The following is a 57671-nucleotide window of genomic DNA, read 5'->3' as shown; positions in this document are numbered from 1 at the left end:
GATGAAATAAAACCAACGCTAACGCGATTAGGTAGACAATGGGATACTGCAAAAAAAATAATGAGAAAGCTAACCCTATAGCAAATGCCTTTAAGGTACTCATCATATTATTAATGCTGGCTTTGACGGATGGTTTCGGTAATGGCATTGCCAAAATCATCGCGGTGAACACAGGCATTAAAAAAGCTAAAGGCCAATTGATGCCATACGCTAGCCCGCAGGAAAGTGTGACTCCAAAGGCAAAACGTAATACACGCATAACTCTAACAGCAGTAAAGATACTCTTACTGATATAAGTACCGATGTTAACTGAATTATTTTTCACATTAATAGACATAAGAAAGTATGCTTAATACTCTGATCCAAAGCCAACCAAGGCTGTTAACGAACCAATTGTCACCAGTATAAATTTGTACATCTGCTTGGCCGCCTAATCGGCGTTTACCTTTAGTACTATCATCATCAAAGGTAATCATGACTGGGAAGCGTTGCGCATCTCTAAGCCAACCAGTTTTTGATTCAACCGTAGCTAAACCACCGACAGCACTGGTCGAAGAAGTATCAACGGCAAATCCTATACTACTTATTTTCCCTTGATATATAGTACCAGGGTTAACATCTAAAGCTATTTCAACCGAGTTTCCTATGGCTAAATTTGCTAAGTTGTTCTCACGTAAATTAACTTGAACCCAGGCATTATTACCTTCAATAAAGGTCATTGACGCAGCGCCAGCTTTTGCATAAAAACCAGTATCGATTTGCAAGTTAGTGATGCCACCGTAAGAAGGGGCTAGCACAACAGTTCGGCTGAGGTCCAACTGTGTTTTTTTAAGTTGCGCCATCGCGGAACGAATTCTAGGGTTAGCATTACCTTCTTTACCTAAAGACTGCTTAGCTTTATCTAAGTTAGCTTCTGCACTGACTACTTGAGCTTTACTCGCCTTGATTGCGGCACGAGCTTTATCGCCTTCAGAATGAGAAAGCACATTTTTGTCTTCCATTTCAAAAACACGCGAACTTTGTGCATTAACATGTTCAACGTTGGTTTCTGCAACAACAAGTTGTGCCTGCGCAGTAACAACTGATGCCATACCCGCACCAATTTCTTGACCAGCCATTTCTAAAGAAGCTTCTGCATTTTCTACGGCCAATTCATAATCACTTGGATCAATTTTAAATAATATATCGCCAGGAGCGACTATCTGATCTTGTTTCACCAATACTTCTATTACCCGACCAGAAACTTGCGGCACAATTGGAATAACATAAGTTTGCACTCTTGCTTGGTCTGACCAAGGAGCATGCCTGTCAGCAATGATATACCAAACAAAAATCAAGGCTGTTATGATTAACACGTATTTAGTGATCTTGCGCACAGGATCTTGTGTTTCAATTACTGCTGTCGCTTCTTGAACTGAGGTATCTTTTTGTTGTTCTTGCTCTGACATGTTGTTTTATTCTTCCGTTATAATCTGTTGCTTTAAAATAACATCACGCTTAGCTTGCTATAAATATCTAGCTACACTTTTAAGTCATTTTAGGGTTAGATAATTTTCAATATTATCATCGTTGATCAATGTGTTACAGATGCTTTTTATAAATAATCACTCATCAAATACATCCATATATTTATCTTTTATTTCGAGTACTTTCGGTAAACACTTTATAAATTCTGGCACTAATACTGGATCAAAATGTTTTCCAGTTTCCTCTTCTAATAGTGCGATCGCTTTTTCTACTGGCCATGCACTTTTGTAGGGACGTACTGACGTTAACGCATCGAATACATCAGCAATAGCAACAATACGAGCGCTTAAAGGAATATCTTCACCTGATATGCCATTAGGGTAACCACTGCCATCATATTTTTCATGATGACAAAGGGCTATTTCGCGTGCCATTTTCATCAAATCTGACTCATGTTCTCCAAGGATTTCTACACCACATTCAACATGTGTTTGCATGATAGTCCACTCTTCTTTATCGAGTTTCCCTGGCTTGAGTAACACTCTGTCTGGTATCGCTATTTTACCAATATCATGCATTGGAGCAGCGTTATAAAGTAGCTCGACCCACTCATCGTTCGCCTGAATTTGCTCAGCTAAAAACTTAGAGTACCAACTCATTCTAATAACATGCAAACCCGTTTCATTGTCTTTATACTCAGCTGCACAACCTAATCGCTGAATGATTTCTAATCGCGTATCATCGAGCTCTTTTGTACGTTGCTTCACTAATACTTCAAGTTCACGCTGTTGATTATATAGTGCTAATTGTGCACGTACTCGCGCCAGTACAATAGGCACACTTATTGGCTTAGTAATGTAATCAACGGCGCCTAATTCAAATCCCGCTTCTTCATCTTTTGTTTCTGTTTTAGCGGTAACAAAAATCACTGGAATATTGGCTGTACTCGGATTCAACTTTAATTGCCGACAAACTTCATAGCCATCCATTCCTGGCATCATAATATCAAGCAGGATAATGTCTGGCTTGTTTTTTGCTGATGCGACTTTAAGCGCTAATTCACCATTAATCGCTGCTTTTACTTTGTAAAAAGGACGTAATACACCACTTAATACGTCTAGATTATCTGAGTTATCATCAACAATAAGTACTGTCGCTTTATCTCCGTCTACTACTTCATGCTTTGATAATGTCATATTCACCTCTACTATTATTGTATCGATAGTACATCGAAGAGAGTACACGCACTATTGATTACTTTATTATTATTTTCTTGTAAGTAACGACTTAGTTGCTAGCTACTTACTTAGTATATCGATAAATTCATTCAAAGCGGTTTCCGCTTCAGTAAATTCATAACCTTCTATTTGCTGATAAATCTTGGTAAATACGGCTTCTTGCTTAGTGCCCTTTAATTGATTCAAAATATCTTCAGCTAGTTCAATCGATTCTGTTTCAAAATTTTCAACTAGCTCAAGTAACTGAGCTAGTTGTACCTTAAACTCTTCAGTAAAGGTGAAATTATTAATCGGGGCAGTGCTTTCAACGCTATTTTCTTTAGCTAAATACCCCGTTAATTCATTTAATACGATCGTTAACTCTTCAGTGACTTGATCAAGTAAGTTCACTAACTCATCTGTATTAGCATCATTTGCACAAACCAGCTCCAACTGATCGGCATATCCCTGTAAAGCGGTAGCACCGATATTACCGGCACTTCCTTTTAAGGTATGAGCAAAACGGGTAACTTCCTCTTTATCCTGTTTTAACATAGAGGTTTTAAAGCGCTCTACAAAGTCCTCTTGCCCACTGACAAACCTACCTAATAATTTAACATATAATGATTTATTACCATTGGCCACCGCTAAACCTGCACTGGTATTAATGGCATTAAAGTCAGGTAGTTCTATAACCTTTTCAGGTAAGGAAGAAACACTTAATGCCGATTTATCAATGTCGTGGCTTACCTTGACCGAAGGTGAAATCCACTTTGCAATGGTGGCAAACATGGTATTGACATTAATAGGCTTAGTAATGTGATCATTCATTCCTGAAGCTAATACTTTTTCTTTATCACTCACCATAGCATTAGCTGTCATGGCAATAATAGGAATTGAAGGATCACTTTCTCTAATAATTTTCGTTGCACTAAACCCGTCCATCACCGGCATTTGTAAATCCATTAAAATGCCGTCAAAGTGCTTGCTAGAGAATTTTTCTACCGCGATAGCACCATTTTCAGCTAACTCAACATCAATGTTAGATTGTTTTAATAGTTCAAGAGCTAGCTCTTGATTCAACTCATTATCTTCAACCAATAATATTTTCGCGCCGCTTAGACGTTGCTGATTTTGAATAAGTTCATCATCTCGTTTCATTTCTCTAGTATTGCTGTACGCCTCATCACCATTAAGGCGCATCATTTCATCAAAAATACTCGAAGAAGTGACAGGCTTAACTAAAACACTACTGATACTCTTTTTAAGCTGATCCACCGCATCATTATCATTGGCATTAGACGTTACTAAAATAAATTGGTTATCTTGATAATTATTTTGTGACTTTATGATGTGATAGGTTTCAATGCCATCCAAATCAGGCATATTCCAATCAAGCATAATGAAATCAAACGCCAGCGTTGCTTGCTTAGCGAGTTCAATTGCTTCTTCCCCACTATTTGCCGCAACAACATGACAATGAAAAGATTTTAAAATAGAGCTGAGTACATCCAATGCCAGCAAATTGTCATCAACAATAAGAATACGCTTATCTGCTAGAAAAGACTTTTGCTGCTCAACAAGCTTATTATCAATAACATCGGACACTTGTAATGTGGTGGTAAAAGAAAAACAACTACCCTCACCTGCTTTACTTTCTAGCCATATCTGGCCATTCATTAACTCTACTAATTTTTTAGAAATAGTTAAGCCTAAACCAGTACCGCCGTATTTTCGAGTGGTTGAGCTATCAGCCTGACTAAAGGATTGAAACAGCTTTTTCTGTTGCTCGTCATCCATTCCAATCCCAGAGTCTTTTACTGAAAACTCTAAGTTAATTTCATCACAACGACTTGTGCTAACGTTAGTAACTACGTTAACTGAAATAACCACCTGTCCCTGTTCGGTAAACTTAACCGCATTTCCGGCTAAATTTATCAGGATTTGATTCAACCTTAAGGGATCACCCTTCAGCATAACAGGGACATCTGGAGAGATATCAAACAACAGCTCTAAGTTTTTTTCTCCAGCTTTTAAGCCAATAATATTAGCTAGGTCTGCAAACGTGTCATGTAAACTAAACTCAATAACTTCAATATCTAACTTACCTGCCTCAATTTTCGAGAAATCGAGAATGTCATTAATAATCCCTAATAAGGATTCTGCCGCTTTATAAACTTTGGTCACGTAGTTCTTTGGTTTTCTGTCTAATTCACACCCCAATGCTAAATGAGACATGCCCATAATGGCATTCATAGGTGTACGAATTTCATGACTCATGTTCGCTAAAAAGTCGGACTTTGCTTTTGAGGCATCATCAGAGATGCGCTTTGCTTCTAACAGTGCAAATTCAGCTTGTCTATCTAAGGTGATATCACGCACCATTACCGCCGCATATAAGCCATTATGAAAATGAACAGGCGTATATACCGCCTGAATTTCAATAAGCTTGCCTGATTTATGCTTAACCCTAAAATCTCGTTCTAAACTTCTAGTATCGATGACAGCTTCTTCTTGAAAGAACTTTTTAAGTAAAGCTTTATGACTCTCAACTTGTTCTTTAGGAATAAACAAATCTACCGGATTACCTACAATTTCATCTCTTTCAAAACCAAGTAATTCAATGCCAGTTTGGTTAATCTGTTCTACTTCATCATTTTGATTCATGATGACCATACAAACGGGTAAATGTTCTAGCATTTTTTCGAGGCGTTCTGTCTCTTGTATCCGAAGAGTAATATCTTGTAATGCAATAACACACGCTAAGTCAGACTGGTCATCTTCAACCGGCGAAATACTATATTCAAGGGGGAGTTCTCTTGCTCCGCTCATTAATACATATTCATTGGCAATACGAATAACTTTCTTGGTTTGAATCGCTTTATAAACTTCTGTTTCTTCAAAAGTGAGGTTTGCTTCATTATCTCCTGCAAAAAGTGAGATGAGATCACTTGATAGAATTTCCTCTTCACTATATCCCGTTATTTTTGTTGCAGATTCATTAGCAAAAATAAAGTTACCTTTTTTATCAACGCCCAAAATACCATCAGCAACGGAGCTATTAATGAGTTTGCTTTTTTGTTCAGATAAGGCTAATTCTTTCGTTCTCAAGTTAACCTGCTCTGCCAATCCATTTTGAGAACGCCGACTAATTTCATTCGCTCTATTAGAGATAGTAATCATAAAAATAGAAATGGAGAGAATAAAGGCACTTGATATGATTAACCCGATAAGCAATAAACTTCTTACATCATAATATTCAGCTAACATTTCGCTTAGTTGAATTTCACTAACAACGGTAAAGTTAGAGCCTTTTAACGTGATCCACTGCCCGACAACGGTTTTTCCTCTGTAGTTTTGATAGCCATCTAAGTCTTGTCCGCTGAGTTTAAATTGTGCGGCTTGCACTATCGGATTATTTTCAGGGTCTTGCAAACGGACATTAAGCACACTACTTTCGCCAGCAGGTACAATACCTTGTTGTTGTAATTCTTGCGTAAAACGGCTACTTGAAATGATGTAACCCTTGGGGTCTACTGCGTAACTTTCAAAACTATGTCCTAATCGACCGTCAATAAACAATTGTGAAAATTCTCTATCCGGATCGAATCTAAAACCTAATACAGCAATAATTTTCTGCTGTTCATTACGCACTGGCGTGGCAATAAATATTTCAGCGTCTTTGTCCTTTATATTTTTATTATCATCAATGTCAACATTTGACCAAACGGGTGGAATAAACTCGGTACTGCCCATAACTACTTTATTAAATAATTCAGGCCGTTGGTTCATTATGGGAGAGTCTTTCCCCTCAACGCTCTGTACAAGGTTTAATAAATAACGTCCATGCACATCACTGATGGTATAAGCTCTGCCTCCTTGTGTAGTGTAGGGGCGTTTGGCAAAGTATTCTCTCAGCGCTGTTTGAGCCTGAATAAACTTAACGTTATCGCCAGCCTCCTGAGCTAGAACAAGGGTATTAACTAAGGGCTCAAAACCTTTAGATTTTGCAATATTATGAGCCAATAACTCACGTTCTCGATACCAACCTTTAAGTGTTTTTTCAGTGACATCTCGAGTGACATTAAACGTTTCTTTTTGATCAATAAGCACCTGCTCCTTATAATCATTTAAGAAAAAATAAATCCCCGCTGCGGATAAAGATAGAATTAAGATAAGTACGGTAAAGTAGGTCGTTCTAAAGGCTAACGTATCAAGCTTTATCGCGATAGTACTGGCAAATTTACGAGCTAAAAATAGCGCAAGTAAGACAAAAACAATGGCATAAATAAAGACACTGATTAAGCTAATACCTTCATCTAATTGAGCTCTAGTATCGTAACCTTTATCAACGGTAGGCTCTGCCCACTTACTTTGCATCGCCAAAATAAAATCATCGCCAAGCTGATCAATTCCCCAGTTTAATAGCTCAACAAGTTCCGGTTTATCTTTATTCACACAAAAACCGATAGGTAAACTGTCAAATTGACTGATAGCTATAGGAGTAATATTTTTAAAGTTATGTTTTTTCATCATATATTTATAAAGATATAAATAAGTAATAAACCCATCGTACTGACCACTCTCAATACTTTGATAACCTTCGAAGTTACTGCTAAGTCCTATAGGATTTATTGATATTTGTTTGGCAAATTCAGCGTCTGCATAACCCGCAATAGAGGCTATCTTTTGTGCTGACGTTATATCCATCTCATTTTTAATTTTACTATTTTTATTAATCACCACAATCGGGGTCATTTGTAAAAATGGCTTAGTAAATAAGACTTCTCCTTGTCGTTGTTCAATATTCCCACACACTGAAATAGCATCAATATTGCCACGCAACATAGAATCGTACTCAGCCCGGAAATCTGATACGGAGGTTTCTTGTAAATCTACCGGTAGTATTGATGATAATTGTTGGCGTATTAGTTTACCGGCACCATGGGTGATGCCTTGCTCGTCTATATAGTCAAAGGGAGGGAAAGTGCCATCAACACCAATGTGAACAACTGGATTAGTATGAGCCCAATCGACTAAATGGGTAGGCAAGCTTTCTGCAATTGCGTTTTGATGAAAAAACGATTGTAGAAATAAAAATGCGATGAATGAACACTTGTTTAGTTTTATCATAGGAAATAAACACTTAAATTATAAATAACATTTTTTATTTTTATACAGTCTAGTCTATTATGGATTAAAGATTAAGCGATTAGAACATATAGTTATGCCAAGTAATTTTAGTGATATTAATGCCTTAGTTATCGATAACAACAGCAGTATGAGGCAAATCATGGTCTCAATGCTGCGCGTTATGGGTATGAAGACGGTGATTGTTGCCAATAGTGAAAGTCAATGTATGCAGCTAATTGCTGCAGATAAAATAAATTTAGTGGTATGTGGCTGGAACTTACCCAAATTGAACGCTTTATCGGTATTAAAAAAGTTACGTGATAATGAAAACACCATGAAAACTCCCTTTGTGATTGTCTCTACCATGATAGAACAAGACTTAATTAAACAAGCAATTGCACATGGTGTGTCAGAGTATTTAGTTCCTCCATTTAATAAAAAAATATTTGAAAATCGTATAAATAAAGCGCTCAAAATGCCAATACAGGCAAGTGCAACAAGCTTATCACGTACGATTAATAGCAAGCGATTTAGCCAAAAAGTCCATTGTGGTGAATTAGATGTATTAGTTGTTGATGATATTGCCGATAACATTGCAATCATTAAAGAGCTCATCAAAGACAAATATAGAGTCAAAGCTGCGTTAAATGCTAAAACAGCAATGAAAATTTGCTTGTCTGATTCACCCCCTGATTTAATACTACTCGACATTATGATGCCAGAAGTTGACGGGTTAACTTTGTGTAAGCAACTTAAAGAGAACCCATTAACACAAAACATTGTCGTTATCTTTTTAACCGCGCTTTCTGAAACAGAAGATGTTGTTAAGGGGCTTTCACTTGGCGCAGTCGATTATATTACTAAACCTATCGTTCCTGCGATATTGTTAGCTCGCATTGAAGTGCACAGTAAAATCATTTTGAATCAACGCACCATACAAGGTCAAATAGACAATTTATTGCAGCAAAATGAAATGTTCACTCAGTCTAATGACAACATATACAATAAGTTAAATAAGCTATTGCGTGATAGTACTGAAACATTAATTGAACTATCTACCACCGTTAATACAAAATCTTCCAAACGTTCTTTATCACAATTAGAATACAACATTGGTATGAGTACATTGTTACTTGATAGCGGCCATGTTTTAGCAAAATTACAACAGAGTAATTACACACTAACTATTACTAAAGAAAAGCTAAGAAAGCTCTTATTCCCTATATTGAGTATTTTTGATTTCGCTATTGCCAACAAAAATATAGAGGCCTTTGACAACATTGATGAGAATATCAATGTTAATTGCGATAAAAAACTCCTGATTATTATCTTTGCTTGTCTTTATCTCAATGCCTTAGATGCTGCACCTAGGGGATCTAAAGTGTCAATTACTTCAGAAGTCTATCAAGACTTCATACTCATTAAAATTCACAATATTACAGAAATCTCCGAAGAAGGCTTGGATAATATTGCACACTTATCGCTTTCAAATAAAACAAATAAGATTAATGATATGAGTATCAATCTAGCTTTCTTAGCAATGAATAAACTTCAAGGTGAACTTTATTTTCATAGTCATAAGGAGTTTGGTACCACTTTCTACCTAAAGTTACCTTGCTAAAGTTACTCATTAATAAAAAATTAACGTAATCGTTACTTGAATAACCTTTTAGAAAGGCGATAATAACGTCAAGTTATAAGCACATACACAAAGTATCATAGTAAATAGGTTATTCCTCAGGAGAGAAAATGCCATTAGTAAACCTATATAAAAAATTGAGCCCCTTTCAGCGGGTAATTATTGCTTTAATACTCGGTATATCTACAGGTATTTTTGTTGGGGAGCCTGCGGGAGATATTAAAGTCATTGGCGATGTTTATATTCGCTTGCTTCAAATGACCGTATTACCTTATGTACTCGTCTCTATTATTGGTGGCCTAGGTCGATTAGATAGTACTATGGCTAGTCGTATAGGCTACCGAGCAGTAAAAGTAATCGTTATCATGTGGCTGTCTGTAATGGCGACTTTATTATTACTTCCCTTAGCTTACCCTAACTGGGAAACAGCCGGTTTCTTCAGTACCAGTATGCTTGCTGAACCCGCCGCCTTTAACTTTGTAAAACTATATATCCCTAGTAACATTTTTGCCTCACTATCAGAAACTATTGTTCCTGCAGTCGTGCTGTTTTCATTACTGATGGGGATTGCCTTAATACAAGTAAAAAATAAAGAAACACTATTAACCTTAACCACCAATATTGGTGATAGCTTAATGAAAGTTGCCTCTTATGTAGCTAAATTAGCGCCATTAGGTATTTTTGCTATTTCAGCTTCAGCCGCAGGCACACTAGAAGTCGAAGAACTTGGTCGTTTACAAGTATTCTTATGGGTTTACATCACTGCCGCAGCCCTACTCGCTTTTGTATTTTTACCGTTACTGATTCATTGGGCGACGCCTTTTTCCTATCGTGAAATTTTGTCAACCGCTGGTGAAGCTGTGATAACGGCGTTAGCTACTGGTACTGTGTTAGTGGTGCTTCCGATGATCATTGAGCGAAGTAAAGCATTATTAGCCAAACATGGTATGGAGTGCGAAGAAACAGACTCTACCGTTGATGTGCTTGTACCTACTGCGTACAGTTTTCCCAGCACAGGTACATTACTTGGCTTAGGATTTATTCTATTCTCTGCTTGGTATGTCGGCTCGCCACTTGGTTTTGATGACTATATTTCTTTTGTCATTATGGGTGCCTTAACCGCTTTTGGTAGCATGGCTGTTGCCATTCCATTTTTGCTCGACTTTTTTGACTTACCTGCTGATCAATTCCAGTTATATTTATTAGGTAGTGTCGTTACTGCACGATTTGCTACAGGTTTAGCTGCACTACACGGTTTTGTCGTTACTTTACTGGTCGCTTCTGCGGTATTGAAAAAACTTAGATGGCATCGAATGATGCAAGCCATTGGTGTACATTTAGCCGTTACTTTGGGTGTTATGATTGCAGCTGGTTTTACTTTAAAGTCACTGATCCCTTACAAGTATGAAGGTGTGCAAACGTTTGAATCAATGAAGTCGATGAATGCAAGCGCGAATCTCGATCAATATAAAGAGCTTACGCCATTAGGCTACTCTGAGCAGCAACAACCTCGCCTTGAGGTAATTCTTGCCCGTAAAGGTATTCGTGTTGGTTATAACGATGCCAGCTTGCCTTATGCCTTTAGAAATAAAGATAATAAAATGGTTGGCTTTGATGTTGAATTAATGAATCAATTTGCTAAAGACCTTGATATCAATTTATCCATGATTCGCATTGAAGATGGAGCTGATGAAGCCGAATTATTAGCAGATGGAAGTATTGATGTCATTATTGGTGGCCATATAATTACACCAAAACGCGCGTTAGAAATGGCATTTTCAGATGCTTACACTTTCCATACTGCAGGTTTGTTAGTGAATGATGCTAAGCGTGATCAGTTTTCTGACCTTTACAACATTCAAGCAATGAAAACGTTAAAATTAGGGGTAGGAAATAGTAAGTATTACCAAGATATGGTGAAAGAATACCTACCTAATGCACAATTGACAGAAGTGACTAATGTTAGACAATTTCTTAAAGGCAAATATGAAGACGTAGATGCGTTAATTTACTCAACTGAATCAGGCTCTGCTTGGGCTATGTTATACCCAAATTATTCGGCTATTATCCCTAAAGGCTTAAAATTAAGAGCGCCGGTAGCCTTTGTCCTACCTAAAGGCCAGTTAGATTATGTACAGTATATGAATACTTGGCTCAAACTGAAAAAAGAAAATGGCTTACAAGAGAAAGTATATGACTATTGGATTTTAGGTAAGAACCCTGAAGCGAAAAAACCACGCTGGTCGGTTATGAAAGACGTATTAGGTTGGCTTTAGCTGAAAAGCTTTAGATAGGTTATAACAAACTAAAAAGCACCTTAAATTTACTTAAGGTGCTTTTTTATTGGGCGTAATAAAAAGGTAGAAACTAGTTTTTGTGGTAGTTATTGATATACCACTGAGTATGCTCTGCAACAGTATTATTATAAACGTGCTGTAATGAAGGTAAAACAACGGTATCAGCGTGTCCCGTTAGTTCATCCATAAACACTTTTTTAGCTTCAGTCGCCAGCACTAAAACATGATCGTATCGACTATGACAAAAGCCTGCTAAGCGTCCCTTACCATAGAAAATATCATTCTCTGCTGCGGTCACTACAATACCTTCAACCTTCATGTTTTGTAATGCACTAAGCCAACTATCAATAATCGGTCGCCATTGCTCGCCTTTTACAGAGGTTGTGCCCACGTTGAGTACGGGTAAGTCTTTTCGCTCATGACGCTTAAAATTATACGAATGGTTATCGTAAACAACACATTGGCCAAAATCTTCAACTAATGCTTCAACCACAGCCGCAACAATGCGATAAAATTGCGCATGCTTGGCCTTACTTTTGGCAATCATCTCTTCACTTAGCGGGGTTTTCCATATTTCTTTACCCCAAGCTGTTTCATAAACACACTCATCAGTATCACGATTTAAATCATATTCATAACGTGAGTCATGGGCAATTAACGTAATAGCTTGCTTGGCAATGAAACTGCCAGTGTAGGGATCTTCTTCATAATAACGATCGTTTTTTTCTAGTAAACAATTATCTTCAAGCTCTGCTCTAAAGTTACTACCGTCATGAATGGCCGCCGACATAGTAGGCAAATATTTATCAATTTTGAGGGTAAAAGCACCTCCAGCTACTGTAGCGATAAAACACTGACGTTGATTAATTTTCTTAATAATCTGTTGTTCTGTTAATTGCTCGGTTATCTGTTCGGTAATTTGCTCAGTCACAACCCTACTCCTTAGCTAAATAGTAAAGACAATTTATATCATAGGCTAATAGTATATTAAAGATAGGTAATATTAAGCTATTAACTGTTATTTCAAGTAGTTAAATTGAATCATTTTGTTTGCACTGTTTATCATAAAGATATTAACAGCCAACTCACTAGTGCGTTGGCTGTTAAAAAAAGCGGTGCTAATTAAATAATAAAGACGAGTAATATCAAACCAGCACCTAATAAAGGCAGTAGATAGTTAGAATATAATAATAAGCTACCCCAGCCAAACGGTAACATAAAGGACTTTGCACTCATCAGAACCATTGAGAGTAATACCTTAAAATCACCTTTAAAAACACCTTTAAAAACAACAGCAAATATATAAATGAACAGTACAAAATCAAGTGATCATTTGTCCTAGTAACGTGAACTGAGATTTCACATTATTTTGAACAGTTACTGCAAGTTTATTGATAATTTATAAGCAAGAACACTAGTCAAGCGCCTATTGAGGCTGGTAGAATCTAGCGCATTATATTTTTGAACATAAAAGAAGACATTGAGATGGGCAGAGCATACCAAAACCGCAAATTATCTATGGCCAAAACCGCAGGGGCCAAAACTAAAGTTTACTCTAAGTACGGTAAAGCAATTTACGTTTGTGCTAAAACTGGTGGTGTTGATCCCGATGGTAACCTTTCTTTACGTGGCTTAATTGATCGTGCAAAGAAAGATCAAGTACCTACTCACGTTATAGACAACGCCATTAAAAAAGCTTCTGGCGCTGGCGGCGAAGACTTTGTTGAAGCCCGATATGAAGGTTACGGCCCTGGTAACTGTATGGTTATTATTGATTGCTTAACAGATAACGGTAACCGTACCATTAAAGATGTTCGTCAATGTTTCAGTAAAAATCATGCAAAAATAGGTACTTCAGGCTCTGTATCTCATATGTTTGACCATCAAGCTGTATTTGCCTTTAAAGGTGAAGATGACGAGGCCGTTTTAGAAACACTGATGATGGCTGATATTGATGTGACTGATGTGGAATTAGAAGACGGTATTATTACTGTTTACGCTCCTCACACTGAGTTTTTCAAAATTAAAACTGAGTTTACTAATTCAATGCCTGAATATGAATTAGAAATTGAAGAGCTTTCTTGGGTACCACAAAATTACATTGATGTTGAAGGCGAAGAAAACTTAGAGAATTTTGAAAAATTCATCGCTATGTTAGACGACTGTGATGATGTTCAGCATGTTTACCATAATGCTGAGATTAAAGACTAACGTTAATCGTTTTAGCTTTAATAAAAAAACCAGTACTTAGTACTGGTTTTTTTGTGCTCTAAATTGTAAAAAAGTACTGTTATTGATGGTATAGCGGCAACACTTTACCACTTAAGCTACCGCGCCATTTCTTACCCTGTTCAATAAACAATACCTCACCGTAATTACCTTCTTTAATACTTGAATCAATGGCAATGACTCTTCCTTGATAACGGCTTTCAATTTGTTTTTGTGAGGTATGACCAACGATTAAATTTTCAACATCAAAATGTTTGAGCAATAAATCAATTTCTGCGGAAGTTGCACCATTGTCTTTTGAACGAGAGCCTTTTGCGTGAGAAGCCTTACCACGATCTGCTGTAAAATAACCGCGATACCAAATAGGACCATTGGTGGTATGAAGAAATTTAGCCCACCCTGCTCGTGGCTGCTTCAGCTCAGACTTTACTAAGCTATCTTTAAAGACCGTATTGATTTCAACCAAGCTACGCTGTTCAGTGGCTAAGCTAGGATGAAAACCACCATGAGCAAACAGCATATTATTAACTTTGACCAATACCGCCTTACTGCGTAACCAATTACCGATAATGCTATTTTGGCTAAATAGTTGTTCAAAAGGCTTATTTAATTGCTTCGCCGTTTCAACATACTTAGGGTGTAAATAACGTAAATCACCATTGAGTATCATCACTTCATGGTTACCTAACGTTAAGTGAATATCACCACCTGCCTTTTGGGCTTGTTGCTCTAAATCGTATAAAAACCATAATATTTCAGTGACTTTGTCACCCCGATCAAAAATATCGCCAGTGATAACAAAATGTCCTTTACCAAAAGCCCAATTTTTGTTTTTATCAATTATCTTGTTATTGGTTAATAACTCAATCATCAAGTCATATTTACCATGAAAATCACTTAGTGCAGCAACAGGATAATCACCAGAAAATTCCAGTACTTTATTTTCAATACTACGTAAGGCATGTATATCCGCAGGCATCTTACAAGCCGAAATAGACAATGGAAAACTAATCGCCTCAGTGGTACGTGTTACCACATCACCTTGACACAACCAATAAGATTCAAGCTGTTGCTGTTCATTAACAAAAATATAGGGGCCATCATTAACCGGTGGTAATGTTTCAACTTTTGATTTTTCATCTACATTGGAATAAGCAAAGGTTGAAATACTACTGGCCAATAGTAACGTTGATGTGAGAATAATTGAACGTAGATTAATATAAAAAGAGGGAAACATTACAACTCCAAAAAGTAGGGCAAAATATAGAAAATAAAAGCACAGATTAAAAGAAAAAAAGACCACATTCGTGTGAAAACTTAAAATGGAGATAAGCTTAACTTATCCCCATCATAACTAGTTAAAAAATTTAGTTTAGAAGCTAACTTGAGCGCCTAAGTAAACAAAGCGACCAGTACCTGCATCATATTCACTGCCATAATTACCACGACCACCATAATAAAACTCCCCCTTATCATCAAAGATATTGTTAATACCACCAAAGACACGAATTGAAGAATCATCATTCATATCAATGTTGTAAGACACTGATAAGTTATGTTTGAAATAAGAACTCAATTCTTGGAAAGCTAATGATTCAGGATTGGTAATACACTCAGCTTCGCCAGCAGTACAACGCTCTGCATTGTCCGCCATATCTCCTTCCCAGTCTTTTTGCTCAGCAAAATCACGCAGCGCTGCGCTTTTATAAGTTGTACTCCAACGGATACGTAAGTCATCTAAGTACCAAGCAACAGATGCTGACGCCTTATCTTCAAATATTCCTTCATCTGCATAACCGACATAATCTTCCACAACAATACCGTCAATACCGGTAACTGTTTTAGAGTGTTCTAGTAAATGAGTCCAATCCATTTTGAACTTAAGACTACCAAAAGAATTCATGTCATAAGCATACGCCACAGCGATATCTACACCACGAGTACCTAATTCATCAATGTTATAACTACGTTGCAAGACTTCTTCTAACTGACCTTCACTATCACGCTTAATTGAATCACAGAATTCATTCTCTTGGCCTAAAGCGATACTTGAATCGTAACATTGCGATAAAATTTGATCATTGCCAAATTCATCAATTGCATCCTCAATTGAAATATCGTAATAATCAAGGGCAATGCTAAATCCCTCTAAGAAGGTTGGCTCATAAGTAGCACCTAAGGTAAGCGTCGTTCCTGTTTCTTCATATAACTCAGGATTACCAGCATTTGGCGAGTAACCATTGCTATCATCTTCAAATTCACCATCCGCAGCGATTGCTGCGGCAATGCCAGGTTCTAAACGACAGTTATCATGCCCAGCATCACTAGAGGTTGCTGTAACACCATGACAGATATCATCAAAACTATCAAAATCACCGGCAGCTGGTTCATATAACTCATTCACACTAGGTGCACGTTGAGCAATGGCGTAGTTACCGCGTAAATTAACACCTGCACCCACGGTCCACAAAAATCCTAGCTTATAACTAGACACTAAGCCCACATTCTTCACATTATAATCAGATAGACGTAGTGATGTTTCTAATGATAAAAACTCTACTCCAGGTAAGTCACGTAATAAAGGAATAGATGCTTCACCAAAAACTTCAGCGACCGTGATATTTCCTTTAAATGCAGGAATTAGGTTCCAGGTAATGCCACCGTAAGTTAGTGCGTCATCGGTAACCGCTTCTTGGGTGTCTTTTCGGTATTCAAAACCAAATACCGTAGCAACAGGACCCGCTGGCAATTCAAACAGATCACCGGTGATATAGCCCATAATATTAGCTTGCTCGTTATACGTATTCAGCGTTGGGTTTACACGAATATAGTTAGCCATTTCAGGCGTAATAGAGCCTTCGCCAAAAACATTTAAAGCGACACAACCATCAGCACGTGCATCAGCATCATTACATTGAATACTACCATCGGCTGCGTAACCCGCATCTAAAGCATTTTTTGCTTTAAAGACATCAATTTCATTATTTCTAAATTGGCGTTGATGAAATTTTCCGTAACCCACAGAGATATCCCAATCCCACTCACCACCAAACATAACACCTTGAAGACCTGCCCAAGCACGTACTGTTTCACGTTCATTATCAGTTGATACTGGCCCTACTTCACCAAAGCGGCGATCCCAATAAATTCGGTCTTTGTATTGACCCGCTGTCTCACGGATTGCAGCAGGTACATAGGGATTATCAATTGGGATTCTACCAAGGTTTACTGTTCCTGGTTCACCCGTTTCTCTATCTGTGTAGGTAGCCGTTTCGCTATCACCAGAATCTTCAGGTGATTTATCATTAACGGTATAGTTTCCACTCCATTGTATTTGCGAGTAAAAAGTGATGTCATCTGTAATATCAAAATCTAGTTTTAATGCTGCTGAAACGCGTTCACTTGGTACTTTTAATTGCACAAATTGACGTGAGTTAATACCGACTTTTTCTTCGAGGTACTTATCATAGGCTGCAGATTTTAACTCTTGTCCTTCGTACCAATAAATTTCATCAAACTTGCTTGATTCTTGAAAAATCCCTCCTAGAGTACCATCGCTTTGACTACGCCATTCACTCATGGGTGTTTCGTTATATGGCTTATAACCATCAGCAGTTAATATTTCATTGCGCATGGTATCGGCATCATAACTAAATGATGCTTCTTGAGCAGCGCGGTCGCGATCCTCATATTTAAGACCATAATCTTTATCATAGTTACTACTGAAATATAAATAACCACGGTCGTCTGCAAATGAAGTACCGTAACTTGCATCAAGGGTAAATTCTTTAGCACCGCCGTCGGTGCTTTCACCACCACGCACTTTAAAGTCAAAACCTTCTTTACCCGATTGAGTAATAATATTTACAACACCAGATACCGCATCAGCGCCATAAGTAGCAGAAGCACCACCGGTAATAACTTCAACACGTTGTACCATGCCTGATGGAATAGTACTCATGCTGACATAATTACCGCTTTTTGAGTTTGATACTACCCGACGACCATCAATCAAAGTTAAGGTACGGTTAGCACCTAAATTACGTAGTTCAACCGTGGTAATACCGGTACTAGCTACACTTGATTGGCTGGTTGCATTACTAGTTCCAAATGATAGGGCTGGCATGTTATCTACCAAGATTTGTCCCATCTCGCCAAGACCTGTATCACCAATGGCTTCTTTATCCATTGTTACCAATGGTGTTGCAACCGTGAAGCTGTCACGACGCAGGCGAGACCCTGTCACAGTGATTTTTTCATCAGCATTAACTTTTTTTGCTTCGTCTGACTGCTCAGTTTGTACGACAGGTTTAGCTATTTCATTCTCTGCATCCGCAGCCAAAGTAGCAGGGGAAAGCGCAATAGCACTACCAGCGAGGGCAGTATATATAGCCGTTTGAATTGCGATGGTGATTGGACTCTTATTCATCATTCATCTCTCTTAGTGTTTTTGTTTAGTTATATTTTTATGTTTTTTATTTTATTTTATTTTTATATTTTGGGTTATTCCTAAAAGAAGCTAATTAGCGACTAATAGAAATCAATGAGCTACTTATAAAACAAGGCATGACAGATCAGGTAATAAGCAAAACTCACAAAAGCAAACAGTCCAACTTCTAGTAACTTAATGTTAATAAAACGTAGATTAAATTTAACTCCCTTTTGTTTTAAAAAACTCAGCCCACTTATGCAATCTATAGAAGGTCATTTGTACATCTATTTAATATCTATTATTAAAAAAAGAACAAATAACACATTTAAAACATGATGTTACACAAATAACAAACAAAGACACATTACTAGTGTTTTAAAATATATTTCAGCATAAAAACGAAAAGTAAGATAAAAAAAGTTACTTAACTTTGATAATTTTGTTAGCATGAATTTAACCTAGGGAGAGGTTCAGAGGATAAGAAGAAGGGCATATTTCGATAATTCATTCATTCTATAAAACGACTAAACTGAGCACAACATAGTTCACATCATGCGTAATAAGTCATTCAAAATTAGTCGTTATCAAGTAACACCCTCTGAATTTAGCATTCAAATCAATGATGGTGAAAAACAATCACTGCAGCCTAAATTTATTGAAGTGCTCGTCTATTTGGCAAAAAACTATGGTCGTGTTGTCCCAAGGGATGAACTCGTTGATCACATTTGGGGACAAGACAGTTTTGTCGGTGAAAAAAGCTTAACCAATGCTATCTGGCATTTACGTAAAACGCTCACCAATGTGGAAGGTGAAGAGGAAATAATAAAAACCATTCGCAAAGCTGGCTATCAATTAATGGCAGAGCCACAGTGGCAGACGATGCCGCTGACAATAAACAATATATCCAGCCCTGAACTAATCGAAAGCTCTATCAATTACTCCGTAGATAACTCCATTGAAAATTCAGTAGATAATTCAGAATATCAAGAGCAAGGTATTAATAAAAATCGGCAATCCGAAAGATCTCCAGAAATTAGCTCTAGTAGTACTAAAAAAACAAAAATAAACAGCACTTACGCGCTACTCACTTTAATCGTCTCCTTATTAGTGCTGCTCGTTATTCAGCAGTTACCCAATGATGATCCCCCAAAGATTACTGCAATCACCAAACACCCGGGCAGTGAGCTTTTCCCTGCCCCCTCACCCGATGGTCGTTTTTTGGTCTATAGCCAAGTATTAACAAATAAAGCAACCAATCTATTTATGAAAGATACTCATCAAGTTGAGCTGCCGCCTAAGCAATTGACTTTTGATAATGCTACCGAGGGGCATAGTGTTTGGAGTAACGACGGTCAATATTTGTATTTTTCTCGTAAAGACAAAACAAACAATAGCTGTCACTACATACAATTAAAAGTGCTTAGCCAGCAAGAAACAAAGCTTGCCACTTGCCCAATGCAAGGAGGCTATTATTACCTAGATATATCTCCTGACGATCACATCCTTGCCGTGTATAACAAAGGCGCGTTAGCAAAAAGAACGGGCATTTACTTTATTGATTTGAAGTCAAAAAACTTTGCAATGACACGTTTTTCTTGTGACAGTGATTGTAAGTATAAAGATAGAGATATGGCATTTTCTCCCGATGGGAAATATATGGCTGTTTCGAGGCGAATTAATCGTTTAAGTGAAAATATTTACCTGATTAATTTAGCAACTAAAATAACAGAACAGCTTACATTTGATGAAGAAGATATTGTTGGCATGTCTTGGTTTGGCAGTAGCCAAAAGCTAGTATTTGCTACACAACGCGCAGATAATAAATTTGGTTATGTTATCAATATTGAAAGTAGAGTAAGCCAAGCATTAGACTTAATTGGCTTTAGTTACCCAAGCATTGCCAAGCAATCACAACAATTGTATTACCAAGAACGAAAAGAGAACTCTTCGCTAATGAGCTTGCAGCTTAATGACGACATAGCAAGCAGCCCTTTCCCAGTATTACAATCAAGCTTTACCTATGAATCACCTGATTACAGTCCTGTAACTGATTTAGTCGTATTCTCTTCAAATGAGTCTGGCTTTGATGAGCTTTGGTCTGCAAAACCCGATGGTAGCGCACGTAAACAGTTAACTAATTTAAAGCAAACTATTCGTTATCCTAAATGGTCACATGACGGACAAAAGGTTGCCTTTTTAGCACCACTCTCAGAAGATAGAGGGGATGGAATATATATATACTCCATTGAAAATGAGAGAGTTACATTACTAAAAAGTCCTTTTGTACAGCATAATCGCCCAAACTGGTCATTTGATGATAATGCAATTATTTCTGCCATCTATGGCGACAATCATACCGATATTTATAGTATTAATATCGCTGATGCCAGCACCAAGCGTCTGACTTATGATGGTGCGCGTTATGGTGTAATGACATCACTTGATACTTTACTTTATACTAAACTTAAACGAGGTTTGTGGCAAAAAAACATCACTAATATCCACGCTGTAGACAAAGTAATTGATGGTGATTTCTTTAATACTCTGTACGCCTGGACATATCATCAAGGTCATGTTTATTATCAAAAAACCTTTGATGATCACTATCAATTGATAGCCTATGATGTAGAAAAAAAAATCCAAACACCTTTGGTTAGATTACCGTTGAATTCAATATCTCAGAGTGACAGCATTACTTACCTCTCAACTAAAGAACGTTTACTCTATACCAGTAGTAGCTTTCCACAAGCCAATATAAAAATGATCCCAACTAGTAATTTGTTCTAGTACTAAAAGTATTTGAAAGTGAAATGATAAAAAGTAATAGGTAAAGGTGAATTCCCCCTCCCTTTCATTAAGTTTTTTATCTCATTGCGCATAAAAAATGAATCAAGTTAATGTGCTCGATTAAACGCTAGTAGGCTATTAATTAGGATTAAGTTCAACACGGCCTTGGAGTATTTTAAGCAGAATAAGTATTAATAATTTAATGGATTGTTATAAATAAAAAAGCCAACAAATGTGGATCATTTGTTGGCTTTTTTATTATCTAATGCAAAAGAGTTACTCGTTTATGAGCACACCATAATAGCTTTACTCGCTCGCTTTAGGCTCTTCATCAGTACTTTGCTCACCGGAACTAGTCACGGAAGCAGATTCAATTTCTATTGCTGAAACGCGCTGTAAGCCTCTTGGTAGTTTATTACCACGACGACCACGTTCACCTTTATAGTGCTCAATATCTGCCGCTTTTAGCGTAAGCTTGCGTTTACCTGCATGCAAAGTAATTGCCGCGCCTTCTGGAATGATACAAAGTAAACTAACAAACTCTTCACGTAATTTCGATCGTGCAGAAGGGATATTGATAATCTTATTACCCTTGCCTTTGCTGAGGACAGGTAAGTTTTTAACAGGAAAAACTAACATACGCCCTTCGCTAGTAATAGTGAGGCAGTTATCATTTTCAATATTATTGATGCATTGTGGCACCATCACTTTAGCGGCTTCAGGTAAGCTAATTAATGCTTTACCATTTTTATTTCGACTGACCATATCGCCAAAACTACTAACAAAGCCATAACCTGCATCACTGACTAGTAGATATTGAGCATCGTCATCAGACATTATGCTATGGACGAAGGTGTTCCCTGTTGCAAGATTGAAGCGTCCTGTTAATGGTTCACCTTGAGAGCGTGCTGTTGGTAAAGTATGAGCGTCAGTAGTAAAAGCACGGCCATCAGAGCCGATAAATACCACAGGACGATTACTTCGCCCTTTTGATGCACATAAATAACCGTCACCCGCTTTATAACTCAAGCTAGTAGGATCAATATCATGACCTTTAGCACAACGAGCCCAACCTTTATCAGAAACGACAACGGTTACCGCCTCACTTGGTACTAAATCTTTTTCGGTTAGTGCTTTTGATTCGCTCCGTTCAACTAATTGAGAGCGACGATCATCACCATATTGTAATGCTGCTTCAAGGATCTCTTTTTTCATCAGCGTACTCATGCGTGCTTTTGAATTAAGGATCTTCTCTAAATAATCTTGTTCAATATGTAGTTCATCTTGCTCCGCGCGAATTTTTATTTCTTCGAGCTTGGCCAGTTGACGTAGCTTAATCTCTAAAATCGAATGAGCTTGAGTATCCGATAAGGAAAAACGAGACATTAGTTCCGCTTTTGGATCATCATAGCCACGGATGATTTCAATTACTTCATCAATATTTAGGTAAGCTACCAATAAACCGTCAAGAATATGCAAGCGAGCCAAGACTTTATCTAAACGATATTGCAAACGACGACGTACCGTTTCACGACGATATTCAAGCCATTCTGATAAAATGACCAGTAAGTTCTTCACTGCAGGACGGTTATCTAAACCTATCATGTTGATGTTAACGCGATAGCTTTTTTCTAAATCGGTACTCGCAAATAAATGCTGCATTAATTGTTCAACATCAACACGGTTTGAACGTGGCATGATGACAAGACGTACCGGGTTTTCATGATCAGATTCATCACGAAGGTCGACTACCATAGGTAGCTTTTTCGCTGTCATTTGCCCAGCTATTTGCTCTAATATTTTACCACCCGAGGCTTGATGAGGTAGTGAGGTAATAACAATATCCCCCTGTTCTACATCATAAACAGCGCGCATTCTTATGCTGCCACGCCCCGTTTGGTAAATTTTTTCAATTTCGGCTTTTGGAGTAATAATCTCGGCATCTGTAGGATAGTCGGGTCCTTTGACAAACTCGAGTAAGTCACTCACTTCGGCTTTGGGGTTTTCAATTAAATGTACACAAGCATCTGCAACTTCACGCACATTGTGTGGTGGAATATCCGTTGCCATACCGACGGCAATACCAGTAATACCGTTGAGTAAAATATGGGGTAAACGCGCAGGCAACGTTTTTGGCTCTTGCATGGTGCCATCAAAATTGGGCTGCCAATCAACAGTGCCTTGCCCTAGCTCAGCAAGTAATACTTCACTAAAGCGTGATAATCGTGACTCGGTATAACGCATTGCGGCAAACGATTTAGGATCATCGGGTGCTCCCCAGTTTCCTTGCCCGTCTACTAAAGGATATCGATAAGAAAAAGGTTGCGCCATCAATACCATAGCTTCATAACAAGCACTATCACCATGGGGGTGAAACTTACCTAATACGTCACCAACAGTACGTGCTGATTTTTTATATTTAGCCGTCGCAGACAAACCAAGCTCTGACATTGCATAAACTATGCGTCTTTGCACGGGCTTTAAGCCATCACCGATATGTGGCAAAGCACGATCCATAATTACGTACATGGAATAGTTTAAATAAGCTTCTTCAGTAAAACGCCTTAATGGGACCTGTTCTACTCCATCAAGGCTATATTCGAGCGCATCTGACATGAATTGATTTTCCTGATATTACGAGTCTAATTATTTTTATTTTTTAAGGTTATGACTTTAATTAGGGTAAACCAAAGTAACCTGAGGATAACAACTATAGCTTATCTGATTATGACCTTAGACAAAATAGATAAAAGTAACAAAAGCTTTAATAATACAAAGTCTACACCCGTTACTATTCAAAGAGCAGGGTTTCAGTAGAAATTAATTTAATAGAATTGCTATTAGTACACCATTATCGTGCTACAGAGTTTTTTTGATAACAAATAACGGTATTTCGACCTTGCTCTTTCGCTTGATACATAGCCAAGTCGGCATTATGTAATAAATCGTCGAAGCTCATTTGATTATCCGCCATCGTGGCAACACCAATACTGAAAGTTACCCTACTTTGTAACACTAAAGATGAAAAATCATGCTGCGAAATTTTTTCATTGATACGCATGGCAATAGCTTTTGCTTTATTGCTATCTGCAAAAGGTAATAATGCCACAAACTCATCGCCGCCAAAACGAGAAAGCAAATCACGAGATCGCATGGTTTCTTTTACTAAATCGGATACTGCCATTAAAATTTCATCACCAACATCATGGCCAAAATTATCATTAATTTTTTTGAAGTGATCTAAATCTAACAATAGTATTGATAACTCTTCTGGCTGTTCTTTAAAACTGGTCACCATTTGTTCACCGTGTTCAAACAAAGTATTACGGTTTGCTAAGCCTGTTAAATCGTCTGTTCGAGTCAATAGGATAAGTTTATTACGTATTCTTAACTGTCTGAATAAAATCAATACAAAGACGATACCGGTGCTGATAATCAGCGTGAAATTATATTGCTGCGCAGCTTTTTCGTCTTGGACTTCTGCAACACGGCGAATTTTTAACTTATTTTGACTTTCCATCAATGCGTTATTAGCTTTTTTGTCTTTAACTTCAAATGATTGCTCTAAATAGGAAATCATAGCTACACGTTTGTTTTTTCTATAAATATTGTATTTTGTTAAATAGGATTTTTTTTCTAGATAAGCTAAATTATATTTCCCTTGTCTTGCGTAGTGATCGGCCAATAATAAATGAAGCTGTAAAAGTTCTGGTTGCGCTAATTGCTGTTCAGAAATTTGTTCTGATAACTTTCCTGCCTGTTCCAAAAGGACAATAATATTACTGCTATTGTTACTTTTTCGACTATCAGACTCTTTAGTATTTGCATTTTCTTTCAACAACGCTTGCGCGACTAGAAGTAAGTATTGCTCTGCAGCGTTTAATGGTGCTTTGGATAAAGTCAGTTGTGCTAGTGCTATTTCAATTTTCTTCTTTTTGATACTTGTTTGTTTTAACTGCGTAATTAAGAAGAGTAATTCAGGGTTGATGGGTAACATGTTTGTTGGTGGGATATGTAATAAGTTATTTTTTTTAGCTTCTCCCGCTTCTAAAACAGGTACCTTAGCAAGCTCATTCGCCTGACATATCGATATAAAAGTCAACGGGACAAACAATGAGATCAAAATAATTTGACTGATAAGTCTCATTGGCCACACACCTTATTTTTACCCGACGCTTTAGCTTGATAAAGTTGTTCCTCGGCTCTCGTTACTAAACTGATTAACTCCCTATCATCAGTTAGTGTAGCAACACCAATACTGACGCTAACTTTCTCAAGATTGTTAAGCTGCCATGTGTGTTCATCAATAGAAGCGCGAATACACTCCGCTGTTTCCATTGCCGACTTCATGTTGGTTTTTGGTAAACACACCATAAACTCTCCACCGCTAAAACGACCAAAAACATCATTCTTTCGCATCATATTAGCGCCTATAAAAGCAACTTTAGCTAAAACTTCATCACCAATGCTATGGCCTAAGCTGTCATTAATACTTTTAAAATGATCGATATCAATCATCATTAGACTCAAATGAGATTGTTTGGTTTGTGCTAATTCAAATGCCTGTTGAGATTTTACCATTAAGCTACGTCTGTTAGCCGTCTCGGTAAGTTTATCAACGTTCAAGGCGACTTTAAGCTTGTGCTGGCTTTGAATTAATTTAACTAAAACCCAAGCAAAAGCTAAAGCAAGCAAAGCACTAATAACTAGATATATTCGCTGTTCTTCATTCTCTAACTTTGCTTCATTGAAGCTGGCTTCATAACGGCTTTTTTGGTTGTTTAATATCTCATTTTGTTTATCTGCCTGCTCTGCTTCAAGCTTTAGACGAACTTTTGCAATAGAGCGATTATCTTCATTTTCATAGAGCTTGTCTGTTAACGCGATCACTCTAGATTTTGTCTCGTAAGCTTGTTTAAACTTTTCTTGCTTGTAAAACACCTTGGCTTTAAGGTTGATGATATTGACATAACCTTTTCTTTTTCTTCGAGGCATATCCTGATGATTAACTAATATTTTTTCAATACGAGCTATACTTATCAGCACTTCATCATAGCGTTCTAATTTATATAAAACACTCGCTTCGTCAAAATAAAACTGTAAGCGATAATCGACTTTCTCAGTGAACTCTAAATACTGTTTGGCCATCAATAAATATTGATGCGCTGCATCAATATTACTATCTGTTTTTTTTAAATGAGCCCAAGCCATGCCAGAATAAACAGTGAACATACTGTCACTTGAGGTATCTTTATTTGATTCAGCGATTATCGTTTTAAAGACTGTTATTGCTTGTTCGTAACGTTTTTCACGAATATGAGTGATGGCAATGTTATGCAAACTATTATGTGCAGATAATAACAAGCCAGCTTTTTTGAAGTGTATATATGACTGCTGATAATAAGCCATAGACTGATCACTTTGTCGTAACAAAGAATAGAGAATACCCAATTCAGTATTAGCAGTACCTTTAAGCTCTTCATCATCCGTTTGTCCAGCAATGTTATAAGCATCATTAAGCAAAATTAAAGAACGTTTATAGTTATCCGTTAAATAGGCAATAGCGCCTAAGTTGATAAGCCCGAGAGCAACTTGTATTTTGTTGTGTAAAGACTCCGCAACTTCCAAGCCTTTTTTATACTCTTTAGTTGCTCGAGGAATATTGCCTAAACTTTCAAAAGCAAATCCTCTCAAATACAATAGTTCACTCATTAATATGCTTGGACTGGCAAGTCTCTTCCCTATGGAGAGCCCTTCATTTGCTGTTTTTTTAGCTGCACTATATCTATTTTGTTCAATTTGTATTTCCGCAAGTAGTTTGAAGTAAACCAAATTTTGTTCAACAGTGAGCGCACTTAGCAAGCTTTCAAAAGTAGTTAATTGTTTAAGGGAAAGTACTAGATCGGTCTTTTTCAATTCTTTTACTTGCTCAGCAACTAGATTAAATTGCTTAACATTGACCGTTTCTTGGGCGATAACAGCCATCGAAATAAGGTAAAAAACTACACTGATAACGATCCCTATCGCATGGGATATTTTTTTAGCAAAACACAACAAACACTAATTCCTTAATAAGCCGGTCTGCATTCATCGATAAATGCGATGAAAGCAGTATAAAACTATTTTAGCTGAGAGTTAAACCGTAACTTTTAGATATTAGCTATTTTTCGAATAAAGTAACTGGCTAGTGATGTTAATAGTAGAGCAAAAGACATGCAGGCTAATAAACCAAACTGCTGATAAATCACGCCTGAAAGCATGGTGCCAACTAACCTGCCCATGGCATTGGCCATATAATAAAAGCCAACGTCTATTGAGACTCCATCCTCTCTCGCAAGGGCGACAATAAGGTAACTATGCAGCGATGAATTCATAGCAAATGCTGCACCAAATATAAATAGGCCGATTACCAGTACTTCATTATTTTGCGGAAAAAGGTAGACAGCAATACATAAAACCAAGGTTACCAGCACCAGTAATACCGACCAAAGCGTTACTTGCTGAAGTGAAGTTTTTTCAACATCGCCAATAAAAAAACTCAGGATTGTTGGAGCATTGGCTTGAATGATGCCGTAGAAGATTATCCAACAAGCGAGAAAAGTACCTACAGCTTGGTGCTGCCATTGTAATTGACTTGCCAAATAAACAGGTAAAGCGATAACAAACCAGACATCACGACCAGCGAATAGGAATAAACGCGCCGCGGATAAAGAGTTTAATGATGCATTCTTTGAAAATAACTGACTAAATTTTGCTTTATAGCGAGTTTTACCAATCTCACCACGTAACATTGGGTACGTGCATAAAGCAACAAAAGCTAATGACATTGCCATTAAGAGTACCGCAACTTGAAAATCAAAGGTAGTGAGTAATAAACCACCTAGAAAAAAACCGACACCTTTTAGCGTGTTTTTTGAACCTGTGAGTAACGCCACCCAAGTGAATAGTTTACTTTGTGCCTCTTCCTTATTTACCTTAGTTACCAGCAACTTTATGCTCGACTTGGCGCTCATTTTATTCAGATCCTTGGCGATACCTGATAATGCTTGCGCAAACATGACATAAGCAACACTTAAGTACTCGCTCGGCAGCGCCAACATCAATAAAGCTAAAACTTGTATAACGATGCCGATTAACATGGTTTTATTTAAACCAATGCGAGCACCGAGCCAGCCACCAACAAGATTAGTGACAACACCAAAGACTTCATAAAGAATGAATAATGTCGCTAACGCAAATGGGCTATAACCTAGCTGGTAAAAATACAGCAACACCAACATACGTAATGCGCCATCAGTCAACGTAAATGCCCAATAGTTAGCGGTGATAGCGATGTATTTTTTTACTGATACTGGCAAAGAACTAAGTAAAGCCAAACTATGATTCGTTAATGCTGGTTTTAGCAACAGTACTTAAACTGTTTGCCATTAATTTCATTAATTCCGCCGTGCGATTCGCGTAACCCCACTCATTGTCATACCATAAATACATTTTCAACTGGCTACCATTAATTACCATTGTTGATAAAGCATCAACGACACACGACCTGGCATCAGTTTTATAGTCAACTGACACTAAGGGCTTAGTTTCATAGCCCAAAATCCCCTTTAGTTCACCTTGGGCTGCATCAGACATTAACTGATTTATTTCTTCAACGCTGACATCACGTTGCATCTCAAAAACACAATCGGTTAATGAGGCGTTTGCTAATGGAACTCTAACAGCATGACCATTTAATTTTCCTTTTAACTCAGGAAAAATATCAGTGATGGCTTTCGCAGATCCCGTTGTGGTTGGAATTAATGATTGACCACAAGCTCGTGCGCGACGTAAATCTTTATGTGGGGCATCTAAAATAGTTTGGGTGTTGGTAATATCATGAATGGTGGTCATACTGCCATGCTTTATACCGACAAATTCTTGCAAAACTTTAACAACTGGGGCCAAACAGTTGGTGGTACATGAAGCGCCAGTGACAATACTATGTTCATTAACTTGATATAAATGTTGATTAACGCCCATAACAATATTGACTATATCGCTATCAGAGCCATCATCCGCCAATTTCATCGGCGCTGTGACAAGTACTTTTTTTACACCTTGCGTAAAATAAGTCTGTAGCTTTTCTTTATCACGCATCACTCCCGATGCTTCAATGACAAGGTCACAACCAGACCAATCTGTTTCAGCTATATCAAAATTCTGGCTTACGGTTAAAGAACTGCCTTCAATATTCATTAACTTGTTTTCAGCTGTAGCTTCGTGCTGCCAACGACCATGAATAGAGTCAAAATTAAGTAGGTGAGCAAGTGTAGGTGCATCGCCAGCAGGGTCATTAATTTGCACAAATTTAACCTCAGGCCAATGCCATGCAGCGCGTAATATCAATCTCCCCATACGACCAAAGCCGTTTATACCTACTTTAATTGTCATTTTTTCAACTCGTCTCTATTGTTACTGCCCAGTATTGTCTTAAGCAATATTCTTTTATTAAAAGTTAGCTAACATTAGTTATTTAAGCCATAAAAAAAATCCTCTATAAAGAGGATTTTCGAATTTAACTATATTACACCTATATGACAATTTTATGACAAAAATTAATCACTTTCACTTAGGAGTTTAATGCCCTGAAAAGACTAATACTTTAACAGGCAATAACAAGGCTTGCATGCGAAGGATAATTGCATGAACAACCCCTACAGCATCAACCATGTGTAAATAAAGTGTCTCTGAAGTACTGAGTGTTCCGCTGGCAATCAATTCATGATGATAACTATAAGCATTTGCTACACATTTTGTTCCAGGGATAACGCCATCAAGCCCACCTTCATACAGTGGTACTAATCTTACCGTTAGCGTGCCTGGTCGCGCACGTTCTTGCACGTCTAACAAGGTCTCATTGGTTCTAACTTGACCTGTTGCAATAACGCTTTGAACGCTATCTACTTTCATAGGAATGATGGTAAAAGGTTTAGATAAACACGTTATTTCAGCAAAAGTACCTACTTTAATAACATTCGCCGCTAATTGGTTAAAACCCGCTTGAACGGCTTCTCTACCTGATGCTTCACCAGAAGAAGGTACTATCATACCGGCAGAGCGAATCATTGGATTAACAAAGTCACCTGGTTGCAACGCGAACTGCTGTAACTCGCCATCAATATGGGCATAAACAGTACGTTTAGCTTCATCAACAATTGCACTATCTAACACTTCAATTGCGCTGGCTTTTTTTGCCGGTAAAATATTATCAATCACGGCTTGGGCTGAAACTTGATTGGCTGAAGATGATGATAAACCCGCTTCATTTATTGCGACAGTATCAGCCATTTTTTGTACTTCGCTTTCACTAATAATATTATTACCTTTTAGTGATAGCTCCTTTTTACGATCATATTCATTCTTCGAACGCATGTAAGCACTTCTAGCTTTTTCCACGTTACTTTTTGCTACCGTAAGTTGTGCATAGGCGGTAGAAAACTCAGCCTCAACTTGCCTGATATTTGCTTCTGCTTGTTCAATTGCCGCCATTTGAGATTCATCATACATGCTAAAAATAGCCGTCCCTGCTTTAATTTCCTGATGATTTTCAACAAATACATGCTGAACCCTGCCACTTTTCTCCGGCATTATAGAAACGGTTCTAAATAGTGGTGCAGCGTTAGTGGTTGATGGGTGATAATAAAAAATTAGCGTTACTAATGATATAGATAACATCGCACAGGCTGTTATGCCCCACCGTAGCTCGTACCACATGGTGAAAAAGGTAATTTCTTTTCCCCAAGCCTTACCTTGGCGATATTTTCGGAATAAATAATCCGGCAAAATAGTAATAAGCGAACAAAGTAAAACTTCTAACATTTAATTATCCTCCTTTACTGCTACTGTATCTTCAGTCTTTTTCTGTGTTTTTTGCTCTTTACTTTGAGCAATAGTCGCTAAAGACTTAGCAATAGATTGTAAAGGGGTTAAAAAGTCAGGTAGTTCAACAACGGCTAAAACCAAAGCTGCAACCCAAAAAATATTGTTATGAGTAAATAAAGCTAAAATAGTTAATATTGTGATCAGCTGTATTTGTGTATGATTTTTCCCGTGAGCAATATGCTCAGGTACCGCATGTAATTTAAAGTAGAAAACACCAGCGATTAAAACTATAACGATAAGAATAACAGCCATTACAACCATTAAAGGATCACTATTAGCGCCAGCCAAATACCCTGGAATATGCTCTGTATTCATTTCCTCTCCCTATTATTGAATTACACTTACAGCAAACTTATGGCTAACTTATATCTATGTTAACTTTAAACAATCGCCATATCACCTTTACTTTGCAGCCAAATTTTTCTGTCTGGACTGCGCTTTTTAGAAAGTAGCATATCCATGAGTTCCATCGTTTCACTATGTTCATCAACGGTTAATTGTACTAATCGACGGGTATTAGGATCCATGGTAGTTTCACGCAACTGCGGAGGGTTCATTTCACCCAAACCTTTAAAGCGTTGCACGTTTACCTTACCACGTTTCTTCTCTGCTTCAATTCGGTCCAAAATACCGTCTTTTTCCGCTTCGTCTAATGCGTAGAAAACTTCTTTCCCGATATCTATGCGATAGAGCGGCGGCATAGCTACATATACATGGCCAGCTTGTACCAAAGGTAGAAAGTGTTGCATAAATAAAGCACATAACAAGGTCGCAATATGTAATCCATCGGAATCGGCATCCGCTAAGATACAAATTTTACCGTAACGTAATTCAGATAAATCATCGTTATCTGGATCAATGCCCAAAGCGACGGAAATATCATGTACTTCTTGCGAAGCAAGAATTTGTCCTGAATCGACTTCCCAGGTGTTTAGAATTTTACCTCTAAGTGGCATTATCGCCTGAAACTCTCGATCTCTTGCTTGTTTAGCACTACCGCCAGCGGAGTCACCTTCGACTAAAAACAATTCGGTACGAGCTAAATCTTGGCTACCGCAATCAGTTAACTTACCAGGTAAAGCAGGTCCTTGAGTGATTTTTTTACGGACTACTTTTTTACTAGCACGCATACGTTTTTGGGCGTTATTAATGCAAAAATCAGCCAATAACTCAGCTTTATCTGTGTGCTCGTTTAGCCATAAACTAAAAGCATCTTTTACTACGCCTGTGACAAAAGCGGCACATTGACGTGACGATAATCGTTCTTTGGTTTGCCCAGCAAACTGTGGGTCTTGCATCTTAATAGATAGGATATAACTACATTTATCCCAGATATCATCAGGTGTTAGTTTGACACCGCGTGGCAATAGATTGCGAAACTCACAAAATTCTCGCATCGATTCAAGTAGCCCTTGGCGCATGCCATTAACATGTGTACCGCCGGCAATGGTTGGAATTAAGTTAACATAACTTTCACCTATACTTTCACCACCTTCCGGTAACCAAGTAACAGCCCAATCAGCCGCTTCATGTTGTGAAGTAAAACTGCCCACAAAAGGGTCTTCAGGTAATGAAACATAGTCTTTTACTGAATCTTTTAGGTAATCGGTAAGACCATCTTCATAACACCACTGATATTTTTTGTCTTCTATTTTATCATGAAACTTAATCGTTAAGCCTGGGCATAATACCGCTTTAGCTTTAAGTAAATGCGTGAGGTGACGTACCGAAAATTTAGCCGTATCAAAATAGCTTGCATCAGGCCAAAATTTAACACTTGTGCCTGTGTTTCTTTTTCCTACCGTGCCTGTTTCTCGTAGTTCTTCAACTTTATCACCATTTTCAAATGCCATTTCATAGACTTTACTGTTTCGCCTAACACTGACATCAACACGCGTTGATAAGGCATTAACCACGGAAATACCAACACCATGCAAACCACCTGAGAACTGATAACTTTTATTAGAAAATTTACCACCAGCATGCAACTTACAGAAAATAAGCTCAACCCCTGACACGCCCTCTTCAGGATGAATGTCGGTAGGCATACCACGGCCATCATCAATTATTTCAAGGGACTGATCTTTTTCTAAAATAACACTAATGTTTTGTGCGTGACCTGCAAGCGCTTCATCCACTGAGTTATCAATAACCTCTTGACCTAAATGATTAGGTCTAGTGGTATCGGTATACATACCTGGTCGGCGGCGAACGGGTTCTAGACCACTAAGTACTTCAATGGAATCGGAATTGTATTGGTCAGTCATTTGAAACTCAATTTGATCGCAGTTAAAAGGTTTAGGCTATATTGCACATTGCTAATTTTATTCGTGGCTATATCAACCTGACTACTATATTAATCACTTAGCGAGAATTAATTCGTTTGGTACTATCAAGTTGAAAAAAATCACTGATGTTGGGTAAGCAATTATCAAAGTTGATAAAGCTATGATCACCACCCTCTTGTACTATTAATCGACAATGTTGATATTTTTCCACAGCTTGTTGGTAATTTAACACTTCATCGCCCGTTTGTACCATAACTAGGTAATTATTTTTTTCCTTACAATCAATTGTTGGTGCTGTTTTCTCAAGCGCTTTCAACTGATGCATATGATCTTCGCTCACTTGGTACACTTCCTCGGTATAAGGATTAACTTGTTCGCCAATATAATCGTGCAATAGTTCATAAGGTGTTATCGCTGGATTCACTAACACGGCTAAACAGTTATATTTTGTCGCTAGATAATGAGCAAAGTACCCACCTAATGAGGAACCGATTAAATACCATTTTGTATTTGAACCATGTGTTTCAATAAGCTGCTCTAATTGAGTAATAGCTTTCGATGGTGTTGTTGCTAATTGAGGGCAATAAAATCCAACGTCAGGGTGATTTTTGGCTAAGTATTTACGGGTTTGCTCTGCTTTTGACGACAATGGAGAAGAGTTAAAACCATGAATGTGGAGGATGTTTTTTTTCATTATTAAACTTTTAAATTATTAAATTATTAAATAGGAGTTCTATTTAGAAAAGAATAACCATAACGAGTTCAATTATCATCTACTTGTCATGGTTCATTATTTATAACATCACAACATCAGTACTTAATTGACCATCAGCATATAAATAAAAAATTCTATATCCTGGCCCTTTGGCTAAAGCAGCTACACCATCAACATTTGGATCGAATTGAATGGATGTAGCAGGGCAAGTATATAAAGTGACAGGCTCATTTAATGAGCTGGTTATAGGATTTGTTAACGTCATATCACCATGGACATGCCCACACGCAATCGCTTTTATATTGTCATAGGAATTAATAACTTGCCAAAAAGTGTCTTTATTTTGTAAACCATGGTTATCAATAAAGTAACCAACATCAATGGGGTGATGATGCATCATAAGTAGCTGATTTTTATTTTTTTTGACCGCATGTTGTAATTTAACAAATGCTTGTTCACTAACATAGCCTGCTGGAGTTGCACTCTTGCTATCAACGAGTTGAATTTGCCAGTACGATAAGTTGATTTCTTTATCTGCTTGAAACGGCGATACAGAAAAATATTTATCTAATAGTTCTGGCTCATCATGATTGCCTGCCAAATAATAAATAGGCACAGTAATCTTACACTCAAGCACACAATCAACAAAATTCTGGTAGGACTGCTCAGTGTGGTCTTGGGTCAAGTCCCCGGTAAAAATGATATATTTTACCGCTGGGTTATCGCTAATACTCAGTAAAACTTGTTTAAGATTGCTGAATACATTATGCCCATGATGTAAGCCATCAACTGATGAAAACAGATGACTATCAGTTATTTGTGCAAAAGTGACAGGTTGGTTATTTGAAGAATATAGTTCTGCTAAGTTCATAAATTAACACTTCATAAATTAAGAATGCAGCTCCACATTTACTTGCCCTAAGCGTAAACATAAATGTAGCCATTCATTTAAAAACTGATTGATTTGTTGTTTTTCATCTTGCTGGTGCATTTGACTATTATGATAATCGTAACGAGGTTTTACCTGTCTGATGTCCTGTGTTGAAAGAACTTCCGCCATTCGAGCATCATGATATAACCGAATAGTCATGCGTGGATGTAGCGCTGTGGCAACAATACCCGGAATATTTTTAAAAGATGAGCTCAAACTATCTTGCTCAAAGCAGATAACAGAGGTGTATCGAGTTACTTCTGTTATCGTTACGCTATACGAGAGGAAATCACTGATAAAAAATTGTCTAATTTCTCCAAGCACCGTTTTACCTGCTAACACTTTTTGCAGTAACATATAATTGTTGGCACATAAGGTCATCAAACTAACTAAGTTAGGCTGGTAACTTTTTCTACCTGCGTTATTAAACGCTTTGTTAGGAAAAAAACTCATGTATGCCTCTTAACTGCCTTTTCAAACACTCATATATTTAGAAGTATTACATTTACAACTAAGACCTATATAAACAATACCTTTAAAGTAACTACTTTATAATTAATTTTTAGTGGTATGACTATTTAGTGCTGGTCTCTTGAATCGATAACGATTGATGGTTCAGCGCAAGCCATTGTAACCCGATAATAGTGGCTGCGTTAGTGATTTTACCTTCAGTCAATAGCGCCAAAGCGTCAGTGCGACTGACAAGATGTAACAAAATATCCTCATTTTCTTCAGGCAAGCCATGAATAGCGCCATCCGTTATTTGATCACTATCAAAATGCGCTAGATATAGATGAATCCGCTCACTCATACCGCCAGGGCTAGAAAGGTATTGCATAATAGGCACTAAATCATTATGACAAAGAGTTAAATCAGTTTCCTCTTTGGCCTCTCTTATAGCGACTTCTATTGGGGTTTCATTTTCGTCAAACATCCCAGCAATAAACTCTAATAACCAAGGACTGTCATCTCCTCTTAAAGCACCAGGCCTAAACTGCTCTATCAATAACACCTTATCTAACTTTGCATCGTAGGGCATAACAACCACAGCATCACCACGTTCAAAAATTTCTCGGGTAAAAATCTGACTTTGCTCTCCCGAAAAAAGTTTATGTTGCAGTGAATATTCATCCATCTTGAAAAAACCCTGATATTTCGTTACCACTGAGTGCACTGACACCTGTTCATTATCAAATTTCAGCATAGCTAACGGCTTATTTTTATTACTTTTCATCAAGCATCTCTTTTTAATAATAATTTGTTACACTAGTAAACAGTTATTTTATTTGGTTAATTTAAAAATCCATGTAGGATACTCTACCAGCGAATATCAATAAATAAATAACAAGAGTAATACACCCAAGGAATTCCTTACTCATGAATAAAACACTAAGCACACTAATTATAGCTATAACTGCTGCCATTAGTAGCACGCAAGCCCAAGCTGATGATTTACTAACCGTTTATCAACAAGCTTTATTAAACGATCCTGTGGTACTTAAAGCACAAGCTCAGTTTATGATAGTAAAAGAAGATATTGTACAAGCGCGCTCGGTATTATTACCGCAAATTACGGCAAGTGGTGGTTATAACATTGGCGAGCAAGAATCATATTCTAATTTTTCCAGTTCAGTCATTAATAACGAGTTTTCCAGTTTAACGTATGGCGCTAACTTAAATATGCAGCTTTATCATCATGATAGCTGGTTGCGTTTAGGTAATGCAGAAAAAGCAGCTCATCAAAGTGATTTAGCCTATAAAGTAGCAAAACAGGATTTAATTACCCGCGTTGCTAAGGCTTATTTTGATTTACTCAGTACTAAAGATGATCTCGTTTTTGCTACCGCAGAAAAAGATGCTATTGCTCGCCAACTTGAACAAACAAAACAGCGATTTTCAGTCGGTTTAACCGCTATAACTGATGTTTATGAAGCACAAGCACAGTTTGATAGTGCTGTTACTGAAGAAATTCGCGCTGAAAATGCAATTTTCCAAGCCGAAGAAGAATTACGCGTGATAACGAATACTTATCCTAAGAATGTTAGTGTATTAAACACCCAACGTTTTAGTACGAGTACTCCAGTACCAAACAGCGCGGATGAATGGCAAGTCACAGCTGAAGCTAAAAACCTAGATTTAATTACCGCTAAAGTAAGTATAGATATTGCCCAAGATAATATCGATATAGCCCGGGCTGGTCACTATCCTACGTTAGATTTTGGTGCTACCTACAGCGGCCAAGATGATGAATCAACTATCAGCAATGTTACTACAGATGTTCCTGGCGTTGATGGTTACTCTCTTGGTGTTCAATTAAGCATTCCAATTTACTCTGGTGGTGCTATTCAAAGCTCAGTCCGTAAAGCTCAAAACAGCTTTGTACTTGCTAGCCAAGACTTATCATTAACACATCGCGGTGTTGTTCGTACCACACGTAATGCCTACAATACGGTTATTGCCGCTATTTCAGCCATCAAAGCGTTTGAACAATCAGTATTAAGTGCTCAAAAAGCACTAGAAGCAACTGAAGCTGGTTTTGAAGTGGGTACGCGTACTATTGTTGATGTATTAGATAGCACGCAGAATTTATATAACGCTAAGCGTAATTTATCTACAACACGTTATGCCTATATTCAAAACGTTTTATTATTAAAACGCGCTGCTGGCACAATCACTAATGAAGATATAAATGCAATTAACTCTGGTTTAATGGTCGCTAATTAATCGTTCATTATTCATTGTTTACAATCAAAGTGACAAGTAGAACATAACGCTACTTGTCACTTTTTTATAATACTTACTTTTATAATTTTATTTACATCAAACTTCTAAAAAACGTTACCAGCTCTTTTGCTTCTCGCTCAACTGAATAATGCTCTAAAACCCGCTCACGGCCATCACGGCCCATTTGCATTAGTTTCTCTTCATCAGTTAATAACAGCGACATCTTTTCAGTGACTGCGGCTAAATCATTAATAGGTACAACGTAACCATCAACGCCTTGACGCACAACTTCAGGCCAAGCACCCGCTTCACTGGCCAAGACTGCTGCACCACTACTCATGGCTTCTAAAATAGTTAAACCAAAACCTTCATTTTCACTCAAGGCAACGACTAAAGACAAACTGCTAAATATTTTAGGGATATCAGCAAAATTTTGCTCCCCAGCAAATACAATGCGTTCACTCAATCCAGCTTGCGCCACTTTATCTTGTAACTCATTAACAAAACTTTCATTACTCGAAGATATTGAACCAACAATTACTGCCGTATAATCAGGTTTATCTTTTAATATTTCGATGCAAGACTCTACAAATAAATGCACACCTTTTTGTTTGCGTACTCGACCTAATATCGCAATACCCTGTTTACCTTTAACGCTATTTTCTGGAAGCAACCCAAGAGATTGCCACGCTTTACTTTTATCTGTTGCTGGCAGGTAAACATCAGTTTTTACCCCATGGTAAATAATAGCGTCGGGTTTTCGGTGTAAATAACTTGCTGAAGCTTTGCACATGGCAAGTACCGCATCCATTCTATCCGTTAGCCATAATGTAAAACCTGAGCGATAACGCTGCGCAGCACTGCTAAAAACAATTTTTAATTTAACGCGAAATACATATTTTAATATTAGAGCTTGGATCATCTCATCAACACGACGGGCATGAAAAATCCTAAATTTTCCAGTAGATAGTGGTTTTCTACATAAGCTCGCAACCTGCCAAAAGCTAATCGATAAAGACTCATCCGGTAAGTGGTGTTTACCCATCACCCGTAAATTGATCAAACTTTGTTCGTGAGACAAAACTTGTAACATGGTTGATGTTACGCCAGAAAAATTAGAATTTGAATTACCAATGATCAATTCAATCTCTTGTTCATTGTCGACATTTTTTTCTTTTTGAACCATAACGACCAGCAATTAATAGTATGTAAAATAATATTCACTATTCTACTTGAAAGCCGATAATAAGTTAATTGCCTATTTAAAAGTAACTTAGGTATAATCATGAACCTACATATTCCTCAGAGAGAACACTGTGAGTAGCAATAAAGTTTTACAGCCTGATTTTAAATTATCTTTTTTATTACCCAAATATTGGCTTACTTGGCTAGGTGTTTTTATTCTTTACACTATTTCATGGTTGCCTTTTAAACTGCAGTTGTTCATGGGTCGTATGCTTGGCCGATTATTAATGAAAATAGGCTCTAAGCGTAAACATATCGCGTTGACCAATCTTAGGTTATGTTTTCCAGAAAAAAGTGAAGATGAATTACAAATATTATTGAAGAAGAACTTTGAAAATACGGGCATCGCACTGTTTGAAACCGGCATGGGCTGGTGGTGGCCTGATTGGCGAGTAAAACGAAAATTCAAAGTAAAAGGTTTAGAACACCTTGAAAAAGCACGTAAAGAAGGCAATGGAGTTTTACTGCTTGCGATGCATTATTTAAGTGTAGAAATGAATGCAAGAGGCGTTGGTTATGGTCACCCTATGGTTGTTTTTTATCGACCTCATAATAATCAATTGATGGAGTTTTTTCAGTTCAGAGGTCGAGGTCTTTCGAATAAGTACATGTTAGGTAAGCGTGATGTAAAAGGTTTAATGAAAGCGCTAAGAGATGGTGAAGCGTGTATTTACTTACCCGATCAAGATTATGGAAGAAACCGTAGTGTGTTTGTGCCCTTTTTTGGTGTTAAAGAGGCAGCGACCACAACGGGTACTTTAATCTTTGCTCGTCAAAAAAATGTAGAAACAATGATGATTATCCCGGTAAGAAACGACGACGGCAGTGGCTATACGTTAGAAATCATGCCGCCATTAGAAAACTTTCCCACTAAAGATAATATTGCGGACGTCACTCGTATCAATCAAGAGCTGGAAAAAGCAATTTCACGAAAACCTGAACAATACATGTGGTTGCACAGACGCTTTAAGACAAGGCCAAATCCAGATGATGCATCATTATACAAATAACGTTCAACGATATCTTTAACGGGAGAAAGTAAAGAGTGTTTTCTTTAATATTCTAAATATTTAAAGGATTAAACTTTAACTTTAAAGGGATTATTTGTATAAACATTATTCTTTGCGTACAGTAGACTAACGTTCACTATAATTATAGTAATAATAACAAAGGTGTTGATTAACCAATGAATTTTTGGCTTCGGAACATTATCTTAGGACTTATTCTTACAGTATTAGCTTGGTTATTTTTTGCCAATCAAGACTTTTTGCTTTCTCTCGATGGCTCTTTAGGTAACGGTAAAGAAGACTCAATAAAAACCACTGAAACAGTTATAGATTCAGCTCCACAAGTGATTGAAAATAAAAAAACTTTATACCAACAAGGTAGAACCTCAGGCAATGCCGCGGCAGATGGTTTATCCAAGTTTTATGCTAATTTACATGGTGATATGGAGGGTAAAGGCCCTAAAATTCGTAATAATATTGTTTATCTTCCTGATCCTAAAGGTGATTTAGCTAAGTTATTACAAGCAAGAGAAATGGTAGTTCGTCCATATAATAAAAATTGGCAAGGCAGTATTGAATCTAGACCCTTTAGAACCGGTGAAACCTTAAACCAAAAGCTTGTAGAATATTCTGAAAAAGACGGTATTGATTTAATTTGGTGGTTAAACCGTGATTATGTAGTAAAAGATCCGTTTCGAATTGAAAAGGACATTTTAAAAACCACTTTCCAAGTAGCAAAAGCCATTGAAGGACATTTTGAATCAGGCCTATCTATTTTCTTTTGTTATCGTCAACGCGCTGTTGTAGTCATTGAGAGTGCTCCTCAACCGTTTTTAGATGAGGAGTGTATTAGACTTGCTAGTGATAATCCGTATTAGCCAACCTTAATAATCATCTTTCATAAAGCGCCTAATTTAATCAATTAGGCGTTTTTGCCAAATGTCTCCAATAGCCTCTTCACCGTCTATGCTTTCCCTATTAATAAGTTGCCCCGCATTTTGCATTGTAGCTTGATGCCCTAGAGCCCTTAATTTTTGATACATATTACTTAGCTGTTGTTGTTCTACCTTTTCTAATAAGTCCAACTTCAGCAGGGTTTTAAAAATACCTAAATTATCACATACAAGCATCAATTCCCTGTGCTGTGATGCGTAGGCAAGTACTAAAAACTGGGCAAGAAATTCAATATCAACCAACCCACCTTTACCCTGCTTAATATCAAAGAGCGATTCAGTTGATTTATCTAAATGGCTGCGCATTTTTTCACGCATAGTAATAATATCGTTTTTGAGTTCGATAAACGCTCTGGGTTTTGATAAGACATCTTGCCTAATATCGATGTATTGCTGCTGGAGCTCTTCATTACCAAAGATCATTCTGGCTCTTACTAACGCTTGATGCTCCCAAGTCCAAGCATCTTCATGTTGATACTGAGCAAAGGTATTTAAATGTACGACCAACATGCCCGAATTACCTGATGGCCTTAAACGCATATCCAATTCATATAAAATGCCACTGTTCATACGCGTATTAAAAATATGCATAATACGCTGGGCTAACTTCATATAAAACTGGCTTGCTGGTATTACTTTACTACCATCAGCCCTTCCTGTTGTGTCTTCATTTGCCTCACTATGATGGACGAATACTAAATCTAAGTCTGAACTGTAACCTAACTCTACCCCGCCAGTTTTTCCGTAAGCAATAACACCAAAGCCTTTTTCCTTAGCGCCATCTAAGCATGAGGTCGGTATACCAAAGCGCTCACTGACTTGCTGCCATGAAAGATTTATCACCTCAGATACAATGGCTTCCGCTAAAGACGTCAAGTGTTCGCTGATTTTTGCTACCGGTAAGACATCAGCAATTTCAGCGGCCGCAATACGTAATTGCTGAGATTGCTTAAACTGACGTAGCGCTTCCATTTGTGCTTCAAGATCTTCCTCTGGAATTCTTAACATGCGTTCACGCAGCTCTACTGCATAAGATGAAAGTTGTGGTGGATTATGTAACAACTTAGGATCAATAAGCTCATCAAGTAAAATAGGATATTTAGCAATATAATCTGTCACCCAACTACTTGCCTGGCATAAGTGAATAAGCTGCTTTAACGCTCCTTCATTTTCAAAGAGTAGTTCTAGGTAAGCAGTACGTGTCACTATTTTGCTAAAGACTTGCAATACTCTTGCAATAACTTGTTCTGCCATTTCATTTTTTTGTAATCTACATAACAGTAACGGGATTAATTTATCTAAAACTTGACGACCTCTATTACCTAAACTGCGTTTACTAGTATCCTCTCGAAAATCATGCAGTATTTGCCAAACCTTATTACTTTCCCATGAATGGGCTTCTTGTTCTAGCCATGCAATAGACTCTTCATCACTCCAGCGGCTGTGCCAAAGGGTTACCCAGTGTTCATCTGCAGCTTGATGATTTGGGCTATCAAGTCCAATAAGCAGATCAAATTCTTGGTGAACACCGTCCATATGCTTAGCTAATATAACTAAAAATTCAGGCCAAGTTTTAATGGCAAGTACTGTTAATAATCGCTGTTGATCAAGCTCATTATCGGGTAACGTTTGCGTTTGTTTATCTGCTAAGGCTTGAATGATATTTTCAACACGTCGTAAAAAGCGGTAGGCATTTTCTAACACTTCTTTATTCTCAGCGTTAATTTCGCCTGACTCCACAAGTTTTGGCAACACTATTAATAAACTGCGTTGTTGAAGCTCTTTGACCCGCCCTCCCCTAATTAACTGAAAAACTTGTACGATAAATTCAATTTCACGAATACCGCCAGCGCCAAGTTTAATATTATTAATTAATTGTTTACGACGAACCTCCTGGGCAATCATCATTTTCATGCGACGTAAACTATCAATGACGCTATAATCGATGTAACGACGGTAAACAAAGGGTCTGAGCATGCTTGATAGCTGCTCGTGGTATTTAGACTCACCAATAACCCGAGCTTTCAACATAGCATAACGTTCCCAATCGCGTCCTTGTTCTTGGTAGTAATCTTCCATAGCATTAAATGTCAGCACAAGTGGCCCACTATCACCAAAAGGGCGTAATCGCATGTCTACACGATAAACAAAACCATCGCAGGTTACTTGATGTAATGACGCAATAAGCTTTTGTGCTAAGCGGGTAAAAAACTGCTGGTTATCTATACTGCGACGACAACCTTGGGTTTCTCCACTTTCAGGGTAAGTAAAAATTAAATCTATATCGGAGGAAAAATTTAATTCCTTCCCGCCAAGTTTCCCCATGCCATAGACCAATAAAGTCTGACTTTCGCCTTGTTCACTCGTCGGTGTACCCCATTTTTCCTGACAAAAATCACTGAGCCATTCTAAGCTAGCTAAAATAAGTTCGTCCGCTAATGAGGATAATCTTGCTAATGAAATATCTAGGCTAATGCTCAGAATCAAGTCATCAAGTGCTATCTTAACCATGTGTTGTAAGCGAAATCGTCTAAGAACTCGATGCAACTGAGCTTCATCAGTACAAGGGGATAATTGTTCATGTAAAAGGCTTTTATAATCAGGTAATACTTCTTCGCTAGCTATTTTAAATAGTTCAATAACGAGTTCAGGTGCTTGTAAAGCACTGTTTAAGATGAAATCACTCAAGGTAATCGCTTGCTTAAATCTATTAAGCTGATCTTGTGTTAATTCATTACAGGCATCTGCATGCTGGTCAATAAATTGCTGCCAGCTGGTTTTTTGTTGGTCGTGTAAAAGGGGAGAAAAAGATAACGTCACAAGAATTCCTTATATAAGCAAGCGTTGCTATAGACATAATATGTCGTTAATGGTATTAATTGACACTTGTCTATGATTTGTCGCTAATATTAATTAACTATTACGATAACATAGCATTTTTAAGGAGATGATGGCAGAAATGCACTTACTAAAAACACCTTTTTTATTGCTCTTGATCATAATTACCACGCTTAGTTTATTTGGCTGTGGTGATCCTGTAAAAGAGCAAATCGAACAGCAATTACCGATGACCGAGCAAAGAGTTGCTCAGTTAGGTGAGGCTTTAAATAATGGTCAAGTTCGCAATGCCAGCTTAATTAAAAAGTATGCTGATACAGTAATGGTTAATAAAGCGAACTTAGCCCCCTTGATCAATGAGTTTCGTAAAGATGCTTCCACCGATGGCCCTATGTACAAAGCGCTATTAGATAGGATTAATACAGCAAAAAACCAACCACAAATGTTTGAGTCTTCTCAGGCGCTTTATAATGAATTACTGAATATTTACCAAGCAGCAGATCCTGTACTTTATTCAGATGCATTGAGCGATCCGCTTAATGTATTGGCTGATATGTCTGATGGTCAACTGCCTCGTATTAATTCATTATCAAAATCGCAAAGCCAGCAAGCCAACAATGCACAAGACTTTGGTACCGGTGAGCAATTAATTGGTAACCCTAGTTACGGTAACTGGCAAACAGGCAGCAATGGCATGTCTTTTTGGGCTTGGTATGGCATGTACTCTTTGATGGGTGACATGTTTGGTCGACGTACCTCTTATAATGATTGGGGTAGACAACGTAATTATAGCTATTACAACGACTACGGCAGAACACGTTACAGCTCACCCAACCAGTTAAAGAAACAGACATCGCTTGATACCCGCACTAAAAAATCTTTTAGTAATCGCGGGCAAAAATTTACCAGTCCGTATAGCAAAAACCGAGCGGGATCTTCAAGCTTATCAAGCCAAAGTAAAACAGCCCAAACGAGTGCTAATCGCTTCCGCACCAATAGTGTGAAGAAAAGCAGTTATGCCAGTAAATCTAAAAGTAAAAATTCTAGTTTTAGAAACTCAAACACCAATACATCACGCGGTTTTAGACGCGGGAAGTAATGAATAAATAAAGAATAGGAACAGTAAAATTATGAACTCATTCATCGAACTCACTGGTGTTAATCAAGACTTACTCGTTTATTTGGCCATCGATGTTTCGATTGCCATATTGTTATTAGGAGCAATGCGCTTCCTGTCAGGACTTAGTGCAAAGGTAAACAGTACTGAAGAATTAGCCAAAGAAGATAACTTCGCTTTTGGTATCAGTGTTGCTGGTAGTGTATTAGCGCTAGGCATTGTTCTTACCGGTGCTATTACTGGCGAAGCAGCAAGTAGCTATGCTATGGAAGCTATTGGTATGTTGGCATACGGCGGCTATGGTTTAATTCTGATTAAAGTAGGTCGTATTATCCATGATAAAATTGCACTGCAACACTTAGATAAAAATGCACTGATAATAGAGAAAAATTTAACCATTGGCATTATCGACGCATCTGGGGCTATTGCAACAGCGATAATCATTCGTGCTGTATTACTATGGGTAGACGGGCTCGATTTAAGTACATTCATCGCTATCACAAGTGGCTTTATTGTTGCTCAAACCATGTTAGTCATAGTAACTCGACTACGCGAACAGCAGTATGCTAAAAACAACCAAGAAGATTGCTTACAGGAAGCGTTAAGTAATGGTCAACTTGCTTTAGCCATTCGTTATAGTGGTCAAGTAATTAGTACGGCTTTAGCGGTAACTGCTGCCAGTCACTTCCTAACTTACAGCCCAGAAACATTAGTCGTTAATTTACTCGGCTGGTTAGTTTTTGGTATCGGTATGACTTTACTTGTTGCGCTACTTTCTTCAATAGCTAAGCGCATCGTACTTTGGGGAATAAACCTAGTTGAAGAAGTAGATCAACAACATAATATCGGTGTCGCCAGTATTGAAATGGCAACTAGTATCGCTATAGCCTTAATATTAACGGCACTAATGGCCTAATAAAAGCGTTAAACTCACCACCATAGTACGATCAAGCGCTGGTGGTGAGCATCATTAAATACTGCGTAAACTTCATATATATCTCTCCTTTTACCTTAATTACTAGTCACTAATACCTATGTCACAAAACACTTTACCTCAAGAGAAGTCTCACCTACTTGACGATATCCTACTTATTCTAACAATGTCTGTTCTAGCAGGTTGTGGGTTAATTTATGAGTATTTACTATCTCATTACGCCGGTCGAGTTTTAGGCGTGATGGAAAGCACTATCTACACCATGATAGGGTTAATGATAGTGTCGATGGGTCTTGGTGCTTTTGCTGCTAGAAAAGTACGTTGTGCTTTTAATGGTTTTGTATGGCTAGAACTGATTATTGCCTTACTGGGTAGCTCTGCCATTTTGATCATTGGCGGTTTAATCGCTATTACGCAAATATTCCCGCAACTGATTGCTGATATGTTATCACTTCCGCCCGATATGAAGCCGCAAGGCGGACTTTTCAAGCAATTAAGCTGGCTAGCGTTTAATAGCCCTTATCTCTTCGGCGTATTACTCGGCTTTTTTATTGGCATGGAGATCCCGCTAATTGCTCGTATTAGGGAGAAAATTCATCAGCAACATCTTGCTAATAATTTAGGTACTATTTATGGCGCAGATTATGTTGGTGCTGGAATAGGTGCGGCAATCTGGGTTGTTTTTTTACTGAGTATAGATATCAGTAAAGCAGCAGCACTCACAGCAAGTTTAAACCTAATTGTCGGTGCTTTTTTTATTCTCCGCTATTGGCAACACCTTAATTGGCGTAAAACCTTTGTCGGTTTACATTGTGTATTAGCTTTAATTATAGTTTTGATGTTTAGTTATGGTAATCAATGGCTTAATCAAATGAATAGTCTGCTCTACCTTGATAAAGTGGTTCACACCGATAAAACTCGTTATCAACAGTTAACCTTTACCGAACGTCATATGGGTCTTGAGCAAGACAATATAATCAATTTCTATCTAAATGGCCGTTTGCAGTTTTCATCTATTGATGAACATATTTATCATGATTACCTCGTTGCCCCAGTAATGGCAGGTTCTGCGCGACATGAAAAGATATTAATTATTGGCGGCGGTGACGGTTTAGCCTTAAGAGATGTTTTAAAATACAATCCTAAAAACGTAACGCTAATTGATTTAGATAGTGAATTAATAGATATTTTTAAACAACCAGAAGAGCAAGTAAACCCTCGCTTAGCGCGTCAAATTTTACAGTTAAATAAGAACAGCTTACAAGATGAACGGGTCACAATTTATCGTGCCGATGCGTTTATTGCCATTAATCAATTGTTAAAAGATCGACAAACATTCGATGCAATTATTGTTGATTTACCAGACCCAAGTCATCCTGATCTTAATAAACTCTATTCAGTAAACTTTTATGCCCGGCTTAAGTTATTACTTTCCGGCGATGGTTTAATCGCAATTCAATCAACTAGCCCGTATCACGCTAAAGACTCTTTCATTGCTATTGGCAATACTTTAGCAGCAGCTAAGTTTTCCCATGTAGAGCAATATCACGATAACGTGCCCAGTTTTGGCGAATGGGGATGGACTATTGCCTCTAAAAGTGGCGCTAGCCCGTTAACAAGGTTAAACAAACTAACTAAGCTTCCGGTAGCGCATCAATGGTTAAATTTGGCTATATTAAAGGCTGCTTTCATTTTCCCTAATGATTTTTATCAAAATAAAGAGAATATCGGTATTAATATTTTGGGCAGTCATACCATTTATCAATTACACCAAAGGGCTTGGCAAGATCAACAAGGCTTAAATTAATCGCTAATACCAAAATGATTAGTAATCACAATTGCTACAAAGTAACTACAAAGAGTAACAATTAGTTTATAAAAACACCTTGACATAATATGTCAGGATGTTAAATTTAACTCAGACGACATATTATGTCATCTACTTTTTCACTAAAGAAAGGAAGGATAGGAAATACATGAATATTCATACTATAGCCGATCACTTAAACAGCTTGGCAGATAATTCAGACACAGGAATGAGCTTTGATTGCCAACCAATATCTGGCGAAGTCGACGTCCTGCAAATTAGCATTTCAGACCGTGAAGAGTTGCCAATTTTTGTTTCGGTAACCGAAGACCAAATTATTTGCATCAGCTACTTATGGGGAGCAGAAGAAGTTAAACCTGAATGTATTCATGCAATGCATGAGAGCATGTTAGAAATGAATATCCCTATGCCCTTGTCATCATTTTCAAAAATTGGTGATAAATATGTAGTCTTTGGCGCTTTATCTATCAGTTCAAGCTTTGCAGATGTTGAGCATGAGTTAGCGGTATTAAGTAATAATGCCATCGAAGTAATTGATGATATGAGTGATTACTTGCTTTAGCACTACGCTAGCAAGATCACCTTTAATTATCCCCTAAATGGGAATGAGTGGAGTTAATAATGAGTATATTTAAAAAAATAATGACCGCAATTCGTGGCGGTGCATCAGAAGCTGGTGAAGCTATCATTGATGCAAATGCAACCCGTATCTTTGAACAAGAAATCCGAGATGCTGAAAATCACCTTACCAAAGCAAAACGTGATTTAACTGGTGTCATGGCTGAGCAAATGTCAGCAAAACGTGAAGTAGATCGTTTAACCCGTGAAGTTACAGAGCACGAAGGTTATGCAACGCAAGCACTTGAAAAAGGTGATGAAACATTAGCACTCGCTGTAGCAGAAAAAATTGCTACCTTAGAGGGTACTTTGGCCGATCAGCAGCAAGCTCACGATAGTTTTAGTGGAAACGCTGAACGTTTAAAAGAGTTAGTTAAGAGAAGTGAACGTCAAGTCGCCGAGCATAAACGTCAACTTTCAATGGTTAAGACTACTGAAAGTGTACAAAAAGCGACGTCAGCTATTACCGATAATTTTTCATCAAGCAATTCTAAGTTATTAAGTGCGAAAGATTCTTTAGAACGCATTAAAGCTAAGCAACAAAAGTTCGATGACAAAATGAAAGCGGGTGAATTACTTGAATCTGAAAACTCTGATTCATCATTACAAGCGCAGTTAAAAGCTGCGGGTATTGGCTCACAAGACAATAGCGCTAACTCAGTATTAGAGCGTTTAAAAGCTAAACAAAAGTAATATTACCTAAGCCAGTTAAATAATTTAACTGGCTTATTTTTTAATGGCTACTATATAAATATGCTGTCTGAGCGGGACTGTATCCGTTCATTAGCATTGTGTTAAATCAGTATCCATCCTACTTCGGGTAACCCTATGAGTTTTTTTAAAAAAATATTTAATAAATCATCTAACGAACCAAGAAAATTAACAAAAGTTAATCAATTACTGGTTGATGATATTATTGTTTTGACGGATAGCTTTGCCTTACCTGAGTCATTGCGTGGACAAGAGTTTCAAGTAAAAGCCGTTAATAGCTATGAATTTGAAGAAAAGGTGCAAACCGAATGGGCCTTAATAGGTACTAACGCACTAGAAATATTTTTATCATTGGAAGTAGATGATATTACCGAGCTCAAATTATCATTAAAGATTCAACATGAAGATGTCGAAACCTTATTTGACTTAGACAGTTTTTCTGAAGTATTCGATGAACCTGGAGAGGCTTTTTTAGAAAAAAAGGCTGACTCCAACATCACTGCCCTATGGAGTAGCGAACAATACCAACAAAGCGTGTTCGCTAAGGTTGGCTTTTTTCATCGTAAAGATCATCGTAGTGAGAACCTGTCTGCTTATGAAGGAAAAGATAGTGGAGAGCAATTTGAATTATATAGCTTGTATAATGAAGACCAGAGTAAGGGTATTGATGTTGAAGTATGGCAAGATGGCGATACTGAAGTGTGCTTAACTTTATTTAAGCCGCTTAGTGATATAATTGATATGTACCCAGCAAGTTAATCAAAAGAGTTATTCACAAAGAATACGGAAACTACTAATTCGGAAACGACTATGGCGAGAAAAATCCCCGATAAATGGCAATCCTCCGTTAAAGCGATAAAAGCGGTGCAGGTTGCTTTTGATATGGACGAAAAAATCCAGTTGTCTATTCGTAAACAAGCACTTGATGCAGGCTTAAGTCCTTCTGATCAAATTCGTGATATTTTAGGCTTACCAATCAATAAAAGACCCAAGCGACCTCGCTTAACTGTGAGTTTAGCTCCTAGTGACTATCAACTTCTCGCTGATAAATATCAACTACAAGCCGAAGATCAACTAGAAATTAAGAAAAAACTTATGGATGATCTAATCACCCATATCAACTCAGGTAACTGCGAAGAGAAGGAATAGTGATATTAATGTCTAACCTCACTATCTAATATAAAAATATAACGGCTTTGTGAAAGTTTTTTTTTGTGCCATACTGCAATGAACAAGAATAAATAATAACTTCACTTAGGATATCATTATGTTAAAAAAAATTACTGCAGTATCTCTAGCATTAGCGCTATCAGCTTGCGCCAACACAGATGCACTTGATGCAAACATCACTTCACTAACAAGTAAAGTTGATGCTTTATCAAGCCAAGTTTCTGATTTAGAAGCACAACAACAATCTGTATCGGCTGATGTTCAAGCAGCAAAAGCAGCAGCTGAGCAAGCAGCGACTGATGCTAAAGCAGCAAATGAACGTATTGATAATGTTGTAGCTTCATATAAAAAATAGTTATTTTTGCTAGCTTAATTAGCAATAGACAATAAAAAAGCACCTTATGGTGCTTTTTTATTGTCTATTGCTAGAGTAGTTTCTTAATGAAACAGGTTAATCTTTGCGGTTATTTAGCTAACTCAACGACTAACCCATGTGGTTTTTCAATAACCGGTAGTAGTTGCTGCCAATATTCACGATTAGTACCAACAAACCGTTGCATAGCTTTAGTTAAAATAACATTACCTTGAGTCGTCTCAAGGTCTGACAACTGTTGATGTATCTCTATTAATTGCTTATCACCATTTTCAAAAGACATTTTTACTGGTTGATTAACGACTCTCACTTTAGTATTTACAGGAACATTATCAAAAAGCCATTTAATATCATCATCATACATTCTAATACAACCTGAACTAGCGCGCATACCAATACCAAAACGCTTATTAGAACCATGAATTAGGTATTCACTGGTGCCTAATCGCAAGGCATATTTGCCAAATGGGTTGTTTGGTCCTGCAGGAACTACGTCAGGAAGATACTTTCCATACTCAGCGAAGTGACGCTCTTGCATTTCTTTGGTTGGACGCCAGTCGGGATCTTTTCTCTTTTCACCAACCACAGTACTAGTTAATGGTGTCGAGAGTCCTTGTCGACCAATACCTACAGGAAAAACATAAACTTTATTTTCATTGGGTGAAAAGTAGTATAAACGTAATTCAGGCAGGTTAATTACTATCCCCTTTCGCGAAATAAAGGGTAATAACATTTGATTTGGGATTACGACCTCGGTATCAACCTTAAGTAAAAAGGGATCATGCTCAGGGTTAGCCGCCAACAATGCTAAAAAGCCAACATCATACTGCTCAGCTAATTGCTGAAAGTAGTCTCCTTTGACTACGGTATGAATTTTAGGTTCACCTATAAGGCGCTTGTTATCATTTTCTATATCATACACAGTTGCCATTGAAGACTTAATAAATATCAGTGTGATAAATAGGCTTAACGAAGTAAAAAGTGATTTTTTATTTTTTATCATGATATTTATGGCCAGTAAGGTTTCATTGTTAAGGCTTTTGCTCTGGACTGATCTAATGCCGTGATTAAATTTTCACTTTTATTGGCTAACCATTGCGTTAATTTATTTTCTTGTTTTGGCAGCTGCTCTAACTGTTGCTGTAATAAGCTCAAGGATTGTAACTCAACGATGCCCTGTTTAATATCTAACAAAGGCATATTAAATCTCTTAACTATCTCACTCTCTGGCTCAGCGAATAAGCAGCTAAACCAACTTGTAGTTAATAGTGCTCTAATCAATAAACTATGCGCAGTTAAATATAACTCAATAGAGGTAGAATCTTGTGGCTTTTGCAATTTAGCTAATTCATCACTTAGTGCTTTAGTGCTGTTGGTTAAGTGTTTAGCTGCAAATTCAACTAATGAAGAAGAATTATCGATTTTAAGCGTATCATCACTATTTCTTTTAAGTAATAAAGAAAGTAAGTCAACTTGCAGATTATTAAAACGTTCACTATGCAATAATGCTAATACTTGTGGCTCCCTTGGATAACGGCTCTGACGCAATTGCAATTTTGTTATCAACTCTTGATTGATTGAGTTTTCTTTCTGATATGAACTTTGTTTGTTGATTAGTAATTGAATATAACGTGCATTTTCAACCCAATGAATTGTTCGGATAAAATAACTAAGCTCATTGCGAAGTGCTTTTTCATCTGGAGATAATAGCTCATCAAACAACCAAAATCCTTGTCTAAGTAATATAAGCTGTTCACTTACTTTACTGAGCACATTAAACGAAGGTATTTCAACATAACTATCAACACAGAGTTGCAGCTGGTTTAGCGAAAACTCGATGCCATGGGTGAGAGCGTTATGAAGTTGCATTTTTTTTGGTAAATCAATTATCGAAAGCTCTATTTTCTCAACAATAGCGCCGTTATTAGGCAGCTTACTCTCAACATGAGAGGCTAATGTAAGACTCTCATGATATAAAGCATAACCCCGGGCTGCTTTTGTTAGCTGTCCAGGTCGTAAAGCTAATTGACTAAATAAAAGCTTAGTTAACACTAATAGCGCTTGAGAATCACCGCTGACCAACTCTAATTCAATTTCATATATACGTGGCTTTTTAACATAGTCTTGGCAAGCAACTTCACCACAATCAAATGCAATCTCAATTTGAGCATCTTCTAAGCTTACAAGCCAAGTATGACGAGTAAAGTGAGTAGAGAATAGTTCGATAATCTGTTGCTGCAATAGATTAATATCGATATTAGGCTGAAAAATAATATGCGGAAACAGTGAAACAATAGGCTTAGCATCACCAATGTCTATATTATATTCGGGTCTTTGATGCAAACCTGCAATGATGGTGCCTGAGGTTTTTATCGTTTGTTCAAAACGTTTGGTTTCATCAAAGCATTTTGTACCGCGAGTACGTAAGGCAATTCTATTCTTGCGTAGTGTTAGGTTAGCAGTATCGAAGTAATGGTTACTCAACTGCTTCTCCTGATGCACAAAGGTGACATCGTGTTCAGAGAGTAGTTGGTTTATAGTGGTTGTTATTTGCTCTGGTTTGGCCTGTTCATTGCTTTCAAGCAATGAATACTTTAATTCTATTTCTGTAACCATTATACCCTAATTTAAGTGTTTACTTATCACTTAACAAGCATACCGTTAGTGCATCAATATGCCAATAGCGAGTTTCCCATTATTTGTTGCAAACTTATATAGAATGCGACCTAACCTAACTAAAATTTAATAGAATGTAGCGAAACTTATTGATTAACTTAGTTATCACTCATCGAAAAAGTAAACTTACTCAGGGATTGAGTTAACTTTTGTAGGTAATGAAGTCATTCTTAGCTTGCCATCAAAGCAGCAAACACATAATATCTTGTCTTCTTTGACTTATTTACTACATTGGTTTTTCTATGAATAACGTTATTAACGTCATAGCTTTTCTTGCTATCACTTTAGCTAGCTCGCTTTTTATACCTGCTCAGGCTGCAGAGAACAATTACAAGCAGGGCTATATCTCTGATGAATTATTCATATATATGCATACAGGACCAGGTAAGAAGTTTAGAATTTTGGGTACTATCATTGCGGGTTCGAAAGTTAAAATTACCGGCGCGGTAGACGGCGGTTATAGTGAAATAATAGATAACAAGGATCGAACTACTTGGGTTGAAAGTAAATATGTAACCACTCAGCCAGGACTACGTTTTGTTGTTGCTGAACTTAATGGAAAAATAACTAGTAGTAGTGATTATAGCAGCCAGCTTGACGGCGAAGTAAACGAGCTAAAGAGTAAAGTTAACTTATTAACTAATGATAAGAAAAAGCTGTCAGCAGAGCTTAAAAAGTTGACCAGTACTTTGGAAAAAACCCAAACTAAAATTAAGGATCAAGATACCAATATTAAGAAACAATGGTTTTTTAATGGCGCATTGGTATTAGGTATAGGTTTGATTTTAGGCTTGATTTTACCACGTTTCTTTGCTCGTCGCCGTGGCGCCATGGATAGTTGGTCATAGATTTATAAGTCACACTTAGTACCTCATAACTCAGTTTGAGGTACTAAGAACTAATATTCAATAGCATCTCTTTTTCGGTTCATCCGATATCCACCCTAATTAATCAAGCAGCCTTTGAGCAACGTTATTGTTTGGGATCGAAGTGAGCCTATCCATGGGTTTTCATATAGTGACCAATTAAGATCACTGCGTTGGAAATACCCTCTTAAATTTGAACATGATTTGACGCTCACTTATAAGTGGTTTATTAATAAACAGAATATCTATAAACAATTAACCTTTTTATTTTCCTTCTATTATTGCAGAGCAGCGCTATGAAAATACTAGTTATCCCCAATCGAGGTCGTTCTTATAATGCAGTTCGTCCAGAGGCCGAATGTTACATCAGCTTAGCTAAGTCAGGCCATGAAGTCACACTATTCACTTGTGAAAGTAACGCATATTATTCTGACTATAAAAAAGCAAACATTAACTTAATAGAACTGTCGTCTTTAAAAAAATATAGCTTATCTGTTATCAAGCAAATCCATCGTTATATCAAACAGCATAATATTGATATTGTTTACGCGACTGAATCCAATGGTATCCCAAATGCTGCTTTTGCCTGTATAGGCACCAAAGCAAAAATGATTGCTTATCGTGGTACCACTGGTGGCATGTATAAAACTGATCCTAGTAATTACTTGTGTACATTACATCCAAGAATAAACGGTTATGTTTGCGTGTCCAATGCAGTGAAAAAGCATGTAACCACTAAAGTAAGAGGTGCTATAAAATCTAATATAAGTACTATTTATAAAGGGCATGACATAAATTGGTACAATGAACCTGCAATACAACTTTCAAGTTTAGCTACCAGCCCAACCAATTTCAATATTCTCTGTATCGGTAGCCACAGACCCTACAAAGGTATGCACTTTATGTTAGATGCTATGAAACATCTAACCGACTTAAACAATATAAAACTTATTCTAGTAGGTGATAATTTTGATTGTGAGCCATTTTCTTCACAAATAAAAGCTACAGGTATGAGCGAGCATATCATTGAAACTGGTTTTAGAAATGATGTCCCACAAATAGCAAAAGCCTGTGACATATTAGTATTACCTTCAGAGAGAGAAGGGTTACCTAGAGTTGTATTAGAGTCTTTAGCAAGCGGAACGCCTGTAATAACATCTGCTAACGAAGGGGCGATGGAGATTATTGAAGACGGTATAAATGGTTACATAGTGCCTATTGGTGATGGGGAAGCAATTGCCGAACGCATTCGTTATCTTTATCAAAATGAACAAGTAAAGCTACATTTAACCAACGGCGCCATCAATACAATAAACACCACGATGTCTCATAAAGAGACTGTTGAAAATTATATTAAATATTTTGAAAAAACACTTTCGGGTCAAGCATTATAATCAGATATTCAGGTCAGCTAAAATATAATTTTTTAAGTTAATCAAGTGCTAATCTAAATCGTATAAATCAAAAGTAAATATTTTTACACTAATTAACTTATTGAGCACACAGTTTTAACAATATCATTTTTCCTTTAAATTATATCAAATGGTTGAATACTATTAAGTGAAATTTTTTTCATCCGACACATGTTCATAAATAATAACCTTAATGCCTTTAGGTTTAATTAAATGATGCCTTATATTTCAATAAATAATAACCACTTTATATTTCAAGTGGAAAATTAAAAAATTAGTCCCCTCAAATGCCTAGCGTAAATCTAAAGTTGCGTAAAGGTTTAGTGATCATTCAGTTAAAAAGATAACTCAAAGGAGTTATGAACGATTCTATGAAATATAAAACTAACGTTTACTCTTGATAGGTATTATTAAAGTGACGCCATAATTAGATAAGTCGAGCTAGCAATTACACTTTTTGATAGGTAAAATGTTTTCTTTCGTCTAACTGTGAATATTAGCTTGTTAAATTTATTTAAAATTTTATTTTTTCTTATCATAACCTTTTCTACCGTAATATTATCTAGTATTAACAGTTATGCTAAAGGGCCATCACCATACTTACCATTGCAAATGGAGCCGTTAATTGAGCTTGAATTACAACGTTTAGCAACGGTAGCCAAGTTACCACTCTTAACAAAACCTTATCATGCAGCAACAGTAAACCGTTACTTAAAAACGGTAGTAGACAGCCACCCTATATTATATCGTCGCATTAATAATTACTTAAAACGTTATAAAAAAACTGCTGCACTAACCCATGCCTCAGTACAATTAAATTATGCAAATCAAGAGAATATTGTTTTACCCAATCAGCGAGGTCAAATGGCTGATGCCAATTATCAAGCCAGTTTTAGTAGTTTTTGGCAAGCGAACCAATATGTGATCATCAATGCTGGCGGCATATATTACGAAAATGGTGATTACCTTAGAAATAATAGTTTTATTTCTTTTGGTGCTGATGTTTTTCAAGTTGATATCGGTTATCGAGAGCATTGGATTTCTCCATTTCAAGAGAGTTCGGTGCTTTTATCAACGCAAGCAAAACCACCGCTTAGTGTAACAATTAGCAATCCAAAACTAATGACTGATTTTAATATAAAGTATGAAATGTCCATTGGTTTACTAGATGAGCAAGACGATATCCAATTTGATAAAGATAAACCGCCAGTTTCTGGTGAACCAGCGCTACTTACCATGCATTTTAGCGCTCAACCTTTTGATTGGTGGACAATTGGCTTTAACCGTACTTTTGTTTTTGCAGGTGGCGAAGACAGTGTTTCTTTAGGTGATATTTGGAATGCCATCATAGACCCCGTTAATAGTGATAACTGTGGTGGTGATGGTACGGATTTACAAGACTGTAGTGAAGAGTTTGGCAACCAACAAGCCTCTATTAGCAATAAATTTGATCTTAACTGGTTTGATGTCCCCTTTAGTTTATATTACGAATACGCAGGCGAAGATACCAACAATTATAGTAATTACAAATTAGCTAATTTAGCCAACAGTTTTGGTTTGTTTCTACCTTATCTTGGCGACTCACTATCATTAAATATGGAATTCACTACTTTTCAAAGCGCATGGTACACCCACCATATCTATGGTGAAGGTTATAGTAATGATGGCGTAAAAATGGGACATTGGTGGGGTAGCATGAAAGACCCTAAAGATAGTGTTGGTGGTGAAGCTGGCAGTATTCGACTTGATTGGCAAAACAGTGGTGACTCCCAAATATCATTCCTATATCGCACCGCTAATTTTAATCAATCAAGCTTCGCTGATTATCAACAATCACATGAGTTAGAAATGAAGTATCACAAAGTGATTGACTCAAACTTCTTAACTTTGAAGTTATATGTAGGTAGAAGTAATTTAGGTGATAATTTTGTACAAACCGGCATATCATATACTTGGTAGGCTATTTTTTACGGGTTAGGAGCAAGTAATAATGAGGGTAATAACCTTTGGCACCTATGATATTTTTCATGTTGGTCATGTGAATATTATTGAACGAGCAAGACTACACGGTGAACATCTTATTGTTGGTGTGTCTTCAGATAAACTAAATATTTCTAAAAAGGGACGGCCACCTATTTAC

The 57671-nt window shown here is 37.3% G+C and carries 42 protein-coding genes (2 of these 42 running past the window's edge); 19 read left to right on the top strand and 23 right to left on the bottom strand.

The genetic code is table 11. The features are described from left to right. The 4 genes from ESZ36_RS10060 to ESZ36_RS10045 form a co-directional block, all read right to left on the bottom strand. A protein-coding gene (locus ESZ36_RS10060) for a DUF2955 domain-containing protein (RefSeq protein ID WP_246129049.1) crosses the window boundary here: on the bottom strand, positions 1-337 show its 5' portion. The gene continues 740 nt to the left of window position 1, outside the view; only the first 337 of its 1077 coding nucleotides appear in the window; it begins with the start codon at positions 335-337; the stop codon falls past the left edge of the window. Then, positions 327-1448, bottom strand: coding sequence for an HlyD family secretion protein (locus ESZ36_RS10055; protein ID WP_146787118.1), 1122 nt, complete (start codon positions 1446-1448; stop codon positions 327-329). Before ESZ36_RS10055 ends, ESZ36_RS10060 begins: the two co-directional genes overlap by 11 nt. 156 nt (positions 1449-1604) lie before the next feature. Beyond that, positions 1605-2663 carry a response regulator gene (locus ESZ36_RS10050; RefSeq protein WP_146787115.1) on the bottom strand — a complete coding sequence of 353 codons (1059 nt, stop codon included), beginning with the start codon at positions 2661-2663 and terminating at the stop codon, positions 1605-1607. 102 nt (positions 2664-2765) lie between these two features. Further along, complete coding sequence (locus ESZ36_RS10045) at positions 2766-7817, bottom strand: response regulator (protein WP_146787112.1); 5052 nt, start codon at positions 7815-7817, stop codon at positions 2766-2768. Between the two features lie 94 nt (positions 7818-7911). Here ESZ36_RS10045 and ESZ36_RS10040 point away from each other — a divergent pair, with 94 nt between their 5' ends. Both ESZ36_RS10040 and ESZ36_RS10035 read left to right on the top strand, forming a co-directional pair. Then, positions 7912-9438 carry a response regulator gene (locus ESZ36_RS10040; protein ID WP_146787110.1) on the top strand — a complete coding sequence of 509 codons (1527 nt, stop codon included), beginning with the start codon at positions 7912-7914 and terminating at the stop codon, positions 9436-9438. Between the two features lie 128 nt (positions 9439-9566). Further along, positions 9567-11732, top strand: coding sequence for a cation:dicarboxylate symporter family transporter (locus ESZ36_RS10035; RefSeq protein WP_146787107.1), 2166 nt, complete (start codon positions 9567-9569; stop codon positions 11730-11732). Between the two features lie 91 nt (positions 11733-11823). On the opposite strand, the gene ESZ36_RS10030 is transcribed toward ESZ36_RS10035, so the two are convergent. Continuing rightward, positions 11824-12684, bottom strand: a complete 861-nt coding sequence (locus ESZ36_RS10030) for an N-formylglutamate amidohydrolase (RefSeq protein WP_146787105.1) — start codon at positions 12682-12684, stop codon at positions 11824-11826. A gap of 554 nt (positions 12685-13238) precedes the next feature. Between ESZ36_RS10030 and ESZ36_RS10025 the strand changes: the two genes are divergently transcribed. Then, positions 13239-13964, top strand: a complete 726-nt coding sequence (locus tag ESZ36_RS10025) for a YebC/PmpR family DNA-binding transcriptional regulator (RefSeq protein WP_146787390.1) — start codon at positions 13239-13241, stop codon at positions 13962-13964. A gap of 79 nt (positions 13965-14043) precedes the next feature. Here ESZ36_RS10025 and ESZ36_RS10020 read toward each other — a convergent pair whose 3' ends face one another. Both ESZ36_RS10020 and ESZ36_RS10015 read right to left on the bottom strand, forming a co-directional pair. Beyond that, positions 14044-15219 (bottom strand): metallophosphoesterase, encoded by a 1176-nt coding sequence (locus tag ESZ36_RS10020; protein ID WP_146787102.1) that lies wholly within the window; start codon positions 15217-15219, stop codon positions 14044-14046. A gap of 135 nt (positions 15220-15354) precedes the next feature. Then, a complete protein-coding gene (locus tag ESZ36_RS10015) occupies positions 15355-18411 on the bottom strand; it encodes a TonB-dependent receptor domain-containing protein (protein ID WP_146787387.1) in 3057 nt (1018 codons plus the stop codon). 555 nt (positions 18412-18966) lie between these two features. Here ESZ36_RS10015 and ESZ36_RS10010 point away from each other — a divergent pair. Further along, complete coding sequence (locus ESZ36_RS10010; protein WP_146787100.1) at positions 18967-21201, top strand: winged helix-turn-helix domain-containing protein; 2235 nt, start codon at positions 18967-18969, stop codon at positions 21199-21201. A 306-nt stretch (positions 21202-21507) separates the two neighbouring features. Here the strand turns inward: ESZ36_RS10010 and parC are convergent, their stop codons facing one another. The 12 genes from parC to ESZ36_RS09950 all read right to left on the bottom strand — a co-directional run bounded on the left by parC (position 21508) and on the right by ESZ36_RS09950 (position 36293). Then, positions 21508-23817 carry a DNA topoisomerase IV subunit A gene (parC, locus tag ESZ36_RS10005; RefSeq protein WP_146787097.1) on the bottom strand — a complete coding sequence of 770 codons (2310 nt, stop codon included), beginning with the start codon at positions 23815-23817 and terminating at the stop codon, positions 21508-21510. A 235-nt stretch (positions 23818-24052) separates the two neighbouring features. Continuing rightward, positions 24053-25348, bottom strand: a complete 1296-nt coding sequence (locus tag ESZ36_RS10000; protein ID WP_146787094.1) for a GGDEF domain-containing protein — start codon at positions 25346-25348, stop codon at positions 24053-24055. Next, positions 25345-27258, bottom strand: a complete 1914-nt coding sequence (locus ESZ36_RS09995; RefSeq protein ID WP_246129048.1) for a tetratricopeptide repeat-containing diguanylate cyclase — start codon at positions 27256-27258, stop codon at positions 25345-25347. Before ESZ36_RS09995 ends, ESZ36_RS10000 begins: the two co-directional genes overlap by 4 nt. A gap of 92 nt (positions 27259-27350) precedes the next feature. Continuing rightward, positions 27351-28577 carry an organoarsenical effux MFS transporter ArsJ gene (arsJ, locus tag ESZ36_RS09990; protein ID WP_146787091.1) on the bottom strand — a complete coding sequence of 409 codons (1227 nt, stop codon included), beginning with the start codon at positions 28575-28577 and terminating at the stop codon, positions 27351-27353. A 1-nt stretch (position 28578) separates the two neighbouring features. Next, the gene (locus ESZ36_RS09985) at positions 28579-29634 is read right to left on the bottom strand and encodes an ArsJ-associated glyceraldehyde-3-phosphate dehydrogenase (protein WP_146787088.1); all 1056 of its coding nucleotides are present in this window, start codon (positions 29632-29634) and stop codon (positions 28579-28581) included. A 186-nt stretch (positions 29635-29820) separates the two neighbouring features. Further along, positions 29821-31062 carry an HlyD family secretion protein gene (locus ESZ36_RS09980; protein WP_146787085.1) on the bottom strand — a complete coding sequence of 414 codons (1242 nt, stop codon included), beginning with the start codon at positions 31060-31062 and terminating at the stop codon, positions 29821-29823. Continuing rightward, on the bottom strand, positions 31063-31440 hold the full coding sequence (locus ESZ36_RS09975) for a hypothetical protein (protein WP_146787082.1): 378 nt from the start codon (positions 31438-31440) through the stop codon (positions 31063-31065). 65 nt (positions 31441-31505) lie between these two features. Further along, a complete protein-coding gene (parE, locus tag ESZ36_RS09970; RefSeq protein ID WP_146787079.1) occupies positions 31506-33392 on the bottom strand; it encodes a DNA topoisomerase IV subunit B in 1887 nt (628 codons plus the stop codon). A 97-nt stretch (positions 33393-33489) separates the two neighbouring features. Next, positions 33490-34107, bottom strand: coding sequence for a YqiA/YcfP family alpha/beta fold hydrolase (locus tag ESZ36_RS09965; protein WP_146787076.1), 618 nt, complete (start codon positions 34105-34107; stop codon positions 33490-33492). A gap of 100 nt (positions 34108-34207) precedes the next feature. Then, on the bottom strand, positions 34208-34999 hold the full coding sequence (locus ESZ36_RS09960; RefSeq protein WP_146787073.1) for a metallophosphoesterase: 792 nt from the start codon (positions 34997-34999) through the stop codon (positions 34208-34210). An 18-nt stretch (positions 35000-35017) separates the two neighbouring features. Then, positions 35018-35512 (bottom strand): DUF1249 domain-containing protein, encoded by a 495-nt coding sequence (locus tag ESZ36_RS09955; RefSeq protein ID WP_146787070.1) that lies wholly within the window; start codon positions 35510-35512, stop codon positions 35018-35020. A gap of 121 nt (positions 35513-35633) precedes the next feature. Beyond that, a complete protein-coding gene (locus ESZ36_RS09950; protein WP_246129047.1) occupies positions 35634-36293 on the bottom strand; it encodes an NUDIX domain-containing protein in 660 nt (219 codons plus the stop codon). 143 nt (positions 36294-36436) lie between these two features. Between ESZ36_RS09950 and tolC the strand changes: the two genes are divergently transcribed. Further along, the gene (tolC, locus tag ESZ36_RS09945; protein WP_146787067.1) at positions 36437-37783 is read left to right on the top strand and encodes an outer membrane channel protein TolC; all 1347 of its coding nucleotides are present in this window, start codon (positions 36437-36439) and stop codon (positions 37781-37783) included. Between the two features lie 91 nt (positions 37784-37874). On the opposite strand, the gene ESZ36_RS09940 is transcribed toward tolC, so the two are convergent. Then, complete coding sequence (locus tag ESZ36_RS09940; RefSeq protein WP_146787064.1) at positions 37875-38969, bottom strand: glycosyltransferase family 4 protein; 1095 nt, start codon at positions 38967-38969, stop codon at positions 37875-37877. A gap of 130 nt (positions 38970-39099) precedes the next feature. On the opposite strand from ESZ36_RS09940, the gene lpxL reads away from it, so the two are divergent. Together lpxL and ESZ36_RS09930 are read left to right on the top strand one after the other, a co-directional pair. Continuing rightward, the gene (gene lpxL, locus ESZ36_RS09935) at positions 39100-40038 is read left to right on the top strand and encodes an LpxL/LpxP family Kdo(2)-lipid IV(A) lauroyl/palmitoleoyl acyltransferase (protein WP_146787061.1); all 939 of its coding nucleotides are present in this window, start codon (positions 39100-39102) and stop codon (positions 40036-40038) included. Positions 40039-40214: 176 nt separating this feature from the next. Then, positions 40215-40913 (top strand): TcpQ domain-containing protein, encoded by a 699-nt coding sequence (locus ESZ36_RS09930; protein ID WP_146787058.1) that lies wholly within the window; start codon positions 40215-40217, stop codon positions 40911-40913. Positions 40914-40949: 36 nt separating this feature from the next. On the opposite strand, the gene glnE is transcribed toward ESZ36_RS09930, so the two are convergent. Further along, on the bottom strand, positions 40950-43808 hold the full coding sequence (gene glnE / locus ESZ36_RS09925; RefSeq protein ID WP_146787055.1) for a bifunctional [glutamate--ammonia ligase]-adenylyl-L-tyrosine phosphorylase/[glutamate--ammonia-ligase] adenylyltransferase: 2859 nt from the start codon (positions 43806-43808) through the stop codon (positions 40950-40952). A 139-nt stretch (positions 43809-43947) separates the two neighbouring features. Between glnE and ESZ36_RS09920 the strand changes: the two genes are divergently transcribed. From ESZ36_RS09920 to ESZ36_RS09885, 8 genes are all read left to right on the top strand, one after another. Next, on the top strand, positions 43948-44925 hold the full coding sequence (locus ESZ36_RS09920; protein ID WP_146787052.1) for a hypothetical protein: 978 nt from the start codon (positions 43948-43950) through the stop codon (positions 44923-44925). Between the two features lie 31 nt (positions 44926-44956). Then, a complete protein-coding gene (locus tag ESZ36_RS09915; protein ID WP_146787050.1) occupies positions 44957-45859 on the top strand; it encodes a DUF350 domain-containing protein in 903 nt (300 codons plus the stop codon). 118 nt (positions 45860-45977) lie between these two features. Further along, positions 45978-47684, top strand: a complete 1707-nt coding sequence (locus ESZ36_RS09910; protein WP_146787048.1) for a polyamine aminopropyltransferase — start codon at positions 45978-45980, stop codon at positions 47682-47684. A 169-nt stretch (positions 47685-47853) separates the two neighbouring features. Beyond that, a complete protein-coding gene (locus ESZ36_RS09905) occupies positions 47854-48267 on the top strand; it encodes a YjfI family protein (RefSeq protein ID WP_146787046.1) in 414 nt (137 codons plus the stop codon). Positions 48268-48326: 59 nt separating this feature from the next. Next, a complete protein-coding gene (locus ESZ36_RS09900) occupies positions 48327-49016 on the top strand; it encodes a PspA/IM30 family protein (RefSeq protein WP_146787044.1) in 690 nt (229 codons plus the stop codon). Between the two features lie 135 nt (positions 49017-49151). Further along, a complete protein-coding gene (locus tag ESZ36_RS09895) occupies positions 49152-49793 on the top strand; it encodes a hypothetical protein (protein ID WP_146787042.1) in 642 nt (213 codons plus the stop codon). 51 nt (positions 49794-49844) lie between these two features. Further along, positions 49845-50183 (top strand): hypothetical protein, encoded by a 339-nt coding sequence (locus ESZ36_RS09890; RefSeq protein WP_146787040.1) that lies wholly within the window; start codon positions 49845-49847, stop codon positions 50181-50183. Between the two features lie 118 nt (positions 50184-50301). Beyond that, positions 50302-50559: an Lpp/OprI family alanine-zipper lipoprotein gene (locus ESZ36_RS09885; RefSeq protein ID WP_146787038.1), complete on the top strand. Its 258-nt coding sequence runs from the start codon at positions 50302-50304 to the stop codon at positions 50557-50559. A 109-nt stretch (positions 50560-50668) separates the two neighbouring features. Here ESZ36_RS09885 and ESZ36_RS09880 read toward each other — a convergent pair whose 3' ends face one another. Both ESZ36_RS09880 and ESZ36_RS09875 read right to left on the bottom strand, forming a co-directional pair. Further along, complete coding sequence (locus tag ESZ36_RS09880) at positions 50669-51580, bottom strand: L,D-transpeptidase family protein (RefSeq protein WP_146787036.1); 912 nt, start codon at positions 51578-51580, stop codon at positions 50669-50671. A gap of 5 nt (positions 51581-51585) precedes the next feature. Further along, the gene (locus tag ESZ36_RS09875; protein ID WP_146787034.1) at positions 51586-53193 is read right to left on the bottom strand and encodes a CYTH domain-containing protein; all 1608 of its coding nucleotides are present in this window, start codon (positions 53191-53193) and stop codon (positions 51586-51588) included. Between the two features lie 302 nt (positions 53194-53495). Between ESZ36_RS09875 and ESZ36_RS09870 the strand changes: the two genes are divergently transcribed. From ESZ36_RS09870 to ESZ36_RS09855, 4 genes are all read left to right on the top strand, one after another. Continuing rightward, positions 53496-54101: a TIGR04211 family SH3 domain-containing protein gene (locus ESZ36_RS09870; RefSeq protein WP_146787032.1), complete on the top strand. Its 606-nt coding sequence runs from the start codon at positions 53496-53498 to the stop codon at positions 54099-54101. 314 nt (positions 54102-54415) lie between these two features. Beyond that, complete coding sequence (locus ESZ36_RS09865; RefSeq protein WP_146787029.1) at positions 54416-55513, top strand: glycosyltransferase family 4 protein; 1098 nt, start codon at positions 54416-54418, stop codon at positions 55511-55513. Positions 55514-56032: 519 nt separating this feature from the next. Beyond that, on the top strand, positions 56033-57490 hold the full coding sequence (locus ESZ36_RS09860; protein ID WP_146787026.1) for a capsule assembly Wzi family protein: 1458 nt from the start codon (positions 56033-56035) through the stop codon (positions 57488-57490). A gap of 28 nt (positions 57491-57518) precedes the next feature. After that, positions 57519-57671: the 5' portion of an FAD synthase family protein gene (locus ESZ36_RS09855; protein ID WP_146787023.1), read on the top strand. The gene runs 246 nt beyond the window's last position; the window shows 153 of its 399 coding nt (coding positions 1-153); the start codon lies at positions 57519-57521; its stop codon lies off the right edge, out of view.

Origin of the sequence: Colwellia demingiae (genome assembly GCF_007954275.1) — a bacterium.
In the GTDB taxonomy this organism is placed as follows: Bacteria; Pseudomonadota; Gammaproteobacteria; order Enterobacterales; family Alteromonadaceae; genus Colwellia; species Colwellia demingiae.
This window is presented reverse-complemented; position numbering and strand designations above follow the sequence as displayed.

What these genes read in the sequence shown, in the direction of transcription:
- ESZ36_RS10045 (WP_146787112.1), bottom strand. Translation starts at nt 7,817, where the DNA reads ATGATAAAACTAAACAAGTGTTCATTCATCGCATTTTTATTTCTACAA.
- parC (WP_146787097.1), bottom strand. Translation starts at nt 23,817, where the DNA reads ATGTCAGATGCGCTCGAATATAGCCTTGATGGAGTAGAACAGGTCCCA.
- parE (WP_146787079.1), bottom strand. Translation starts at nt 33,392, where the DNA reads ATGACTGACCAATACAATTCCGATTCCATTGAAGTACTTAGTGGTCTA.
- ESZ36_RS09895 (WP_146787042.1), top strand. Translation starts at nt 49,152, where the DNA reads ATGAGTTTTTTTAAAAAAATATTTAATAAATCATCTAACGAACCAAGA.
- ESZ36_RS10050 (WP_146787115.1), bottom strand. Translation starts at nt 2,663, where the DNA reads ATGACATTATCAAAGCATGAAGTAGTAGACGGAGATAAAGCGACAGTA.
- ESZ36_RS09955 (WP_146787070.1), bottom strand. Translation starts at nt 35,512, where the DNA reads ATGAGTTTTTTTCCTAACAAAGCGTTTAATAACGCAGGTAGAAAAAGT.
- ESZ36_RS10020 (WP_146787102.1), bottom strand. Translation starts at nt 15,219, where the DNA reads ATGTTTCCCTCTTTTTATATTAATCTACGTTCAATTATTCTCACATCA.
- ESZ36_RS09980 (WP_146787085.1), bottom strand. Translation starts at nt 31,062, where the DNA reads ATGTTAGAAGTTTTACTTTGTTCGCTTATTACTATTTTGCCGGATTAT.
- ESZ36_RS09920 (WP_146787052.1), top strand. Translation starts at nt 43,948, where the DNA reads ATGCACTTACTAAAAACACCTTTTTTATTGCTCTTGATCATAATTACC.
- ESZ36_RS09940 (WP_146787064.1), bottom strand. Translation starts at nt 38,969, where the DNA reads ATGGTTCAAAAAGAAAAAAATGTCGACAATGAACAAGAGATTGAATTG.
- ESZ36_RS10035 (WP_146787107.1), top strand. Translation starts at nt 9,567, where the DNA reads ATGCCATTAGTAAACCTATATAAAAAATTGAGCCCCTTTCAGCGGGTA.
- ESZ36_RS09915 (WP_146787050.1), top strand. Translation starts at nt 44,957, where the DNA reads ATGAACTCATTCATCGAACTCACTGGTGTTAATCAAGACTTACTCGTT.
- ESZ36_RS09930 (WP_146787058.1), top strand. Translation starts at nt 40,215, where the DNA reads ATGAATTTTTGGCTTCGGAACATTATCTTAGGACTTATTCTTACAGTA.
- ESZ36_RS09885 (WP_146787038.1), top strand. Translation starts at nt 50,302, where the DNA reads ATGTTAAAAAAAATTACTGCAGTATCTCTAGCATTAGCGCTATCAGCT.
- ESZ36_RS09880 (WP_146787036.1), bottom strand. Translation starts at nt 51,580, where the DNA reads ATGATAAAAAATAAAAAATCACTTTTTACTTCGTTAAGCCTATTTATC.
- ESZ36_RS09865 (WP_146787029.1), top strand. Translation starts at nt 54,416, where the DNA reads ATGAAAATACTAGTTATCCCCAATCGAGGTCGTTCTTATAATGCAGTT.
- tolC (WP_146787067.1), top strand. Translation starts at nt 36,437, where the DNA reads ATGAATAAAACACTAAGCACACTAATTATAGCTATAACTGCTGCCATT.
- ESZ36_RS10000 (WP_146787094.1), bottom strand. Translation starts at nt 25,348, where the DNA reads ATGAGACTTATCAGTCAAATTATTTTGATCTCATTGTTTGTCCCGTTG.
- ESZ36_RS09910 (WP_146787048.1), top strand. Translation starts at nt 45,978, where the DNA reads ATGTCACAAAACACTTTACCTCAAGAGAAGTCTCACCTACTTGACGAT.
- ESZ36_RS09960 (WP_146787073.1), bottom strand. Translation starts at nt 34,999, where the DNA reads ATGAACTTAGCAGAACTATATTCTTCAAATAACCAACCTGTCACTTTT.
- ESZ36_RS10010 (WP_146787100.1), top strand. Translation starts at nt 18,967, where the DNA reads ATGCGTAATAAGTCATTCAAAATTAGTCGTTATCAAGTAACACCCTCT.
- ESZ36_RS10025 (WP_146787390.1), top strand. Translation starts at nt 13,239, where the DNA reads ATGGGCAGAGCATACCAAAACCGCAAATTATCTATGGCCAAAACCGCA.
- ESZ36_RS09905 (WP_146787046.1), top strand. Translation starts at nt 47,854, where the DNA reads ATGAATATTCATACTATAGCCGATCACTTAAACAGCTTGGCAGATAAT.
- ESZ36_RS09965 (WP_146787076.1), bottom strand. Translation starts at nt 34,107, where the DNA reads ATGAAAAAAAACATCCTCCACATTCATGGTTTTAACTCTTCTCCATTG.
- ESZ36_RS09875 (WP_146787034.1), bottom strand. Translation starts at nt 53,193, where the DNA reads ATGGTTACAGAAATAGAATTAAAGTATTCATTGCTTGAAAGCAATGAA.
- ESZ36_RS10055 (WP_146787118.1), bottom strand. Translation starts at nt 1,448, where the DNA reads ATGTCAGAGCAAGAACAACAAAAAGATACCTCAGTTCAAGAAGCGACA.
- ESZ36_RS09950 (WP_246129047.1), bottom strand. Translation starts at nt 36,293, where the DNA reads ATGAAAAGTAATAAAAATAAGCCGTTAGCTATGCTGAAATTTGATAAT.
- ESZ36_RS09900 (WP_146787044.1), top strand. Translation starts at nt 48,327, where the DNA reads ATGAGTATATTTAAAAAAATAATGACCGCAATTCGTGGCGGTGCATCA.
- ESZ36_RS09975 (WP_146787082.1), bottom strand. Translation starts at nt 31,440, where the DNA reads ATGAATACAGAGCATATTCCAGGGTATTTGGCTGGCGCTAATAGTGAT.
- ESZ36_RS09985 (WP_146787088.1), bottom strand. Translation starts at nt 29,634, where the DNA reads ATGACAATTAAAGTAGGTATAAACGGCTTTGGTCGTATGGGGAGATTG.
- ESZ36_RS09890 (WP_146787040.1), top strand. Translation starts at nt 49,845, where the DNA reads ATGGCGAGAAAAATCCCCGATAAATGGCAATCCTCCGTTAAAGCGATA.
- ESZ36_RS10015 (WP_146787387.1), bottom strand. Translation starts at nt 18,411, where the DNA reads ATGAATAAGAGTCCAATCACCATCGCAATTCAAACGGCTATATATACT.
- ESZ36_RS09870 (WP_146787032.1), top strand. Translation starts at nt 53,496, where the DNA reads ATGAATAACGTTATTAACGTCATAGCTTTTCTTGCTATCACTTTAGCT.
- ESZ36_RS10040 (WP_146787110.1), top strand. Translation starts at nt 7,912, where the DNA reads ATGCCAAGTAATTTTAGTGATATTAATGCCTTAGTTATCGATAACAAC.